The organism is Thiothrix litoralis (assembly GCF_017901135.1).
Taxonomy (GTDB): domain Bacteria; phylum Pseudomonadota; class Gammaproteobacteria; order Thiotrichales; family Thiotrichaceae; genus Thiothrix; species Thiothrix litoralis.
The window spans coordinates 1,034,203-1,090,925 of record NZ_CP072801.1 but is presented as its reverse complement, the minus strand read 5'-3'; the positions used below and the strand labels follow the sequence as shown (position 1 = coordinate 1,090,925).

The window sequence follows — 56,723 nt, the reverse complement described above, 5'->3', positions numbered from 1 at the left end:
GCTGTAAATGGGCGCTTTCTCAATCAAGGCTTTGAGGCGTTCCGCGAGGGAAGATTTACCACCGCCCACCGGCCCCAACAGGTAAAGAACCTGTTTACTCTCTTCCAAACCCTGCGCAGCATGACGGAAGAAGGACACGATTTGTTCAATGCACTCTTCCATGCCATAGAATTCGGAAAAAGCCGGGTAACGGCGGATGACTTTGTTGGAAAAAATGCGGCTCAGGCGCGGGTCGCGGGACGTATCGACCAGCTCGGCTTCACCGATGGCGTACAACAGCCGTTCAGCGGCGGTGGCATAGGCCATATTGTCGCGCTTGCAAATATCCAGATACTCCTGCAACGAGTATTCTTCTTCTTGTAAGGCTTCGTATCGAGACTGATAGTGATTGAAAATGCTACTCATATTATACCCCTTCATGGTGAATACGGGGGGCAGGTAACTGCCCTGCGGTTGTATATCCAGATGACTATCTTCATCTGATAGTGACAGTTTGCAAGTCAAATGCCAAGTGACTGTAAGCTGACCGGTGTTGAATATAAGTGAAAAAGTGTAATTAGCAGACCAACGGATTCTCTGCTATACCCTTATGGTCAAGTGTTGCAATGATGACTATTACACTTTTCAATGCTGGCAATTCAAACAAATGAGAATGAGGAGGATTTTTTACATGCTAAAACAGATCACACTGGTGTCTAGTCTGTTGCTTATCGCATCCGTACCCGCCCATGCGGTTGAATTCATGGATGCTGCTTGGGCAAAACAAGCCTGCGCGGCTTGGAATGCAGACGCCAATCTGACCAGCGGTCTGATGGACGCTGACGGCTATTCCTGGATTAAGAACGACAATAAACGAGGCTACAAACTGGTGCAAATGTACCGCACCGATTGTGGTGAAAGTACCAAAGTACAGCTCAACATTGTTATGCAAGGCGACAAAGCCACATGCAGTTACGGTGGCGCTCCCGATGGCAAGAAAATGGACGCTAGCTACGACTACCTGATGCACGCTACTGATGCAGACTGGACTTGCATGGGCGAAGGCAAGTTCGGTTGTGGTGCAATGGGTGCGATGGCATCCGGCAAACTGAAATTCGACGGGCCAAAAATGGAAGCCATGAAAGTCATGGGGCCGTTTGAAGGCTTTCTGCAACTCACGGGCAAAGTAGCCGGAACCAAAACCGAGTGTAAGGCCAAGTAAACACTCGCATGACGGGGTGTCAGTCTACACCCCGTTTCATGCTATTATCTGCGCCGTCAATATCAGGATAACAAACATGTCGGAGCAGCTCCCATCCCCTCTTCAAAACTACCGAATGCGCAGCTTGTCGCAGTCGTTCGGCTTCCGTACCGTTGTGATCATTTTACTGGGTTTGCTGATGCTTATCCCCTTACTCATGGCGGAAAAAGTTGTTACCGACCGCAATACCTATTATCAGGAAGCATTGCATAATATTGCCGCGTCATGGGGTAAAAAACAGACCTTAACCGGCCCGGTATTGGTCGTGCCATATGTCGAGCATTTCACCAACGTCGATACCGTCACCGATGAAAATGGCGAAAATCGGGTGGTCAGCAAAGACATTTACAACGACCGCACCGCCATTTTGTTACCAGAAAATCTTGAAATCCGCGCTGACCTGAAAGAGGAACACCGTCAACGCGGCATTTATGACGCACTGGTTTACACCGCCAACGTCAGCCTTACCGGTAAATTCAACCACGCCGCCGTGCTGCAATCCGGCGAAGGCGAACGCCGTATCTTGTGGAACAAAGCCTTCATCGCCATCGGGCTGGATGACACCCGCGCCATTGATACCGCCTCCAACTTTTTCTGGAATGACGGGCGCACCGGCCTGCAACCCGGCACCGGCATCAGCAAACTGTTGCCCACCGGTTTCCACGTACCGCTGAGCGTCAACGCCGACAGCAACCCCAACAATGAATTCAAGCTGACCCTGAGTTTACGCGGCAGCGACGGGCTGTTGTTTGCACCGCTGGGTGAAAACACTACCATCCGCATGACATCCTCTTGGACTCACCCCAGCTTTCAGGGTGAATTGTTGCCGGACAAACACGAAGTGGGCGAGGAAGGTTTCCATGCCGAATGGGACATCCCGCATCTGGTGCGCAGTTACCCACAATACTGGGTGCTGGAAGATCAGCAGGACAAGGCTTACGATTTACGCGAAGCCACCGCCGGGGTCAGCCTGTACGAGCCTGTTTCGCTGTATTCACGCATTACCCGCGCTGTCAAATACGGGGCGCTGTTCATCACCCTGACCTTCGTGGTGTTCCTCGCGTTTGAAATCAGCCTGAAACGGCGGCTGCATGTGCTGCAATACGGCATCGTCGGGGTAGCACTCTCGCTGTTTTACCTGATCCTGCTGGCTTTGGCGGAACACATCGGCTTCCTCTATGCCTACCTTGCCGCTGCCTCCACCACTGTGCTCAGCATTACCTTTTACATGGGGGCAATCCTGCACAATAGTCGCCGCACGGTACTCATTTTCCTGCTGCTCGCCACCTTGTACGGCTTGCTGTACCTGTTGTTGCAAATGGAAGATTACGCCCTGCTGGTCGGTGTTGGCCTGTTATTGCTCGCCCTGCTCATCATGATGACCGCAACGCGCCACCTGAAACAAAGTGATTAAACAATGGATAAATTCACACTCGATTGGCACAGCACGGTAGCAACCCACCGTGACCTGTTGTTTTCCAACAAAATTATGGCAGGGCATTGCGCCCAACACAACAGCATCACCTACGCCCCCGGTGAAGCCTGCGCACCCTTGCAGACAAACCAGCCGCCAGTCAGCTTTCCGCGTCACCAGTTTAACGGCAAGCAACGCCACCTGAACATCGACCCCAAGGTCGGGCGCTTTTACCCGCAAGGCTATGCGTGGGAAGCGCTGGATTGCGCCCGCAACGATTTCCGCCCGTTCCGCTTGATTGGTGCAACGGCTGACACCCTGACGGTGGATACCAATCACCCGCTGGCAGCCTATGCCCTGAGCTTGAGCGCTCCCTATGAGGAGGCGCAATGGCCGGATATTGCTGCGCTGCTCTGTGCCAATGGCGCCGGAATGCAAGCACCCTACCCCGGTGTCAGCCCTGACTTTTACGGCACTTACCCCTTCAAGCGGGCGGATGAGCGTGATGACACCCAGTTCTACCACACCCCCCGTCTGGTCAACCATCTGGATAAAACCGCACGGGCGCAACTGACGGCACTCTACGGGCGACTGTTACAACCGGGCATGAAAATCCTCGATCTGATGAGCAGCCATGTTTCCCATTTACCGGATGAGTTGAATGAGCTGCACGTCACTGGGCTGGGCATGAATCAGGCCGAATTAGCCGCCAACCCACGTCTGCAACAGCGGGTAGTACACGACTTGAACCTAAACCCGCAACTCCCCTTTGCTGATGCCAGTTTTGATGCGGTGATTTGCAGTGTTTCCATCGAATACCTCACCCAACCGCTGGCGGTCATGCAGGCGTTGGCGCGGGTGGTCAAAACAGGTGGCAAGGTTATCATGGCGTTTTCGACCCGCTGGTTCCCCAACAAAGCCATCAGCTTGTGGATGGAAATGCACCCCTTCGAGCGTCAGGGGCTGGTGTTGGATTATTTCCTGAAAACTGCGCAATTCAGCGACTTGCATACGGAATCTGTTCGGGGTTTGCCACGCCCAACGGACGATCCGCATAGCCGGGAAACGGCGTTATCTGATCCGATTTTTGCGGTGTGGGGGACGAAAAGCTACCACACTTCAGCAGACAGATATTCTGCATTCAACTGACCCCGCAAGCTACGCCACTGCGGCAGGAACTCATCCATGAGTGCAGTAAAATTGGCGTTATGTTGCCGCTCCAACAAATGCGCCAATTCATGTATCAACACATATTCCAAGCATTCCGGCGACTTCTTGGCGAGTTCCAGATTCAACCAAATACGCTGCTCAGTGATATTGCAGCTTCCCCACTTGGTTTTCATGCGTTTGATACCCCAGTCCGTGACTTGCTTTCCAATACGCGGCTGCCATTTTTCCAATAAGACGGGAATACGTTGTTTCAATTGTTGGCGGTAATAATCGTGTAGCAAACGTTCGCGGTTTGCGGTGCTTGTACCGGGGGTGACGCTCAGGTGCAGGAACTCCCCTCTGGGCGCAATCTGATGTTTGCCGGATTGATATACCACCTCCAACCGATAGCGCGTTCCCCATAGGTAATGGGATTCACCGGACACCATTTCACGTAGACTTTGACGGGGTTGCTGCTGGAAACGTTGCTGTTGGGTTTTAATCCATTTCAGACGTGTTACCACGGCGAGGCGGATATTGTCGGTACTAAAATGCTCAGGTGCTGAAACCCGCACCTGCCCATCCGGTGGATATACCCCTAAATGCAGATTTTTGATGGCTTTGCGTGTGACATACACGGGAATGTCACTGACAGTAAACAGAGGATTCGACAAGGAGCTAGTGGTATTCATACTGCGCTTTGATTAGCTTTAACAAGTCCTCTACTGTAGCAGAGTCCTCGCCTACTACCCGCGTGACTGCCTGACGAACCCGCTTTTCTTTCATGTGGGCGGCGGCATTATTGCCTGTCCAGCCTGCTTTTTTGTAGCTCATCACGGTTTCATGCACGGCAAGCGTCAGGCTTTCGTCACGCTCCAGATTCGCGTAGAGGTTGCGCATGGCTTGGGTTTTGAGGGTAGTGGGATAATCTTGCGGTATTTGGCTTTGGCGCATTTGTTCTGCCAATGCCTTGAGCTTTTCCAGATATTGCTGGTATTCCTGCACTTCGGTCTGACGTTGTTGGATCAGGGCATCCAGCAAGTCAGACAAATTATCGTAGTAAGCCGGGTTGACGCTGCGAGTATCGCTAATATTTTTGCGGATGTTGTTTTCGATGGTTTCCGCCACGGCTGTTTCGCTTTTGCGCACGCTTTCCGGCAAACGGCTTTCCAGCGCGGCAATGCCACTATCAACCAACACTTCAATCAAACCTTTGTCGCCGAAGTCTGCCAACATATCGCTATCATCGGCGCGGATAAACTGGTCGAAGATGTGACGCATCGCGGGTTCGAGGTCTTTGGCATCCTTATAATCACCACTGGCAAGTTTCACCGCCTCCCTTGCGTCGTGATAGTGGCGCACTTCCACCCGGATTTTTTCTGCTTCACTGGCGGAATAGCCCACCTCCTGCAACTCCCCGGCAATCTCGGCATACGCCCGTAGATAAGCACCGCTCAGTTTGTAGAATGCGAGGCGTTTGGCTTCGTTCTGTTCGGCTTCGTCACGGTTCAGCGGATTGCTGGCAACGAAGTAAGCCAGGTAATCATTGGTATCTCGCGGCAACGCAACGGGTTCACACAGGGCTTTAATCGCTTCGCGGGTTTCTTCCAGTTTCAGCTTGGCTTGTTTCAGGCGGTTTTTCAGCAAGTCTTGTATATCGGTACTGTCATAGTCGGCAAATGCGCCACCCGTGTAATCACCCATTGCGTCTTTGATGCTGTTGAACAGGTCTTTGTAATCGATGATGTAGCCGTAGGTTTTTTCCTCACCATCCAGACGATTGACGCGGCAAATAGCTTGAAACAGCCCGTGGTTTTGCATTTTCTTGTCGATGTACAAGTAGGTGGCCGATGGCGCGTCGAAACCTGTCAGCAGTTTATCCACCACAATCAGCAGGCGCATTTGTGCAGGTTGTTCCTTGAACTGCTTTTTGACCTTTTTCTCGAACTCCTCCACGCGTTTGACGGCTTCATCTTCGGGTTGATTGAAATACGTTGCCAACATCTTGCGGTAAATCTTGTATTTGTGCAGGTTTTCGGTGTCGCCCTCGTCACCACCCTCGCCTTTAATACTGGCAGCCGTGGGTTGGTAACTGGTGATAATCGCGGATTTACCCGCCAGACTGGCATCCGTTGCCGCAAGCAACTCATACACCTTGCAAGCTTGGTACACATCTGCACACACCAACATGGCATTACCGTGCTGACTCTCCAAACGTGGCTTGGTGGTCATATCCAGCACAATGTCATTCACAATTTGCTGCAAGCGGGATTTGCTGGAGAGCACGCTTTGCATGGTCAGCCATTTTTGCTTGACCCGCGCCTTGGCAATGTTGGAGAGATTTTTGGTTTTTTCCGCAAAAAAAAGGTCGATCTTCGCCTTATTACCCACGTATTGGCTAATGTCCCGCGCTTCGTAGCATAAATCCAGCACCACGTTGTCATTGACCGCTTGATCAAATTTGTAGGTGTGAATGTAAGAGCCAAACGTTTCGATACTGGTTTGCTTGTCATCTTTCAGCAACGGCGTGCCGGTAAAGCCCACAAACAAGGCATTCGGCAACAGCTTTTGCATCGCCTTGTGCAGCTTGCCGGACTGGGTACGGTGGCATTCATCCACAAATACAAACAAATTGCCTTTGGCGGAAAAGTCCTTGGGGATACTGCTCAGCAGTTCCTTGATGAAGGTGCTGGTCTGTTGTTCGCTGCCCTCTTCGCCCGCGCCGAATTTGTGGATCAGGGAGCACATCAACCATTCAATCGGCTGGTGCAACACACCCAGCATGTCGCGCCCACTGTTGCAGCGGTAAATGTGTTCGTCGACCCCCTTGAACACACCTTCGATTTGTTCGTCCAGCTCGGTGCGGTCGGTAATGATCAACACGCGGCTGCCATCAACATTTTCGCGCAGCCACTTCGCCAGCCACACCATGGTCAGGCTTTTGCCTGAGCCTTGCGTGTGCCAGATAATGCCGCCCTCGCGTTGGTGTATACGGGCTTGCGCCGCTTTGAGGCCGAAATATTGGTTATGGCGACACAGCTTTTTCACGCCAGCGTCAAACACTACAAAGTCGTGGATGAGCTCCAGCACACGGTGTTTGCTGGCAATGCGTAACAGAGCGCAATCCAGTGGGCTTTCTACCGTACCGCAGTTGTATTGGGGCAAGTATTGTTGGTCTTTGCTGTCGGTTTTCGGGTTGTACGCGGGGTTTTCTTCTCGCCATTCCAGATAATATTTGGATTTGGTTTCAATGGTGCCGTAACGCAAGCCTTCGCTGTCATTGCCCGCCATCACCAACTGCATTGTGGTGAAAAACGGGCGGATGAAGGTGCTGCTTTGGTTATCCAGATTTTGCGCAATGCCTTCCGCCACACCCACGGTAGCGCGTTTCAGCTCCAATACGCCCAGTGCGATACCGTTGACGTACAGCACAATATCGGGGCGCTTGTCATACTTGCCGCTAATCGTGACTTCTTCGGCTATGGCGAAATCGTTATGGGTGGGATTTTCCCAGTCAATCAGGTGGATGGTACGGGTGTGTTCACTGTGGTCGGGCTTGATTTTTACCCCATAACGCAGCAAGCCGTACAAGGTCTGATTGGGGGTATAAAGATTGTCGCCATCCCCCAAGGCATTATCTCGCGCCAATTCTTGCAGGGTTTTGTCAATCAGGGCATCACTGACGTTTTGCTTGCGTAACCACGCGCTCAGGTAGTCGGGTTCGATATTGCGGTTGTTGGCGCGTTTTTCCCAATTGCCGAGGTACTCGTAACCGAGTTTGTCCTGAAACAAACGGACGACGCGGTTTTGGGTGATGCGCTCGCGGTCACTGACGTTACTCATGTCTTCCGAATTTTCCTTTTATAAACAAAATCTTAAAAAAATAACACACAACATACAGACTGGCATAAATTTAAGCTCATAGAAGAGACAAATTACCATAAAATCGGTAATATCTCATATCCTAAACTTGACCCCAGTAAAGCATGTCACCAAAAGTTTTCATCAGCTACAGTCACGATTCTGACGAGCATCGCCAGTTTGTACTAGAGCTATCTGAGCAACTACGTGATGATGGCATTGATTGTTTCATTGATCAGTACGTCAACGGCGCACCTCCCGAAGGCTGGCAGCGGTGGATGAAAAAACAGATTGAGCAAGCACACTTCGTTTTGGTTGTTTGCACACCAATTTACTTAAAACGCTTCGATGGGGAAGATCCTAGTAGTGGTAGAGGTGTTAACTTTGAGGGAACAATCATATCTCAAGTACTGTATGACCAATTTCAACAGAACACTAAGTTCATACCAGTAATTCCAGAATCCGGTAACATTGATAACGTACCATGGATATTGAAAAGTGGATCAACATACAAACTAAACTCTGACTACGAAGTACTATATCGCGTACTAACCAATCAACCGAAAAATTCAGCAAAACCATTAGGCAAACTAAAACGATACCCTATAGGCGAAAGATCAGTTCCTAAAAAAATAGAGCGCAAATTTATCATGTCAAAAAATTTAAAAATTGCCGCAGTCATATCGTCGATCATTACAATACTGGCATATACAACTGGAATACCGAGTATTCCTGATCTTTTAGGAAAAAAGAATATAGACACTCCTCAGTCTCCTTCTGCAAATGGAAATATCATTAGTGGAAGCAATAATATTGTAGGGAACCAAACCAATAATGAGGTTAAAGGAAATCAAAACAATAATAATATTGACAGCATTCAAGTTCAGAATAACTACTATGAATCAAATCCTAGTAATAGCTCGAATAGAACAACTGATTCCGTTCCAAATGAAATAGGAGGTTATGTTTATGATGCCATTACAAAGCAATATCTTGATGGAGTAGTTGTTACAATCCGTGATGAAAACATGACAACAAAGACCAATGGTTATTTTTCATTTAAAAATATTATGAACAACCCGAAAAATAAAGAAATTGTTAGCTTTGCAAAACTAGGATACCATAGCGAAACCATTGAAATAGCATTTGGAAAAAAAGACGCACCTATTAAATTAAAACCAGAGTGATCAATTTATGGACTTTAAAAAAACATCAAAAATAGCAATTTTACTATTAATTTCTATTTTTCCTGAAATTTTATATAGCAAAACTCTTTCAGGAGTTTTATATGCAGTTGATAGTAAAGGCATAGAAAGACCATTAGACGGAGTTAGAATAACAATTTCTCACACTGGACAATTTGACGAAACAAAGAATAATGGGCAATTTGAAATTGAAATACCAGAAAACCTAGATTCAGGCGATAAAATAAATCTCACAACAGATAAGAATGGCTGGTCAGTTTTCTCTCCTTATGATGGAGAAACATATATCCCCAAAAATTGGCAAACAGAACGACTAAAAATCAGAATTGTTCCATATATCATTAGCTTATTTCCAAACGTCTATTATGACTCCACAATAAAAAACCCAGACAACACCATTGGCGGATATTGGGTACAAGTAATTGTCACATCAAGTAAAAACAAAGCTGACCGCTTTATTAGCCTTCTGCAATCAAAAGGGTTAAAGGCACGTTCAGAGCCAATTACCTTAAAGAAAAAACTCAATTACCAAGTAAGCACTGGCCCTTTTAAGACTGAGGATGAAGCTAAAAAAGTTAGAGATCAACTTATTAACGATCCGAACTTACCAAATGATATTTTTGTCCCATAACGAACTATTACCATGCCTGTGTTTTCAGCCGCATCAACGCTTTATTAATGTGTTTAGGCTGCATCAATTTGGCTTTACGGGCATTCCAATCGGTAACGCCTTGCTGAATTACCTTATTATCAGCGGTTTTGTTTTCGTTAGCTACCCAATGGACAGTCGCTAATAACTCCATGCCGTAAGGCGTTTCAAAACCTTCAATCAATTGGCTAACCTGTTGTAAACGCTGCGCGGCTTCGGCATCGTCGGCAAGGAATTGCTCCGCTTGTTGCACAGCACCCGCCAGCAGGTAGATTTGTGAATCCTTGCTGCGGTTCGCCGTAACCCCGGATGAAGTGTCCCTCCATGCGTTGCAGCATATGGTTGAGGTTATCCGCATAAGAGCCGTACAAATGTTTGGTGTAATTCAGGTGCAACGGTTCACCCGCCACTTGCAGGAAATACGCCAGTTTTTGCACTTCCAGCAAGCTCAGTCGGTAGCCCTGTCTGGAATAAACTTCCATTGATTTCAATAATAAAGCAATTTGGCGAGTTATCACTTTCTAACCTTTCCGCATTAATCAACACTGTATTTTTTCAGTACATCAGCCAATGAAGCGGGCGTTTGTTTACTTGGTATATCAATCCCTTCCAAACGGGAACTATGCACAAAATTCTCTCGCTTTGTTTGTTCGTACAGTTCATCCGGTGATACTTCGGGTAAACCTACTGCCAACCGCGTCCTCCCCGTCAGCAACTCCTGCATCATCCCCTGCTTCATCGCCTTGGTCTTCGCCAGCCGCTGCTCCAATGCCGCGATGTCCTCATCCATCGCCGACAACACCCCCGCAATCGCCCCCTGCTCTTCTTTTAGCGGAACAATAATTTGAAATTCAAGCAGTTTTTCAACAGATAAACCGGGCTGTGCTGAAGATTCGGAATACTGATTTAAATTCATATCATCCAGAACAAAAGCAAGCCATTTAATATTTGTGTTTAATGTGGGTGTTACGACAATGGCATGTTCTGATGCAAAGAATTTACCTGTAACACTTATAATATTACCGCATAATGCGCCTTGCCGCCCGATAAGCGCATAATGTCCCTCATGGGTATATTGTTTTGTAAAACCACGCAAACCATTACCGCCATAACAAGGATAATCTGCATTATCACTAATGGCTTCAGCAGTAATTGTCATTCCACTTTTCATTGAGCAAATAGCTTTTAGCTTGCAAACCTCCCAATCCTCCGGTATTTCCCCCAACTCGCTCGCCTTCATCCCTTTGCCTTCACCAAACCCCGCCAACCGTTGCTTGCCCGTCAAAAGCTGCTGCATGGTAGCGGTTTTTATATCGCGTTTTTTGGCAATCTGGGCATTGAGTGGTAACTGTTCACGGGCTTGCAACTGCCAGAGTCTGAGCTATGCTTGAAAGATGAACGAGCTAACGATCACCACCGATTTTACTGATATTGCGTTGCCAACCGATTTGGCCACCTCCCAGCAGCTTAACCGTGATCTGCTGACGTTGGTGGTTGCGTTGCAGGCACGGGTAAAACAACTGGAAGCGGAACTGACAGAACTGAAAGAACGCCTGAATGACTCCTCCGCCACCTCCTCTAACCCCCCGTCACGTGACACGCCCGAACAACGCGCCCAACGCGAGCGCAAACCGAAAAGCCCGTTAAAACGCGGCGGTCAGCCAGGACACAGCAAACATGAACGCACCTTGGTGGAGGAATCACGCCTGGATGCTATCCAGCATTACTATCCCGAAGGCTGTTGCCGTTGTGGTGGTCATCTGGTGCTGGAAACCACGCCGAGCCAGCGTCATCAGGTATTTGACCTACCGGAAGTTGCTTATCAAGTAACGGAACACCGCCTGTATGCGGGTACGTGTAGTTGCTGCGGGAAACGTCAGGTAGCCGAGTTACCCGAAGACATCCCCAGCGGGCAGATGGGTGCTGGCTTGATCAGTTGGATCACCCTGATGAACGGGGCGTGCCGCCTGTCCACGCGGCAAATCCAGTTACTGCTGGAAGAACAATGGCAGTTATCCTTCAGTAGCGGTGCGATCAGTGAGGCTACTGCCCCCGTCAGCCGTTGGTTAGCACCCTTATATGCTCAGGCGGGTGATGCAGTGCGTAGCAGCCCGGTGGTAAACGCGGATGAAACCAGTCACTACCGTGGGCGCGAACGTGAATGGTTATGGGTGATGTGTTCGCCACAGGTGGTGTACTTCATGACGCATTACTCACGCGGCAAAGGTGCAGCGGACGAATTGCTGGGAAAATTCAATGGCGTACTCGTGACCGACCAGCACGGCGGCTATAATCACCACCCCAATGAACGACGGCAACTGTGCTGGGCGCACATTATCCGTAAGTTCAAAAAAATAGCACAACGTTACGGGCGTGCAGGCATCTTAGGGAAGCGTTTGCTGCGTCTGGCACGCCTGATTGTCCACTTGCATAACCGCAAGCTCGCAGGTGCTTACTCGGACAGGTTGTACCGGCAACGCATGGATAAACTCCGCGAAGCCTTCCGCCAGACATTGGTAGCAGGTAGCGGCTTACGTCAAGCACAACATCCTGATAAGCCGACTAAAACCGCCAACCAGTGCCAACGCTTACGGGATGATGACCTGATGTTATGGACATTTTTGCGTCATTCCGGTGTTCCTCTGACCAACAATGCTGCCGAACGGGCTATCCGCCCCTATGTCATCTGGCGTAAGACCAGCTTTTTTAGCCAATCTTTCCGAGGTGATCAATTCCGCCCGTTAATACTGACTATCGTGGAAACCTGCAAACGCCTAGGTATCAGCGCTTACCGAATTATCCGCCAAGCGTGTCAGCAGGCATTGGCTAAAAAGCCGGTGACGGTGCGTTTGCCTATTCCCCCTCCGCAAGTATTGAAGGGGGCTGCTCCGTGAACAGTTACCATTGAGTGACGCAATCAGGGCATCGACATCAGAAAGAACGGTAGCGATAGCGGTTTGTTCTTCTTTGGTTGGCGGCGAAGTAATAATTAACTCGTGCAAGTCATTTCGATTAACACCAGGCACGCCACTTTTTCCACTATGGGATTGAAAATCAATGGTCTTCAACAAAAAATAAATAAATAGCGGATCATTATCCTTAAAATCACTAACATATAGAGTGGTATTTAATGGCCAAAAGTCTTCTTCGACAAAAAAGGTTTCACCAATCGTTCCATATCGTCCGGTGACAACTCCATTAGCTTTAGCCATCGCTTTATTATGAAAACCAGAAACACCAGCAGAAGAAATAATTGGTACCTGCCCAACCTTTCTTAACCGACTTGGCAAATCAAAGCCACGCTGCAAGGTCGTAATATTACCTAACGTTTTAACATCCCAGTCTTCGGGGATAATGCCGACTTCGGTTTGTTTGTAGCCTGCGGGAACTTTGATTTCACTCATGGCTTCCCCCTGTCAGTCTAGGAAAAGATGTAACAGGCACTGTCTGTTGAATCTTTATAACCATAAAAGATCGGTCAGGCAGTGTCTGACTTATCTCCGGCAGTAGAGAATATGATTCACTCAATTCGAGACGCAGTGCGTCTTGAATTGGGAATGCAGTAGCGTTTAGTTTCATGCGTCGCCCCCTTCGTTTAGCAGCCGCAGGTATTCAGCGTAGACAAACACCCGATTGCGCCGTTGCCCCGTTAATTCTTCCACAATGCCATGCTGAATCAGGCTATTAACCGCTTTAGTGGTCGTCGGAAAACTTAGCCCACTGGCGGCTGACAATTGTTTGATATTGCTTAAAGGACGATTACGTAAGCTGGTCAACACCCGCAAAGGTGCATGGCTAACACTGGCTGAGCCACTCTGATGCACCCGTTCCCAATCTTGGGCAAAGCATTGGTCGAGGCACTTGGCAGTGTTGACAGCACCTCTTGCGGTGGTAACGACACCTTCCAGAAAGAAATCGACCCACGCCTCCCATTCGCCATGACTACGCACCCGATCAAGTCGCTCGTAATACAAACTACGGTGAGTTTTAAAATACAGGCTCAAATACAGTAGGGGTTGGCTGAGCAAGCCGCCGTGATGCAATAACATGGCAATCAACAGCCTTCCCAGACGACCATTACCATCCAGAAAAGGGTGGATGGTTTCAAATTGCACATGCGCCAGCGCTGCCCGTAACAAGGTTGGCAACCCATCGTTTTCGGCATGAAAAAACTGTTCCAGTGCTGCCATACAACTTTCCAGCTCATGCGGCGGTGGCGGGACAAAACGGGCATTACCCGGTCGAGTGCCACCAATCCAGTTTTGGCTTTGCCGAAACTCACCGGGTAGCTTTTCACGACCCCGCGCTTGCTGCATAAGCTTTTCGTGCATTTCACGTAACAGACGATTGCACAAGGGAAATCCCTCACCAAGCCGCGTCATGCCATGTTCGAGTGCCGCGACGTAATGACTGACTTCTTGAACATCATCCAGCGGCACACCGGGTGATTCCTCCAGTTCAAATAACATTAAGTCAGACAGAGAGGACTGTGTGCCTTCAATCTGGGACGATAACACTGCTTCGCGCCGCACATAGCTATACAAAAAAAGATGGGGGTTCGGTAGTAAGGTGGTAATGCTATCGAGTTGCCCTAAAGCATGGGTAGCTTGTTCCAGTAAGCGTTGACGCGCCCCCGCCAGTTCTAAGGGTGGTTGTGGTGGCAATGGGGACGGTACAAAAGCATTGACGGCTTCTCCACCAATAATACTGGTGTGATACCGTCCAGTAGTGCGTTCGATCATGCTGTTCTTCCAATGGCTTTAATAAGAAATTCAACTATTAAAGATATTGGCAAATTATTTAATAAGAATCCAGTGTTGCGTGTTTGCTTAGCGTGATTCATGCCTTCAACCCCATCGCTTGCAAGTGTTTAGCAACCGTAGCACTGAGTGCGGCGGTTTGTTGTTCCAACGTCGGCAACGGTTGCGCGTAACGCTCGTGCAGTTGCTTCAGGCGGTTGGCGAATTGCTGAATCATGCGCTCGATGTCAGAGCGTACCCGCGCCTCCAGCGTTGCCAGCCATTTCTTATCGACCATCAGCACCTTCATATCAAACTCGTCCAGCTTGCCGTATTGCTCCAGCACTTGCAGGTTGAGCTGCTCCTGCGCCTCTTTGACCGCTTTTTTAGCTTGCCCCTCCGCTTCCAACAATGTCAGCCACGTTTCAATGATTTCAATCTCGGCGACATACTCGGCGGAAGGGTGCGAAATCCGGTGCATCTCGAACAAGGTTTGCCAGTCTTCACGCTGCTGCTTCAAGGTTTTACGCGCCGTTGCTGCCTCAGCAAGTTTCCGCAGATAATCATCCAGCACACGATTTTCCGCCGGAGTGTAGCTATCCGTCAGCCGCTCTTTCACATCCTTGACGGCAATTTTGCCCTTGGCATTTTTGAAGTCCGCCAGCACCGGCTCATCATCCAGCGCACGGATGCGGCTTTCCAACACATCCAAGGCTTTACGCTGGCTGTCGTACTGCGCAAAACCCGCTTTGTCGAAAGCTTTCCACGCCAAATCCTCAGTATCCGCCAGCTCTTTTTCAGCCTCGGCTTTATTGCTGACATCCTTCAATACGCCGTCTTCCCCGCCATGCTCCTCCTGATGCTCAGTGAGGGCTTGCGTCGCATCATCCTGCACCTGTTGCAAGGCATCCAGCGCCGCCTGTTCAGCCGCAAAATAATGCTCAATCACTAACGCAGGCGCGATAAAGTCCATCTTGAACTTTTGCGCACTTTTACCGCTGCCTACCACCAAATCCGGCTTTTCGACATCTTTATCCTTATCATCTTTACGCACCAGACGTACCAATGCAGGCGGCGACCAGCCTTCTAGCGCAAGCATGTACACATCGTCTTGGAAGGTTTCCGCCCAGTAATCCATCAAAATCTGGTAAACCGCGTACTTGTCCAGCAACGGCGCACCCGTAAACGTCAGCAATAAATCTTCGGACAATTCACGGATTTTGTCTTTAGGCTTGACCCCCTGCGACAAGGCTTTCAAACCCTCCACATGCCGCTCCCGCCATGCCGTGAAACGCTGCATCGCCTGATCCGCAAATGCCTGATACTCCTCGCCCGCCAGCATCGTGCGCTTAAAATCCTTGGCAGCACACTGGCTCTGGAAATAGGTCGGGCGTTGGGCATCCGCCTGAAAAAGCTGTTTGCGCAAGCTCGGGAATTGCCGCCAATAATGTTCCAGCAAATCCAGATCACGCTGCGGGATACCGCCGTTCAAATGCGCGTCAAGATCATGAATGTCTTCCGGCTCGGAAGCATCAATGTAACGCGGAATATTCAGGTTATAGCCATTCCCCGCAATCTCCGCCAACGTCACCATGCGGCTATACCGCGCCACTTCTAATTGCTTGGTGAACACATCCACCATCTGGTGAATATCCTGACTACGCAGGCGGTTCTTGTTGCCGTCCTTGATAAAGCCCTTGCTGGCATCCACCATGAAAATGCCTTTGCGGGCGTGGGCATCTTCCTTGTCCAGCACAATAATGCAGGCCGGAATCCCCGTGCCATAAAACAGGTTGGCAGGCAAACCGATAATGCCCTTGATATAGCCCTGCCGAATCAGATTTTGGCGAATATCCGCCTCGGCATTACCCCGGAACAACACGCCATGCGGCAAGATCACCGCCGCCTTTCCTGTGCTTTTCATGGATTTGAGGATGTGCAGCAGAAACGCATAATCGCCGTTTTTGGAAGGTGGCACGCCATACTCAAAGCGCCCGAACGGGTCTTCCTCGACATTCACCCCGTTAGTCCACTGCTTGTTGGAAAACGGCGGATTCGCCACCACGAAATCGAAGGTTTCCAGCGTATCGGCTGATGTCAAAAACAGCGGATTCGCTAAGGTATTGCCCTGCTGGATGTCAGCATCGGCATTTTCATGCAGGATCATGTTCATCTTCGCCAACGCGGTGGTGGCGTTGTCATTTTCCTGCCCATACAGCGTCAGCCCATTCGGAGCTTGATCAGCCACTTTCAGCAACAAAGAGCCTGAGCCGCAAGTCGGGTCATACACGGTTTTGTCCTGAGTCGTATGTGGCGTAATGCCGATAATCTTGGCCAACACCTGCGACACTTCGGACGGTGTATAGAATTGCCCCTTGCTCTTGCCGGACTGCACCGCAAAGTGGCGCATCAGGTATTCATACGCATCACCGAGCAAATCGTCATCGGTAGCGCGGTTGCCACCCAATACCAAGCCTTCAAAAATACCGATCAGCTTGCTCAGGCGGTCGATCATGTCCTTACCGCTGCCCAACTTGTCGGGGTTGTTGAAGTCGGCGTTATTAATAACGCGCTTGAGGTGGTTTTCCTCAGCGAGCTTGTCGATGACCTTCTGCACATCCTCGCCAATATGGGGCTTGCCCTTGAGCTTGACCATATCGGCGAAGGAAGCCCCTTCCGGCACATCAATCAACGAATCTGCCTGCCCCGCCTTGTCGGATACGTATTTCACAAACAACAAGGTGAGGATGTAATCCTTGTATTGGGAAGCGTCCATGCTGCCGCGCAACACATCGCAGCTTTCCCACAGGGAGCGGTAGAGTTCGGTTTTCTTGATAGCCATGCCAGTCCTGCACAATGATGAGAGAGCAAGGAGTATAGCGGTTTGACAGCGCCTTGTTTATGGCTCATTTGCGAAGATAACCCCACAAAAGATTCGCTTTTTAGCAATTTCCTACATCCATAACGCATACTCAGCCGTATAGGTAAGGTACAAGTTATGACAAAGGAAAACGCGGATATGTACAGAAAAAACATTGCCATCATCGGTTCAGGTATAACAGGACTTGCATCAGCATGGCTATTGCACAAGCAGTACAACGTCACGCTGTTTGAAAAGAATAACTACATCGGCGGGCATACCCACACCATCGACGTACCCGAACAGGCTGGCAACGTTCCGGTCGACACCGGCTTTATCGTCTACAATGACCGCAATTACCCCAATCTGATCGGTTTGTTCGCACAACTGGGCGTTGCCACCCGCGACACCGATATGTCTTTCGCGTTTTCACTGAATCAGGGGGAGCTGGAATATTCCGGTTCGAGCTTCGACACCCTGTTTGCACAACGTAAGAATCTGTTCCGCCCACGTCACTGGCGCTTGCTGGCGGAAATCATGCGTTTCAACAAGATTGCGCATCAATTGCTGGCCAACCCGACCGCCGTTCCCGACATGAGTCTGGGCGAGATGCTGGATGCCCACCAGTTTTCCCGCGACATGCGCGAACATTACCTGTTGCCGATGGGGGCAGCCATTTGGTCATGCCCGGTCGATACCATGCTGAAGTTTCCTGCGCTCAGCTTCCTCCGCTTCTTCGCCAACCACGGTTTGATTGATCTCCGTAACCGTCCCCAATGGCGAACAGTTTGCGGAGGAAGTTCTTTTTACGTGCGCAAACTCCTCACGGAAATGGGCGACAAGATCACCTTGCAAGCGGGTGCAGTGCGCGTAGAACGTTCTGCCACCCAAGCCAGCGTGTTCACTGAAACCGAAAAGCACGACTTTGATGCGGTGATTTTTGCCTGCCACGCCGATGAAGCGCTGGCGCTGCTGGCACAACCCACACCCGAGGAACAGCGCATCCTCGGCTGCTTCCACTACGAAAAGAACCAGACCTACCTGCACACCGACGCCAAACTGATGCCGGTGAACCACAAAGTCTGGTCGTCGTGGAATTACCTCGCCACCAGCCAGCCAGCATCACGTCAACAAATGACCGCGAGCTACTGGATGAACAAGCTGCAAGGGTTGAACACCCCCAAGGATTATTTCGTCACCCTCAACCCGTATGAATTGCCGCGTGACGAACACATCATTGCCGAAATGACTTACGAACACCCGGTCTTCGATCAGGCTGCCATGAACGCGCAACCCCAGCTTGCCAGCCTGCAAGGTCAACAACATTCCTGGTTCTGTGGCAGTTACCACCGCTACGGTTTCCATGAAGATGCCCTCGCCTCTGCGGTGAAAATCTGCAAAGACTTCGGCATTACCCCGGTTTGGGTCAACGCACAGGAGACGACTCCTCAACCTGTGCTCCCCATAGCGATGGCTGGGGCGGTAACGCCATGAACACGTTAGAGGCTGCTGCTATCTTCCCCTCCACAGTGATGCACAGTCGGCGTTTTCCTATCCGTTACCGTTTCAGCTATCGCGTTTTTAGTTTGCTGGTCGACATCGACCAGCTCGACGAAGTGGGGCGTAACCCACTGTTTTCCATTAACCGTTTCAACTTATTCAGCTTGTACCAGCGCGATCACGGCGCACGCGATGGCAGCCCCTGGCGTGCGTGGGCGCAACAGCTTTTACAACAAAATGGCATTTTTTCTGCTGATGGTCAAATCCAGTTGCTGTGTTTCCCACGTATCTTGGGGTATGGGTTCAACCCACTGAGTTTGTGGTTTTGTTACGCGGCTAATGGTGACTTACAGGCGGTGATTTGCGAAGTACGCAATACCTTCGGTGAGCACCACCACTACCTGCTACATCGGCACAATCAGGCGCTTGCCCCCATCGTGACTGGCGCCAAGCAGAAGATATTCCACGTTTCCCCCTTCATCGGGATGCAGGCACGCTATGAGTTTTTCATCCACCAACCCGGTGAAAAGCTCAATATCGTGATCCACGAATACGAGGGCGACGACCTGATGCTGGTAGCCACGCAGAAAGGCACACGCCTGCCCTTGACGGCAGGCGTTTTACTCCGCCAGTTTGCGAGCATCCCCTTCATGACCTTGAAAATCATGGTCTTGATCCACTGGCAAGCACTCAAAATCTGGCGTAAAGGCGGAAAATTTCACCGCAAGCCACCCCCACCGACCGAGGAGGTCAGCTAATGAATCTAGAAAACACCCTGACAACCCCGCTTGCCCCAAACTTTGAACATTTGCCCACTTTCAAGCGCTGGTTAATGTCGGTATTAGCACGCATCCGCCACGGCAAACTCACGATTTATCTGGATGGGGAATGCTACGTAGTCGGTGATACGGACGAATACCACGCCACCATCCATATCCATCACCCGATGCGCTTGGCATGGAAATGCCTGACCAAAGGCGATTTAGGTTTCGGACAAGCCTACCTAAGCGGTGACTGGTCGAGTGATCACCCCGCCGATTTGCTGACCTTACTGGTACAAAACTGGCACAAGATCGGTACAACGCTGGATGCTCGCGGGCAATGGTTACGCCTGCCCACCAAGTGGTTGCACCAACTACGCCGCAACAGCGTCAAAAACAGCCGCAAGAACATTGCCCACCACTACGACATGGGCAACGATTTCTACCGCGAATGGCTGGATGGCGGCATGACCTATTCGTCTGCACTGTACACCTCAGCGGAGATGTCGCTGGAACAGGCACAACACGCCAAATACCAGCGCATCCTCGATGAATTGCAGGCACAACCGGGGCAAAGCATCCTCGAAATCGGCTGCGGCTGGGGCGGTTTCGCCGAAGTTGCCGCAGAAGCCGGTTGCAAGGTGCACGGCATTACCCTTTCCAGCGAACAACTCGCGTGGGCACAACAACGCCTCGCCCGCTTTGGCGAGCAGACCCACCTGGAGCTGCGCGATTACCGCCACCTGGAAGGCACTTACGACCACATTGTGTCCATCGAAATGTTTGAAGCGGTCGGCGAAGAATATTGGCAAACCTATTTCGACACCCTGCAACGCAGCCTGAAACAGGGTGGCCGCGCCGTGCTGCAAATCATCACCATCGGCGACGAATGGTTTGAAACCTACCGCGCCCGCCCGGATTTTATCCAACGTTACGTCTTCCCCGGTGGCATGTTGCCTTGCCCTGCCAAACTGGATGCACTGGTTGCTGAGAGTAACCTTAAACAAATCAATCACATTGGTTTTGGTGCAGACTATGCGCATACGCTGGCGGAATGGGACAAGCGTTTCAGCGCTGCCCTGCCTGCCCTGCGCCCGCTGGGGTATGACCAACGCTTTGAACGCTTGTGGCGTTATTACCTCGCCTATTGCGAAGCTGGTTTCAACGAGGGGCGCATTGACGTAATCCAGTTGACCTTGGAGAAACCACGCGCATGAACGCCGCCCATTATCGCCAGTTGTTGTTTTACGGTTTGCCGGGGCTGCCGCTGGCGATGTTGGGCTTGCCGTTGTATGTGTATTTACCGTCGTTTTATGCGCAAAGTCTCGGGCTTTCCCTGACAGTGGTGGGCATGGCCTTGCTGGCCGCACGCGGGCTGGATGTGCTCACCGACCCGCTGATCGGCTGGTTAAATGACAAGGTGCACAGCCGTATCGGGCGGCGCAAATTGTTTATGCTGCTGGGTACGCCGTTGTTACTGGTGGGGCTGGAATACTTGCTGCGCCCCACGGGTAAGGTTGACGGGTTTTACCTGTTCTTTTGGTCATTCATCACCTATATGGGCTGGACGCTGGTCAGTATTCCTTGGCAGGCGTGGGGCGCGGAAATGACCCGCGACTACCACGGCAAGAGCGCCTTGTCCGCCAGCCGCGAGGGCTTTGCCATTCTCGGTACGGTGGTGGTGATCAGTTTACCGTTCCTAACAGGATCACCGGAGGCAGCGACTACCTTGGGGACGCTTGCCAATCTCCTGTGGTTTTTGTTACCCCTGAGCTTATTACCGGCCTTGGTATGGCTGGTGGAACGCCGTCAGGAGCGTCGGTTCGCGCCTTTGCGCAAGGTGGGCAACATCCTTTCAGCACATCCAGCGATACGCCAATTGTTGCCCGCTTACTTTATTAACAGTTTAGCCAATGCCTTACCCGCCACCTTGTTCATCCTGTTTGTGACGCATGTGCTGCAAACCTCGGAACAAGTCGGTGTGTTGCTGATGGTTTACTTTCTCAGTGGTGTTCTTGGTCTGCCGCTGTGGTTGTGGTTAGCCAAACGCCTCGACAAAAGTCGAGCATGGGCATTGGCGCTTATTTTATCGGTCGCCGCGTTTGCGTTTGTGCCGTTTTTAGGGGCAGGTGATGCGGGCTGGTTCATGGTGATTTGTGCGGTCAGCGGGCTGGCGCTGGGGGCTGATGTGGCATTGCCCGCCTCGATGCAGGCGGATATTGCCCAGCAAATGCAGCATCAGGGTAATCCGAATACGGGCTTGCTGTTTGGGCTGTGGGGTTTGTTGACCAAGCTGGCGCTGGCCTTGGCGGTGGGCATTGCCTTTCCGCTGCTGGATTGGGCGGGGTTTGTACAAGATGCCACCACGCAAACCCGCACGACCTTGTGGGGAATGGCGTTGCTCTACGCCGGGTTGCCGGTACTGCTGAAAAGCTGGGTGATTTGGCGGATGTGGCACTTCCCTTTTAGTGAAGTTGATTTTCGGGATTATTGGGAGATGAGTTATGCGAATGCGCTCTATTCTGCTTACCCTTCTGCTCTTCATCGTGAGCGGGTGCAGCAGCATGAAGATTGAAGACTACGCGAGTTTTACACCGCGCTTTGACCTGTTTCAGTACTTTCAGGGGAATACCCGAGGCTGGGGCGTGTTTCAGGATCGCGGCGGTGCGCTCAAACGCCAGTTCGTGGTCGACATTAACGGCGTCATCGACAACAACGGCGAGTTGGTCATGACGGAAAATTTTGTCTGGAACGATGGCGAAAAATCCCAACGAATCTGGCGCATCCGCAAAACGGACGAACACCATTACACCGGGCGTGCCGATGATGTGGTGGGTGAAGCCAAAGGCGTGACTTACGGCAATGCACTGAACTGGGCGTATGACCTGAAACTGCCGGTGGATGGCAAAGTCTGGCAAGTCAGCTTCGATGACTGGATGTACATGCAGCCGGATGGCGTGATGTTGAACCGCGCAAAAATGAGCAAATTCGGCATTACTCTGGGTGAAGTCACCATCTCATTCCAGAAACGTTAGAACAGGAGACAACCCATGCACACACTTACGTCCATACTACTGCTGACGACGTTATTACTAGCGCCGCTCAGTGTTATGGCAAAGCTCCCGGCGGGTTTGAAAACCGTCGGTCAGGGCGATGCGTTTTACCTGAGCGTGATCAAGGTTTATAACGCCAGCTTGGCGGTCGGCAACAATGCGACCCGCACCAATGTGCTGGAGGCCGATGTATCACGCTGCCTGACGCTGGATTACGCGGTGGATTTAAGCGCCGACAAATTCGCACTGGCAGCCGATACTATCCTCAAACGCCAGCATGACACTGCCACCTTGCAAAGCATCAATCCCCAACTTGCACAATTACACAATGCTTATCAGGATGTGAAAGTAGGCGACATTTACCAAATGTGTTACGACGCCAAGCAACAAACCACCCGCTTGCTGCTGAATGACAAACCGTTGACCAGCGTGAAATCAGCCGAATTTGCCAACGTGTATTTCGGGATTTGGTTGGGTGAGAAACAACCGATTACACAGGCGTTGCGGGAAAGTTTACTGAAGGGATTGTGAGTAAACAGTGTACTAGCCGTTTCGACTAACTCCACTTACAATAAGGGATGTTACACTTCGCAGGATTCCACCCAATGGCTGAAACACTCACCACCACAATCCGCCCAGAACTCTTACAGGCGCTGATTGATCATGCCGAACACGGCATCACCATTGCTGAGCGCGAGGGTAATGACACCATTTTACTGTACGTGAACCGTGCCTTTGAGGAATTGACCGGCTATACCTCTGATGAGTGCTTATACAAAGATTGCCGTTTCCTGCAAAACGCTGACCACGAGCAGCCCGAACTCCTGAAAATTCGCACCGCTATCGAGAGTGAGCAGCCGGTACGTGCGGTATTACGCAATTACCGTAAAGACGGCACACTGTTCTGGAATGACCTGACCATTAGCCCGTACTTCGACCGTGAAGAGGGTGTGATGTATTACATTGGCGTACAAAAAGACGTTACCCAAACCATTGCTTTACAAGAAGAACTCGCACGCTTACAAGCACGTTTGGCAGAACTGGAATCCTGATCTGCCTTTACGCCTGCAACTTACCCCGCAACCAACGCATCAGCCACCCCAGTACCGGCAATTTGCTGTAAACATGCTCTGCCGGATCCCAATAATCCACATGCTCCAGCGCCAAGCCTTCTGCATTGAAACGCACCACACTCGTACCGGGGATTTCCCATGCCTCACCCTTCAAGGTCTGAAAATGGTAATCCCAGCGGATAAATAACGTATCTCCCGTCACCGCATGGTCGCTAATCACAAAGCGCGAATCGCGGGTAGTCACAAACATGTGTTCAAAAATCCGCGTAATCGCTGCTAACCCGCGCACATCGTTGAACGGGTCTTTGAAACGCGCATCCGCCGCAAAAATCTCCGCCAAACGTTCCAAGCCATCCGGTGTCAAGCTCGTGAAGGTTTGCAAATAATGCTCCACATGCCCCATTACAGCGCCCCCTTGGTCAGCTTGAAATACAACCAATACGGCAACAACCGCAGCACTTTCAGCAGGTAAACAAAGCGTTTCGGGAAGGCAATTTCAAAATTACGGCGGGGCAAATCGCGCATAATGGCTTGCGCGGCCTCCTCCGGCTCCAGCAAAAACGGCATCTTGAAAGCATTTTTATCCGTCAGCGGCGAACGTACAAAACCGGGGTTAACCACCCGCAACAGCACGCCCCGCGCCTTCAATTCCAGATGCAGCGATTCCGCAAGGCTAATCACCGCCGCCTTGCTGGCACTGTACGGCGCAGATTTCGGCAAACCCCGATACCCGGCAACGCTCGCCGTTAGCAAGATTTGCCCGCGCCCCCGCGCCAACATCAACGGCATGATCGCATCCAGCCCGTTCACCGCCCCCAGATAATTGATGTCACACAACTTGCGGAACAGCTCGATATTGAAATCAGCCAAGGGCATCGGGGTGTAATCCCCCGCATTCAACACGCACAGCTCAATCTCGCCCAACTCGCGGGTAATCGCTGCCGCCGCTTCATGCAGGCTCGGCACATCGGTCACATCCACCGTGTAAGGGTGCAAGGCCGGGTGTTGCGCCTGCATCGCCTGTAACGCATCCAGCCGCCGGGCGCTAATCGCCACTTGCCAACCCGCTTGCGCCAATTGGAACGCCAACGCTTGCCCGATACCAGAACTTGCGCCCACCAACCATGCGACAGAAGGAGATGATTTCATCCGGTAAATGCCTCTTTGGAAGCCAAATAAGCCAATTCATCCGCCGTACTTACCCGCCCCAGCGCGGCATTGCGATGCGGAAAACGCCCAAAGCGCCGTACAATCTCACGGTGGTGGCGGGCAAACTGCGCATTGCCCTCCAGCCCGCTGGCATCAAACAAACGCACTGACTCATCCTGATCCGCCAGATGTTCGCTGTGCATCAAAGGCATGTACAAAAACGCCAGCCTATCTTTGGGTAACTGCTGATCGAAACCTTGCTTAACCGCGTGTTTAGTAATGGCAACCGCTTGCTGTTCCGTGGAAAAACTGCGAGCCTCCCCGCGAAACATGTTTAAGGGGAACTGATCGAGCACGATACACAAGGCAAGGCAACCCTCGGCACTGTCGCGCCACGCACCCCATTCACCAGCGGCGGCGCTTGCCCACAAGGCTTCGTAACGCGCCAGAATGTCCGCATCAATCGCCGGGGTGGAGGCAAACCACTGCTCAGACATTGGCGGCTTGTACCAAAAATCCAGAATATCGGCAGGCGTAATCTTGCTTGTCATGAGACTGCCACTCCCGCTGCGACCAATAGCAGCACCACAATCACCGTCAAATGCAAACGCATTTTCCCGTAGTCCGCCGACAAGCGCTTAAACAGCAACAGCGAATCGACGATATAAGCCAACACCACTAACCCCGCCAACAAGAACAACGCCCATTTAATCGGCAGCAACAAAGAAAACCACGCCAACACACTCGGCACAACGCTAAACAGCAATAACTTGCCCAGATCATGCTCATCCAGCTTATCCTGCATCCCCAGCGCCACGCCCCAATGCACCGCCCCGAGAAAGCTCAGGATAATTGCCGCATACGCAGCCAGCCACCAATCCAGCCGCACATTTTCCAGCCACGGCAAGCTAGACCCCAACAACAAAGCCACGCTCAGCACAGCAAACGGCAACAAGCCGCCGTAACCTAACCACCACATCAATCTGGGCAAGGGACGTTTCGGGTACATGGGAATCTCCTTTTCTGAATTGTCGGTCATAGACAAGATTGTAGTCTGTGTACGGCTATTGTAGAGAAACCGGATAACCACGGTGAGTAATTGAAAAAGCCCCCACCATGCGGAATGCTGACCACACTCTGTTTACCCACAAGGCTATACACCATGAACACCTCGAAAGTGACCTGTTTCCACGATGGCGAATGCCCGATTTGCAACCTCGAAATCAACGGCATGAAAAAACTCGACACCGCAGGCAACATTCAGTGGGTCGACATTACCAAAGACCACGACGCCTTAGCGGCGGCAGGCATCACCTACCAACAAGCCATGGCGCGGATTCACGTGATCGACACCCAACAGCACATGCAAACCGGCGTGCGCGGGTTTCTGGCCGTATGGAAACAACTTCCCTATTACCGCCGCCTCGCCGCCATCGTAGAGCGCGTGCCCTTGCTTATCCCTGTCATGGAATGGGGCTACCGCTTGTTTGCGTATTACCGCTTACCACTGACAGGGAAAAAGCGCTTACCAGCGGATAATCAAGGGTAGTTATTCCTGCTTTACATAAATCAGCTTGTCGGTGGCAAACCCAAGGCTTTTGGCCTTTTCCACCAAGCGCTGTTGCACGGCTGCATCCAGTTGCGGCGTGCGTGACAGAATCCACAAGTAATCGCGGTCATTGCCAACGATCATCACGTATTGGTAATTCGGGTCGAGTTCCACAATGTTGTAACCGCCGTAGAAGGGGCCAAAGAACGATACTTTTAGCTGCCCCACGTCTTTCGATCCCACGAATTTGGCGCGGCCTTCCGCCTCTTCCCACTGCTGTTTGTTGGTATTGTAACCCCGGTTGAGGACACGAATAGTACCATCCTCACGCGGGCTGTATTCTGCTGTCACCTGCTCCAAGCCACGCTCAAAGGAATGGTCAAGGCGGGCAACTTCATACCACCGCCCCAGATAACGATCGACCTGAAAGCCCGCTACCGGGGTAATCCCCTCAGGAACACCCACGCAACCAGCCAACACCCAGGCCAGCATCAACACCAATAATTTTTTCATCAGTCGTGCGCGAGATACCCCTGCCTTTAGGCATGGGGAGGGATAGCGCGTCGGCGACAGCCGACCCTCTTCTCGCTCCTCCGTTTGGTTTGCTATCTTCGGTTGTTGACTCTTCACGAAATATACGATATTTTGTGAATAATGAAAACTAAACGCGCCTACCAATTCCGATTCTACCCAGACCCACAACAAGAAACGTTGCTGGCTCAGACGTTCGGTTGTGTGCGCTACGTTTACAACAGCATCTTGCGTTACCGCACGGATGCCTACTATCAGGCTCAGGAAAAAGTTGGGTACACGAAAGCGAGTTCCCAACTGACTGCCATCAAAAAACTGCCTGAAGCTACTTTCCTGAACGACGTTTCCAGTGTTCCGCTGCAACAATGCTTGAGGAATCAGCAAACGGCGTTCAAAAACTTCTTTGAAGGTCGGGCAAAATACCCTGTCTTCAAATCTAAAAAGCACCGCCAATCGGCTGAATTCACGTACCGCGCGTTCAGCTACCGTGACGGTGAATTGAAACTGGCGAAGTGCGATAAACCGCTGAATATCAAGTGGAGTCAGGCACTTCCGGCTGACCCCACCACGGTTACTGTTTCCAAAGATCAGGCCGGACGCTATTTTGTGTCTTGCTTGTGTGAATTTGAACCCACGCTGTTGCCCGTCACCGATAAAAAGGCAGGCATTGACGTGGGCATCAAGGATTTGTTCGTTACCTCTGACGGTTTTAAATCCGGTAATCCCCGCCACACCGCACAACACGCGGCTAAACTCGCGAAGTACCAACGCCGTCTTGCCAAGAAGACACTCGGCAGCAAGAACCGGTTGAAAGCTAAACGCAAGGTCGCCCGTGTTCACGCGAAAATTTCCGATGACCGTTCGGACAACTTGCACAAGTTGTCCCGCAAACTGATTAACGAGAACCAAGTGGTTTGTGCTGAAAACCTCGCCGTGAAGAACATGATTAAGAACCCAACGTTAGCCAAGCACATTGCGGATGCAAGTTGGGGTGAGTTCACTCGCCAGCTTGCGTACAAAGCTGGCTGGTACGGGAGGACATACGTTGAGATAGGGAGATTCTTCCCGTCCACTAAACGCTGTTCCTGCTGTGGGTTCGTGAAAGAAAACATGCCGCTGGACGTGCGATCGTGGGAGTGCCCCGAATGCGGCACAACCCACGACCGTGACGTGAATGCAGCACGTAACATTTTAGCCGCCGGGCTGGCGGTGTTAGCCTTTGGAGAGAATGTTAGTGGCGATGGCATTTCGGTGTCGTCGTCCTGTTCTCGGTGAATTAGGAATCCCCCGGCTTTAGCCGTGGGGAGTAGTCAACCATCACTCCTTTCAATCGTCTCTAATTGCCGCTGTGCCTGCTGATAACTCAAGCCAGCGATACCTGACAGTTGCATCGACTTACCCAACGAACTCGCCAAAGCCGAGGCAAACACCCGCTGGTAAAACGGCAGCGCTTGCACATAGACGGGTAACGCCTCATCCAATGATTGACTGGCTTGCAAGGCTTGTTGAAAACGTTCGCGCCGAGTCGCGATAAACGCCATGAAGCTCTGATCATGGCTGGCTTCTTCACTCAAGGTCAGCGTCCACGCAAGGTCATTGTGCAACTCACAACAACCAATAACCTGATCAAACGTGCCGACACTCCATTGCTGTGGCGCCATCAAGGATAACTGGAAACGCTCACCGTAACGGTACAGCCAATAGCTGCGCCCCCTCACCGGCTTGAAGCTAAAGCGGCTTTCCAGAATAAACATTGATGTAAACAACTCAGCAGCAATCTGCTCAACCTGTTTGGGTAAGACAATGACCCCTGACTTCGCCCCACCCAAAGCAGCCAGCACCGGAACCAGCCCTTTGCCTTGTGGGTTTGGATTTTTATACGTCATGCTTTGCTCCTAACGAGTACGCTGCGATGGGCACACAAACCGCCCCACCCCAAACCCGCGCTTGCCGAGGTGCTTAGTGGTGCGCCCCGCCATGCGCTTGCGCCACATCCGAAAACTGGAGGGTTGCATCTGGTCGCGCATCAGTTTGATGACCGCCGCTTCATTGAGCGCGTATTGGGTTTGAATAGCCTCAAACGGGGTGCGATCTTCCCACGCCATTTCAATAATCCGGCCAATATCAGCGACGTTCATTTTTTCACCTTCCTTACCAGTCAATTACGCTATTATCCCAATCAGAACACGTCTTGTCACACTCTTGTATAAATACCAGATACAAAGCAAGACTAATTGCAAAGTTTGCATACAAAAAACACACTCACCCGCTAGGCTATTGTGAAAGGAAACCTCCATGTACCGAGCCAAACTGCAAGCCCAACTCAAATCCCTCAGCACGATTAACCCCACCACCCAATGCTGGGAATGGCAGGGGCAAATCAGCAATAGTGGGCGTGGGCGCATCATGATTCAGGATGACGGAATGCCGCGCACTGTCGGTGCAGACGATGCCAGTTACATCGCGTTTTTCGGGGAAATCCCGCCGAAATCGCTGGTACGCCAAACCTGCGGCAATCGCCTGTGCATCAACCCTGAACACCTCGAAGCGATGAAATTGCCATGAGTACTATCGACGAAAAACACAACGCCAGTGTCCCGGCCGGACGGTTGGCACGCATGGCACGCCTAGGCTCACTCGCCACAGGCGTTGCAGGTGGCATGATTGCCGAAGGCGCACGCCAACTCGCCCAAGGCAACCGCCCCACAGTCAGCGACTTGCTGCTCACCCCGGCGAATGCCAAGCGCGTGGCCGATGAGTTGGCACGCTTGCGCGGCGCAGCGATGAAAGTCGGGCAACTGCTGTCGATGGATGCGGGCGATATGCTTCCCCCCGAACTCACCGAGATCCTCTCGCGGCTGCGTTCCGACGCCAAACCCATGCCGTTAAGCCAACTCGCCAAAGTGCTGGATGAGAATTGGGGCAAAGGCTGGAACACGCACTTCCAGCAATTTTCTTTCCAACCCTTAGCGGCGGCTTCCATCGGGCAAGTGCATTCGGCGCAAACCAAAGACGGGCGGCATCTGGCGCTGAAAATCCAGTACCCCGGCGTGCGCGAAAGCATCGGCAGCGACGTGGATAATGTCGCGACCTTGCTGCGCATTTCCGGGCTGATCCCCAAAGGCATCGACTACCAGCACCTGTTGGAAGAAGCCAAACTGCAATTGCATCAGGAAGCCGATTATTTGCAGGAAGCGGCGCACATGCGTCATTACCAAACCCTGCTGGTGGATAGCCCTGAATTTACGATCGCGACAGTGCATGACGATTTCACCACCGTGAATATTCTGGCGATGGATTACATTGGTGGTGTGCCGATTGAATCGCTGTCGAGTGCGCCGCAAGAAGAGCGTGATCGCGTCATGACCTTGCTGATGAGCTTATTATTCCGCGAAATCTTCGACTTCCGGCTGGTGCAGACCGACCCGAATTTTGCCAATTACCGCTATGACCGCGCCACGCAGCAATTGATCCTGCTCGACTTTGGAGCAACACGCGCCTACCCCACCAGCATTGCCGAAGGCTACCATCAGGTGATGCAGGGCGCTGTGCAAAAAGACCGCGCCATGATGGATGCGGGTGCGACGCAAATCGGTTTCTTCCAGGAGTTTATTCGCCCAGAACAGCGCGAAGCGGTGCTGGACTTGTTTGTGCAAGCCTGTGAACCACTACGTTGGGATGGCGTGTATGATTTCGGCACGTCGAATCTGGCAACACGTATCCGCGATGCGGGCATGGCCTTGAGCATGGAACAGGACTATTGGCATACCCCACCAGCGGATGCGCTGTTTTTGCACCGTAAGCTCGGCGGGCTGTATTTGCTGGCGGCGAAGCTGCGGGCGCGGGTGGATGTGGGTGGGTTGTTCGCGCTAAAATGAATGTGGTGTTGTGGAAGCAGAAGCTGTATTACCGTTATGAAAAGACTACCTGTTGGCATTAGCACTCTCGCTGATTTTGTCTACGACAATTACCTCTACGTGGACAAGACTCCCTATGTCCGGCAACTGGTCGAGTCGGGCAAATACTTCTTCCTATCGCGCCCGCGCCGCTTTGGCAAATCGCTGCTGGTCGATACCCTCTACCAATTGTTTCAAGGCAATGAGGCATTATTTCGCGGTTTGCACATCCACCCGCATTGGGATTGGTCAGTATCATACCCTGTGATCACTATCAGCTTTGCCGATGGTGGCGGTCACAACAGCACCGAACTGGACGAAAAAATCCGTGAACACCTGATCATTAACCAAGAACGCCTAGGGCTTGAGCCTTGCAAAATGCCGAGCCTCTCCGGTTGTTTCGGCGAATTGATCCGCAACGCCAAAGCCAAATACGGGCGCAATGTAGTGATACTGATTGATGAGTACGACAAACCCATTCTGGATAACATTGAAAACGCCACCGAAATTGCCACTGACATGCGCGATACCTTGCGCAGTTTTTATTCGGTGATCAAAGGACAAGATGCCAATATCCGCTTTGCATTGCTGACAGGGGTGAGTAAATTCTCCAAAGTTTCGTTATTCAGCGGCTTGAATAATCTTAACGACATTACCATTGATGCGCGTTACAGCGCCCTATGCGGCTACACCCAAACAGAGTTGGAACACACCTTTGCTGATTACCTGCAAGGGGTCGACCTTCCCACGATGAAACGCTGGTACAACGGTTATGGCTGGCTAGGTGAGCGCGTCTACAACCCCTTCGATATACTGCTGTTTCTGGATAAAGGTAAAAAATACCTGCCACATTGGTTTGAAACGGGTTCACCCACGTTTCTGGTCGATGTGCTGAAAAAACGGCGTTTCCATTTGCCCAACCTCGAAGCGGTGCGCATGGATTACAAAAAGCTGGGCGATTTTGATGTGGATCGTTTGAATATCGAGACGCTGTTGTTCCAGACCGGCTATTTGACGATCAAACAGGAGATAAACAATGGCGAGGGGCGAGCGCCGGATTACCTATTAACCTACCCCAACCACGAAGTGCGCTACAGCTTGATGGGCTACTTTTTGGATAATTACCTCACCAACACACCACACGCTTTAGGCACGGTGAGCGAAGCCTTGTACTGCGGCGATTTGCCCGCATTTGAACAACATATCCGCAGCCTCTTTGCCAATATTGCTTACGAAAACTACAACAAGAATCCGATGGCGCAATACGAAGGCTATTACGCTGCGGTCATCTACGCCTATCTGTGTGCGTTGGGCATGGAAACGCAGGTGGAAGTCAGCAACAATCAAGGGCGGATTGATATGACCATTCGTTTTCAACGCCCCGATGGCTTGCGGCAGGTCTACATCATCGAGTTCAAAATGGTCAAGGGCACAGAAGGCGATGGCAGCGCAATGAAACAAATCAAGGAAAAAGATTACGCCGCGCCGTATCGGGATGGGCAACACCAGATTACGCTGCTGGGGATGGAGTTCAGCGAACAGGCGCGAAATCTGGTCGGGTTTGAGTGGGAACAAGGGGCTTAACCATGAAATGTTTAATGGTACGTCAACCGTGGGCAAGCCAAATTGCCAACGGCAGCAAAACCGTGGCGACTTGCTGATTGGTGCAAGCAAAAATATGGCAGGGCAGCGCATGGCAGATGGCACGCCCTACCCCTCTGGCATGGCGATAGCCCACGTTAAACTGGTGGATTGCGTCCCCTTCAATGCCAAACAACACGGCAAAGCCGCTGGCTGTGACCGCGACACCGCGCAAGATTGCGAAGACTCCGGCGACTGGGCATGGATTTTCGCCGATGCCCGCGCCATCGAACCTTTTCCCGTCAAGGGGCGTATTGCATACGCCCTCTTTGGTGACCCCCACCAACCTCGTCAACGTCACCTACGCCCAAACCAGCGCCAGCATCAACACCAACCCGCAGGGAATGCGTGACATGCAAGCCCGCGCCTTCGCCGCCCGTGATGCGCAATACTTGCTGCTCAAAGCGCCCCCTGCTTCCGGCAAATCCCGCGCCCTGATGTTTTTGGGGCTGGATAAACTCTACAACCAAGGCGTGAAAAAAGTCATCGTCGCCGTGCCAGAACGCTCCATCGGCAGCTCGTTTTCCAGCACCAAGCTCAGCGAACACGGCTTTTTTGCTGATTGGGAACTCAACGATGATTACAACCTGTGTACCCCCGGCGGTGAAACCAGCAAGGTCAAAGCCTTTCAGCAATTCCTGGATGACAACGCCGCCACTCTCCTGATTTGTACCCACGCCACCCTGCGCTTTGCCTTTGAAGGCTTGGAAACCAGCCGCCTCAATAATACCTTGCTGGCCATCGATGAATTTCACCAACCAAAGTGACCTACAACTACTACGAGCAGCTCAACGGCTATACACACTTGAAAACGTTGGGGATTGGCTACCACTTTTATCAGGGGCGTTACCTCACCGCTATCGGGGAAATTCTCGATACCGACAAGAAAACCATCCTGCACATTCCCAACGTTAACGCGGGCGAGTCCACCAAAGACAAACGTAACGAAGTCGACCGGATACTCGACATTATCGGGCGTGTCACCCATCAGGATGCCACCACAGGCGTCATTTTTGTGGAACGTACTGACGGCAAGATCATAAAAGTCGCCGATTTGGTCAATGACACCCCCAAAGACCGCGACAAGATCGTCGCCTACCTGCGCGACATTAACAGCGCCGCTGACATGGATCTGATCATTGCGCTCGGCATGGCTAAAGAAGGCTTCGACTGGCCTTTCTGCGAACACGCCTTAACCGTGGGTTATCGCGGTTCACTCACCGAAATCATCCAGATCATCGGGCGAGCCACTCGCGATAGCCAAGGCAAACCCCACGCGCAATTCACCAACCTGATTGCCCAACCCGATGCCGCCGATGCACAGGTCAAGCTTTCGGTGAATAATATGCTCAAAGCCATCACCGCCTCACTGTTGATGGAACAGGTACTCGCCCCCAATTTCACCTTCAAAACCAAACGCTTTGACGATGAGGAAGACACCCCACCGGGCACGATCAAAATCCGGGGTTTCAAAGAACCCAGCTCCCGGCGCGTGAAAGACATTGTGGAGTCCGACCTCAACGACCTCAAAGCCGCCATTTTGCAAGACAGCACCCTCCTGAAAGTCTTGCCGGGTGAATTTGGAAAGTGATTCAGGAAACCATCGACGCGGGGCGCATTGCGATGACGGATGAGGAGGCGGTGATTTTGTACCGCGACAAAATCGGCGTCTTCCTGAAAACCCACGTAGGTTTACTGGAAGTAAAACCGCAAACCAGTCATGTATTTGCAAGGCTTGCGCGAAGATACGGAAAAAATGGCGGCGTTATTGCCGTTGGATCGCTTCCTGTTGTTATTGGGCGGCGATTTAGGTGAAAAGGATGACGACAATATTTTCAAGCTCAAACACGTCACGGCTGCCGAACGTGCCAGCGCCGAACTGATTGCTAAACGCAAACCCTGCAAACATTTCGCGGCACATGAGGCCGATTTCGCGCAAGTGCAACAAGAACTCAAAGCAGGCACGCGCCAATTGCTGCGCTTCAATGACAAAGGTGAGCAACTGGTCGCAGGCGCGTATTACGTGTTGGGTGGCGTTTTGCTGAAACTGGCAGCGATTAACTTCACCTCACAAGAAAAAACCGTCGCGGGCAAACGGTTTCGCAAAGATGGGCGCACCTACTGCATTTTTGAGAATGGCACAGAATCCAATATGCTGTACCGCTCACTGGCCAAAGCCTTGTATCAGGATGGCAAGATCGTTTCTGACAGCAATACCCAAATTCAACAGGACTTCGCGAAACGCTTTGGCGGTGTCACGGAGGAAGATACCGTGACAGGCTACGTGTATGTGCTGCGTTCTTTAAGCCAAGACCCCGCCATTCGTGGATGGCAGATGTTGAGGTGGTGGCAGAATACCAAACCTATAACCTCAACCCGCAAAAAATGGAATGGCTGCTACACACATTTTTCGCGGAAAGCTGTTTGAATCTGGATGTGTTTGATAGCAAAAGCAAACGCCACATGCCACGTGAATGGTTTATTGTGCCGTTCCCCCTGATCGAGACGACGATTGGGCTGCTGTTGAATGAACAGATTAGGGATTACCGTTACAATGCCGTTAATCAGCGAATTGTCGGACTGAAGTGGTAACATTACAGGATGTTCACCACACAAAACCCCGCAGTGTTTTATCCTTAAGCCTATGAATATCCTGATTGTTGAAGATGACCGCCAAACTGCCAGTTTCATCCAGAAAGGTCTGATGGAAAGTGGCTATGTTGTTGACCACGCCGCTGATGGCGAGGACGGCTTGCACCTTGCCCTGCAAGGCAATTATGACGTGCTCATTGTCGACCGGATGTTACCCAAACGCGACGGGCTTTCGCTGATCCAGACGCTACGGGCGCAAGGGCTGCAAACCCCGGTGCTGATCCTCAGCGCCCTGGGGGATGTCGATCATCGGGTGGAAGGCTTACGTGCCGGGGGGGATGATTACCTCGTCAAACCCTATGCGTTCAGCGAATTGCTGGCGAGGCTGCAAGCGCTGTTACGCCGCACCCAACCCGTACAGGAATTCACCACGCTGAAAGTCCGCGATCTAGAACTCGACCTGCTGAAACGCCGCGTCACCCGTGGCGGAACCGTCATCCCCTTGCAACCGCGTGAATTCAACCTGCTGGAATACCTGATGCGCCACGCCGGGCAGGTCGTCACTCGCACCATGCTGCTGGAAAAGGTCTGGGATTACCACTTCGACCCGCAAACCAATGTGATCGACGTACACATCAGCCGTCTACGCGGCAAGATCGACAAGGATTTTGACACACCATTGCTGCATACCATCCGAGGCGCAGGGTATCTGCTACATGACCCGCAAGCTGCTTAACACCTCGGTTTTTCGCCTGTCTCTGGTCTACGCGCTGCTGTTCAGCGTGGTAGCGGCAGGTGCATTGGGTTTCATTTACTGGATGGCCAAAGGCCAGATGGGGCAGCAAACCGATGCCCGCCTGCAACTGGAAACCGATGCCTTATTGGCGATGTACAGCGAACTCCCGGTAGACCGTTTCACCACCATCATCAGTATGCGCAACAGCGAAAATGGCTCACGCTATCTGGTAGCACGGCTGATTCACCGCAGCCAGCACGATTTCGCCAAAGATCTTGAATTTGAGCCGGTCAACAACAACCCCACCCAAGGCGTTGCCACCCTGCCACTGAGCGAAGTGATCGGTAAAAACCGCAGCTCTGAACCGGCGCGTTTAATGCTGACTATTTTGCCGGGCGGCTACCAATTACTGGTGGTGACGGATCTGAAGGAGCAGCATACCCTGCTGAATCGTCTGCTGGAAACGGTCTTGGCCGCTATCGGCATCATCTTCGCACTGGCACTGGCAGGTGGTATCGTTATGAACCGTCACGTCCAACACCGCATCAATGCAGTCGGGCGCACCGCCAACAACATTATCAGCGGCGACCTGTCACAGCGAATGCCTGTCACCGGGCGTAACGATGAATTCGACAGTCTCAGCCATGTGCTCAACACCATGCTGGCGCGAATCGAGCAACTGATGCAAAGTATGCGCGAAGTCACCGACAACCTTGCCCACGACCTGCGCAACCCCCTGAACCGCTTACGTAACCGGCTGGAGTCCAGCTTATACCACCCCAGCGCAAGCACCGATTACCCGCAACTGATTCAGGACACGATTCAGGATGTGGATGAACTGATCAAAACCTTCAACGCTCTGCTCAGCATTGCACAGGTAGAATCCAGCAGCCAACGTCAGGACTGGGAACAGGTGGATTTAAGTACCCTGACCGAAGAGCTTGCCGATCTATACACGGCAGTGGCGGAAGAAGACAATCTCACCCTCAATCACCATGCCGACGCTGATTTGCACATCCACGGCAACCGCCAATTGCTGGCGCAAGCCATCACCAACCTGCTCGACAATGCGGTGAAATACACCCCGGCAGGCGGCATTATTCAACTGGATGCTACTCGGCAAAACGGTAACATTATCATTACCGTTAGCGACAACGGCCCCGGCATTCCCGCCGAACAACGCGAACAGGTCTTCAAACGCTTTACCCGGCTTGACAATGCCCGCAGTACACCCGGCAACGGGCTGGGTTTAAGTCTGGTGAAAGCCGTCGCCGAATTGCATGGCGCAAGCGTGCAGTTAGCGGATAATCAACCCGGTCTCAAGGCCAGCCTGAAACTGCCTGCTTCGCGTTGATTAATGCGGATTATTTACCGTTGAGTTTTTGCAGCGCATCCTGACCAATACCTTGAGCCGTATCAGCAGTCGCACGATTAACCGCTTGCACCAGATCGCTGGCGGGGATAGGCATTCCGTTGATCATCATCGAGGTCGGGGTGTTGGCGTATTCACCCATGGTATTACGGTAATCCATATCCGGGCTGCTCAGACCGTAAATGCACACCGCTTGGGAAACATCCGTGGCGGGCTGGCCTTCCAGAATAAAGTCCAACGTTACTTGCCATTGCACGCCTTTCTGTTCGCTCTGCTGTTCGGCTTGCCAAACCACGGCCTTGTTGCCAGCCAGTGCCACCGTGACAGCCTTACAGGTTTTGAGCGGTGAATCCAGCCCATGACCACCGGAACACCCGGCTAACACACCCACGATGGTTACGATTACCAGTCTGCGCATTTATTACTCCCTCTCTTGCACTACATCATGCCGGAAACCCGACAATGCGTTATCATCATCCTTTGGATTTCCAATGAGAACAGAAAACATGTACGAAGAAAAGCATAAGCATCTAAAAGAACTGGAAAAAGTGCTAGCAACACGCATTGAAAGTGTCAGCACTGACCTGAGTCATGAACACGACGCCGATTCTGCCGAACAAGTAACCGAGCGCGAAAATGAAGACGTGTTACGCAACTTGAAGGAAGAAACCCGGCTCGAACTGAAACAGGTACGCAGCGCCCTCAAGCGGATTGAAAGCGGCGAATACGGCACTTGCGCCACTTGCGGCGAAGCCATTAGCCCTGCACGGCTGGATGCCCTGCCGTATGCGACGCTTTGCATCCGTTGCGCCCGTTAAATGTAGTGAGATTAGGAGTCAATATGCGTTTGAGAATAGGTTTCACCCTGAGCATGGCACTATTACTCAGTGCTTGTGCCAGTACCCCGACACCCATGACGGCTAACCCGCAAATAGCGCGTGCTGCCAGCCCCGCTTCCCTGAACTGCACCCAGAATCATGGCAAACTGGAAATTTACCAAACCCCGGAAGGCGAAAAAGCCAACTGCCTGCTTCCCGGTGGCAAAGTCTGCGACGAATGGGAAATGTTCCGGGGCAACTGCCCTACCCGAACCGTCAACGCTAATATGGGATTTTTGGGTCTTTAAAACAATCCATAAAAATAATTAATTAAATGGGAATTTTCAGTGATAGTCCTTGTCTAATAGAAACCTGACAAAATCATTGAAGGTCACGCATGAATACTGGAACCAAAGGGGCTATTTCGCGTTACTTATGCCGCTTGCCAAGCCTGAGCGTTGCTGTCGTACTGCTACTCGCCGGTTGCGGTGGTGGCACTAATTCTGGCGGCGACACAAGCAACCATACGGGTAATGGCGGCGCAGGCGCAGTCACCACCAGCGGTCGCCTGCTGCTGCTTGACCCGACCCGTAACAATGCCAGTACGGCTATCAGCGGCCTGCAATATTCGGATAACGGCAGTGTGAGTGGCGCAGATGGCAGCTTTAGCGTCGCCAGCGGCAATAGCCTATTGCTTTACCTCGGCAACAATACCCCACTAAGCGTTCCCGCCAAAGCCAGTGTCACCCAGCAGGATATTGCCGCCACTACCTGTAGCAGTAACGCCGACCCAACGGCTTGTGCCTACACGCTCAGTAAAAATCTGGAACGCTTTTTACTGAGCATGGATAGTGACCGCAATGCTAGCAACGGCATCCAGCTTTCCCCCAATGCCAACAACTTGAATATGGCATGGACGGTTTCCACTGACCAGTTTGAAGCCGTGTTGGCGCAACAACTGGCGGCTTATGGGCAAACCCCGGCGGCCTTGTTCAAACCTTCGCTGGGTATTAATAGTGAAGCGCCGCAAGCTGAACAAAACAGCATCTCATCGCCCATTCCCTTTGCTGATATTTTTCGTGTTGCCCGCCCTTTGCGTGAATATTCCTGTCAAGACACCGCTTATGATGCATACGGCTGGGCAACCACACCACCCAGCTCCACCTGTCTTGTCCGTACCTTCCTACTGGATAGCGCCACACAAGGCCAAGTGCCTAACGGACGCTACAGCGTATTGTATGAAGGCACCGGCAAAATAGACTATTCTGGTTACGCCAAAATAGTCAGCAGCACAGCGGGGCGTGATGAAATTGACATTAACCTACCCGCCAAACTGGATAGCGTCGCCACCAATAACCGCATCGGTTTACGCATTACCAGCGGCACTGTCAAAAATATTCGAATGATCATGCCGGGGGGTATCTGTGAAGGCAAACCGTCCACACGGGTAGACAGTGCGGCGAATTGTCCAGCCGGACAATACCGCAGCTTTGAAGATACCTTACGCGCTGACCGCAATGCTATTGTATTTAACCCAGATTACTTGCGTTTCCTCAAAGACTTCCGCGTCGTGCGCATGATGAATTTGATGGAGGCTAGCCCCAGTTACCTCACCTGTGCACAAACCGAGGTCGGCAAGCCGAATAGCTTCATCCGAGATGCCAATAACAATTTGATCTTCGACCAAACCTGCATGACTCAAGAATTCCTCTGGGATCAACGCAGCAAGATGAGCGATGCCGTATGGGGTGCATCCGGCAATATCGCGCGTCTGGAGCGTTACGGACGGGGTGTACCCATCGAAGTACAAGTCGAACTAGCCAACCAGTTAAACGCACACCCGTGGTTTAACATTCCGCACAATGCCTCTGAAACCTACATCAGGGAATTTGCCCGCTACGTTGAAGCACACCTCAACATCGGCCTAAAAGCCCATGTCGAATACAGTAATGAAGCCTGGAATGGGATCTTCTGGGCATATCATTACATGCTCAAAAAAGGTGAAACACTAGGTGATCCTACCGATCCGTGGCGCGGCGCTAATTTCTATGCCAAACAAGCCAGCAAAGTGTTTCAGATTTGGGAAGATGAATTTGGTGGTACACAACGCCTGATTCGCCTGCTGGGGACATACCAGAATGATGCCAACCGTACTGAAAGAATGCTGGCCTACAGCGATACCCGACAATATGTAGATGCCATTGCCACGGGCGGCTATTTCTATGCTTGCTGGCGGAATGATGACGCTAAACTGCCTGCTTGCAATGATGGCAACAAAATCCCCAAGCCGCTGGTGAATGCCACCTCTGTTGATGATATTTTTGACGCGATTGATAACCCGAACGACCCGTTTGGCATGGAAGGTCTTAAGAACCAGTTCATTAAGCAAGTGGCGGTCGCACAAAAGTATGGTAAAGCCCTGTATGCGTATGAAGGCGGACAACACCTGACCATTGGTGGAGAAATCGCCACCGATCGTAAACAAAACATGCTGGATTTACTTCAAGCTGCCAACCGTGACCCGCGCATGGGCGAACATTACCAACGCTTGTTGGAAACGTGGAAAGCGGCGGGTGGGCAAACCTTCATGCTGTTTAGCGTGCCACACACCTTCAGCCAGTATGGCAGTTTCGGGATTAAGGAAAGCCTGAATCAGCCCCGCAACAGCGCACCGAAGTATGACGGGGCAATGAAGTTTCAGGAGGGACAGGGGCAGTGTTGGTGGAGTGGGTGTTAATGGTTATTTACAAACCCGCATAGAATAAATAATAATCACCCCAGAGTCAGGTAGCAAGGGGCGATTAATGGGCAAATCACGCCCGATAGCACATGTGCGTTTTGATGAACAAGGTCAAGCCATTGAGCATTGGCTGGATGATCATTTACGCGATGTTGCAGCACTGGCAACACAATATGCCAATACATTCAACAGTACCGACTGGGCGCATGTCGCCGGAATCTGGCACGACCTCGGCAAATACAATCCTGAATTTCAACGCTACATCAGCGACAAAACCGGCTACGTAGCCGCCAATGCACATATCGAAACTGACCATGCTCCCGGCAAAGTCAATCACTCCGCTGCGGGTGCGTTATACGCCATACAGAAACATCCCGCATTGGGCAGAATTCTGGCCTACTTGATTGCAGGCCATCACTCCGGCTTACCCGACTGGGTGAAAGATGATGCTGATGGGCGTTCGCTGGAAGAAATCCTACAAGACAGTATCCATCTCGACAAAGCCCTGCAAGTCCCCGTTCCAGCCGATATTCTGCAAACCAAAATGCCCACCTCTCCGCCTGTGGATGGCATTGATAACGCTGCTTTGTGGATACGGATGCTGTTTTCCTGCCTCGTGGACGCGGACTTTCTGGATACCGAACGGTTTATGCAGGAAGACAAGTTCGACCAGCGCGGGCAATACCCCGAAATAGCCAGTCTGCTGACCCGTTTCAACCAGCACATGGCAAGTTTTGCAGCCAAAGCAGCCGATACCCCGGTCAACCGTTTGCGGACACAAATTCTGCGTGATTGCCGGGGCGCAGCGCCAAAACCACCGGGCATTTTCTCCCTGACCGTGCCCACGGGTGGCGGCAAAACCTTATCCGGTATGGCGTTTGCATTGGAACATGCCATCCAGCACGGTAAGCAGCGCGTCATTTACGCCATTCCCTACACCAGCATCATTGAGCAAACCGCCAATATTTACCGCAACATTTTCGGCAACTGTGTGGTGGAACATCACAGCAATCTCGACCCCGATAGAGAGAATGCTCAAAGCCGTTTGGCAGCGGAAAACTGGGATGCACCGATTATTGTGACCACCAATGTGCAACTGTTTGAATCGCTGTTTGCCAGCCGCACCAGCCGTTGCCGCAAGCTGCATAACTTGGCGAACAGCGTGATCGTACTGGATGAAGCACAATTGTTGCCACCCGAATTCCTGAACCCGATTCTGGGCGTGATGAAGGCTTTGGTGGAACATTATGGCGTAACGTTTGTGCTCTCCACGGCTACCCAGCCCGCGCTGCACACCTATCACGACCCGTTTGGCAAAGCGGTGGTGCAAGGGTTTGATGCTGAGCAAATCAGCGAAATCATGCCTGATCCCGCTGCCTTGTTCGTGGCACTGGAGCGGGTAGCAGTCGAGTTACCCGCTGACTTGGTTAGCGAACGTTCGTGGGAAGATTTGGCAGAGGAAATCGCCGAACGCGATTCCGTGCTGGTCATTGTCAACACCAAGCAGCAGGCGGCGGAACTCTGTCGTTTATTGCCTGCCGATACCTATTACCTCACCACCAATTTGTGCGGGGAACACCGTTCCGAGAAGCTGAAAGACATTCGCCAACGCTTGCAAGACGGCGAACCCGTGCGGGTAGTCAGCACACAGTTGATCGAAGCCGGGGTTGATGTGGATTTCCCGGTGGTTTACCGGGCATTGGCGGGGCTGGACTCAATTGCACAGGCTGCCGGACGCTGTAACCGTGAAGGCAAGCTGGTAGAACAAGGGCGCGTGGTGGTGTTTGTGCCGCCACTCAATGCCAAGTTGCCAGGGCATCTGGGGCGGTCTGTCACCGTGAGCCGTTCCTTGCTGCCGACTTTCACCGCAGCGCCGTTACACCATTCGCACTTTCAGACCTACTTTGAGCATTTCTATGCACGGGCGGAGTCACGGGACAAACATGGCATTGTTGATTTGCTTGCCCAGAATGCGCGTGAGTTGAAAATCCAGTTTCGCACCGCTGCCCAGCGTTTCAGGCTGATTGATGATGAGGGCTCTGCGGTGCTGGTGACATACGGCGATGGCGCAAAGCTGATTGAACAACTGAAATTCATTGGGCCGAAACGTAACCTGATGCGCAAGCTGCAACGCTACACCGTGACCGTGCGTGAACAGGTGAAAAAGCGTTTGGTGCAGGCGGGCGACATTCGCGAACTTGCCAACCTGCCGGGGGTTTACGAGCAGATTACGCCCGGCCTGTATGACCAGAAACTTGGATTATTGGTCGATGGCGTATCGCTGTCTGCCGAATCCTTATACCTATGAGGTAAAGCCACTATGCAAACGTTTTGTCTGGAAGTCTCAGGTGATTTTGCCTGCTTCACCCGCCCGGAAATGAAGGTGGAGCGGGTGTCTTACGATGTCATCACGCCTTCTGCTGCCCGCGCCGTGTTTGAGGCGATTTTCTGGAAGCCTGCGATTCGCTGGCATATCCGCCGGATTGAGGTGTTGAAACCGATTCGCTGGATCAATTTGCGCCGCAATGAAGTGTCCGGGGTTGTACCTGCGGGGGCAGTCAAATCTGCGATGAAGCAGGGCAAAGGCAATCTTGGCATGTACGTGGAAGAAGACCGCCAGCAACGTGCTGGTTTGTTCTTGCGGGATGTGCGTTATCGGCTGCACGCTGAGTTTGAAATGCTGAACAACAACCCGGAAAACAATCCGCTCAAGTTTGCTGAGATGTTCAAACGCCGCGCCAGCAAAGGGCAATGTTTCAACCAGCCTTATCTGGGCACTCGCGAATTCTCCTGTGATTTCCGTTTGGTTGAAGCGGATACCGCGCCAGCACAACCGTTGCCCGAAACGCGGGAACTGGGCTGGATGTTGTATGACATGGATTTTGCCGATACCACCAACCCCATGCCGCGCTTCTTTCAGGCCAACATGCAAGACGGCGTTATTCACGTTCCGGCATGGGATAGCGAGGAGATACGCGGATGATCCTGCAAGCCCTCTATGACTACTACCAACGCAAATCAGCCAGTGCAGATTCTGCTTTAGCCCCCGCCGGATTTGAGTACAAGGAAATCCCCTTCATTCTGGAGATTACGGCTGATGGCAAGCTGGCGCAGATTGAAGATACCCGTACAGGTGATGGCAAAAAGAAGCGGGCAAAGTCCGAACGTGTGCCACAAGGGGTGAAGAAAACCTCCGGTGTTGCCGCCAATCTGTTGTGGGACAACGCCGAATACGTGCTGGGTATTGATACTAAAGACAAGCCAGAGCGGGTGAAAGAACAACAAGCCGCTTTTGCCGAGCGCATCCGCCAATTGGCTATTACTGAACAGGACACAGGCATCGCGGCGGTACTGGCCTTTCTGGACAGTTTGGATACCGAAACATTACAGCAGCAACCACAATGGGAAGAGATTGCCGCCAGCAACCCCAACCTGACATTCCGTTTACAGGGGCAATCACACTTGGTCTGTCAAAGCCGCAAAGTGCAAGCTGCCTTGATGAATGCCGCCAGTGACGATAATGCCAAAGCCACTTGTTTATTGACGGGTGAACAGGCTGAAATTGAACGTCTTCATCCATCTATCAAGGGCGTCTGGGGAGCGCAAAGTTCTGGGGCAAACATCATTTCCTTTAACCTCGATGCCTTCACCTCTTACGGCAAGAGTCAGAGTTTCAATGCACCTGTCAGTAAAGAGGCGGCTTTTGCCTATACCACGGCGTTGAATCACCTACTGAGTAAAGACTCCACGCAGCGGATGCAGGTTGGGGATGCTTCCACTGTATTTTGGGCGGAGAAAGAACACCCGCTGGAAGATGATTTCACGGCTCTATGGGGTGCGGCAGACAGTAAAAAAGATGATCCCGACCGCAATACCAATGCCGTAAAAGCCCTGTATAAATCAGTGCAGGAATACGGGCGTAACCCGGCTTTGGGTGAAGAAACCCGCTTTTTCATTCTGGGGCTTGCACCTAATGCAGCGCGTATCAGCATCCGTTTCTGGCATGTGGGAACGGTACGCGAAGTCAGCCAGCGGATTGTCGATCATTTCGACTATTTGGCGATTGATCGCCGTGAGCATGAGGCGGAATTTCTGCCGCTGTGGTTGTTGCTACGTTCAACCGCGTTGCTGGGCAAAACCGAGAATGTTCCGCCGAATCTAGCGGGTGATATGATTCGCTGCATTCTGGAAGGCTTGCCTTACCCACAAACACTATTGGCTTCAGCGGTGCGGCGTATCCGTGCGGAGCAGGAAGTTACTTACCCACGGGCGGCTTTGCTCAAAGCCTATTTGAACCGACTTAATCCAACGGAGAATCTTGCCGTGTCACTTGATCTTGAAAATGCCAATACGGGCTACCGTTTAGGTCGCCTGTTTGCCGTGCTGGAAAAAATCCAGGAAGAAGCGCAACCCGGTATCAATGCCACCATTCGTGACCGTTATTACGGGGCAGCTTCTGCCACACCGGTCACCGTGTTTTCCACGCTGTTGAAATTGAAAAACCATCACCTGAGCAAGCTGGATAACAAAGGCCGGGTGAGCAACTTTGAAAAACTGCTGGGTGAAATTCTGGGCGGCATTGTGGATTTCCCAGCTCATTTACCCTTGGCGGATCAAGGCCGCTTTGCGATTGGTTACTACCACCAGCGCCAAGATTTTTTCAAAAAACGTGAAACCAAAGATTCCAACCAAGGAGACTCCGCATGAGCCTGCAAAACCGTTATGACTTCGTACTGCTGTTTGATGTGAAAGACGGCAACCCCAATGGCGACCCGGATGCAGGCAATCTGCCGCGTGTTGATGCCGAAACCGGGCAAGGTTTGGTGACCGATGTCAGCCTGAAACGCAAAGTCCGCAATTTCATTGGGCTGCTGAAGGAAGAACAGCCACCGTATGAAATCTACGTCAAGGAAAAAGCGATTCTGAATAAGCAGCATGAACGCGCCTATCAAGCCATTCCCGGCGGTGCAGAAATATTGGCTAGCGATGATAAGAAACGCAAAGGCGGCGACAAGGTAGAAGAAGCACGTCAGTGGATGTGTCACAACTTCTACGATGTGAGGACGTTCGGTGCGGTTATGTCCACTGGGGTGAACTGCGGTCAGGTACGTGGGCCGGTGCAAATGACATTCGCCCGGTCGGTTGATCCGGTGATTGCCAGCGAGCATTCGATTACCCGGATGGCGGTAGCGACCGAAAAAGAAGCCGAAAAGCAGGATGGTGACAACCGCACAATGGGGCGCAAGTTCACCGTGCCTTATGGTTTGTACGTTGCGCACGGCTTCATTTCCGCGCATTTGGCCGATCAAACAGGCTTCTCTGACGGCGATCTGGAACTGCTGTGGCAGGCATTGGGCAATATGTTTGAACATGACCGTTCTGCTGCGCGTGGCGAAATGTCTACCCGTGGTTTGTATGTATTCAAGCATGACAGCAAGCTGGGTAACGCCCAAGCCTTTAGCTTGTTTGAGCGTATCAAGGCTGAGTTGAAAGATAAGCACGCAGTGCCACGTCACTTCAGTGATTACACCGTCACGGTGGACGCAGACAACTTGCCCAACGGTGTGGAACTGCTGACATTGGTGGGGTAATGTTTAATGGCTGAACTCACCCCCATCATGCTCTCGGCGCTGCAACACTACAGTTATTGCCCGCGTCAGTGCGCCCTGATCCATCAGGAGCAGACCTTTGACGACAACGTGCATACGGTACGTGGGCATTTGGCGCACGAGCGAGTGGATAGCGGTGAAAGTGGCACGGAATATGGTGTGCGGGTGGAGCGTTCGTTGCCTTTGTACAGTGAGCGCTACGGGCTGACGGGGCGGGCGGATGCGGTGGAGTTTCTCGAAGATGGCACGCCCTACCCGGTCGAGTACAAGCAGGGCAAGCGCCAGAAAAAAGCCCATGATGATGTGCAATTGGTCGGGCAAGCCTTGTGTCTGGAGGAAATGACGGGCATGGCTGTGCCGGAAGGGGCGATTTTCCACCATAAAAGCCGTCGCCGCCGCGCTGTGCCGATAACACCGGAATTGCGCGACTACACCCTTGGTTTGATTGCCAAGGTGCGGGCGTTGCTGGAGTCGGGGAAAATGCCGCCGCCCGTGGATGAGCGTGCTTTGTGCAAGGAATGTTCGTTGCAGGACAGTTGCCAGCCGGATATTGCAGGCAATCGGGCGCGTATCCGCCGCTTGCACGCTACTTTGTTTGAAACCGACGACGGTGGGGATGTGTGAAACAATTACTCAATACGTTGTACGTGTCCACTGAGGGCGCATACTTGCGGCTGGAAGGCGAAACGCTGGTGGTGATGGTGGATCAGACCAAAAAAGGTCAGGTTCCGCTGCATCATTTGGGCGCGATTGTGTGCCTGGGGCGGGTTAGCATGAGTCCGGCATTGATGGCGCGGAACATGGAAGACGGGCGCAGCATCGTGTGGCTGAATGAACACGGGCGGTTTCAGGCGCGGGTGGAAGGCCCTGTGAATGGCAATATCTTGCTGCGGCAGGCGCAATTCCGTGCTGCTGATAAGGTGGACATTGCGCTGGAAATCAGCAAGGCGTTCATCGCGGGCAAGTTGCGCAATAGCCGCAATGTGTTGTTGCGTAGTGCGCGGGACAGCAAGGATGAGGAGGCTAAGGCGCAATTGGTGCGGGCGGCTAAGTCGCTGGGGATCAACTTGCGTAATCTGGCTCATGCGGAATCGGCGGCGTCGGTGTTGGGACTGGAAGGGGATGCGGCGCGGGTGTATTTCGAGCAGTTCAATACCATGATCAAGCCGCAGATGCGTGAGGAATTTGAGTACAAGGGGCGTAGTCGTCGCCCGCCGAAGGATGCGGTGAATGCGTTGATTTCGTTCTTGTACGCGCTGTTGTTGAATGATTGCCGCAGTGCGCTGGAAACGGTGGGGCTTGATCCGCAACTGGGGTTTTTCCATGTGGTGCGCCCCGGTCGGCCTGCGTTGGCGTTGGATTTGCTGGAAGAATTCCGCGCGGTGTTGGGTGATCGGCTGGCGTTGACGCTGATCAATCGCGGGCAGTTGCGCCAGAAGGATTTCGATTTTCGCCCCGGTGGTGCGGTGATGTTGAACGATACCGGGCGCAAAACCGTGATCGTGGCGTATCAGGAGCGTAAAAAGGAAACCTTGCAGCATCCGGTGCTGGAAACGCAGGTGGAAATTGGTTTGTTGCCGTTGCTGCAAGCGCGGATGTTGGCGCGTTATTTACGCGGGGATGTAGAGGCATATATCCCGTTCTTTAACAAATGAGTGAAGAAAAGAACCCCTCACCCCAACCCCTCTCCCTCAAGGGGCGAGGGGCTATTGCGTGGATTGGAGAAATGTATGTTGGTATTGGTGAGTTATGATGTTTCGACGCTGGAGGCGGCTGGGCGCAAGCGTTTGCGGCGGGTGGCGAAGGTATGCCAGAACTATGGGCAGCGGGTGCAAAAGTCGGTGTTTGAGTGTCAGGTGGATGCGGCTACGCTGGAAATCTTGCAGGATGCTTTGTTGAAGGAAATCAGCCTGACGGAAGACAATTTGCGCATCTACCGCTTGACCGAGCCGCTGAGCCGTAATGTGAAAGAGTATGGCAAATTCCGGGCGACTGACTTTGAAGCGCCGTTGATTCTTTAAGTAATTTTGTGTTTATGGATCAGTTTGTTACGGACTTTTCGCCGGAATTTTGCTATACTGGGGCAGTAAGATTGACATCCTCCCCACGGCTAAAGCCGGGGGATTCCTCCTGCGAGACGGTAATGTCCTACCGCGAGAATGTTCCGGGCTGCATTGACATCTCTGTCAAGTAGTGCCCCACAGTCGGGGCAAGTCCATTCTCTTATTCCAAGTCCTGCTCTACCTTTCGGACTGTTGACAGAAATACTTCCGCAACACGAACAGGCTTGGGTACTGTACGCTTCGTTGACTTCGAGAAACACGCCTTGCATCGCTTTCGATTTTGCATCAAGTTGTGTTTTCAGCATTGACCACCCGGCATCCAATACGGACTTAGCCATATTGGTTTTGACGAGTGCCTTACTGCTGACGTTGCCGACAACGATTAATGAATTTTCACGCACCAGCTTGGTGGTGAACTTGTGCAGGTGGTCAGCCCTGCGGTTTTTAACCTTGGCGTGGATAGCCTTGACGCGCTTCTTTTTGTTGGCGCGTTGGGCTACCGCCAGTTGCTGTTCAGCATTGCGGTAGAACTGCTTTGATTCCAGTTTTAAACCGTTGCTACAAGTGGCGGTATCTTTCAGACCAAGATCAATCCCGACTTCACCGCGCCCTGCGACTTCAACAACGGGCACTTGCACCACGACATTGAAATACCAACGTCCACGGGAATCCTCGGTGAAAGAGCCGGAACGGAAGTCGTACTGCGACAAGCCGTAGCTATCCCACACTTTGAAAAAGTGCTTGTTGTAGCGAACTTGTCCGTCCTTCCACACGGCTGCACCTGATTTGAAGGGAATCCAGCCCAGTGAACGACGGCTACCGCCAGACACACGCCAGCGTAGCTTATCTTTTTTGAACTGTTTGCGAGCTTTAGCGTGTGCCTCCGTTACTTCCTGCACCGTCTGCGAGTGAATGGTGAAACCGCGTGCCTTCTTGAAAATGGCTTGGCTTTTGGCTAGGTCAAATGCTGTGAAGGTGTTACGAATCCAGCCAACACCCGGAACAGGAACATAGCTGTAGTCTGCGGTAGTCGCATTGGCTTCATTCCAAATTTGGTTACACTCGAACGCCCACTGCTTTAGGACAGCAGCGTGCTTGTCCTTGACGCGGACTTTGAGTGTTTTCAGGATGGTGGCTTCTGTATTCATGTGGTATATTCTACACTCAGTTAACTAGGAGAACAACATGGAAAGCACAAAATACGCATCAGTCAGGGTGAAAGTTGAAACCTATCGTGACTTGAAAAAAGCCGCGATAGATGAAGGCATTCCATTCACACAGTTGATTGACAAGCTGCTTGCTCTTTACCAAGAAAGAGAAGTTAGCCAAAGACGCTTATATCCCCATGCCTAAAGGCAGGGGTATTACGCGATTTGTGATAAGCTACGCGAACCCTTAGCTATGCCGAAAAAGCGGGGGGGTTCGCGGATTTTTAACTTGTTGATTTTCATGGTACTTTAAATGTCTTCCTTCTATTATTCTTACATTATTAACTGGAAGTGGATTGAAACGCGCAACCCCTCGAAAAATCTCTTGTATTTTATGCCCTTACACACGGGCTATTCTCCCGGCTTTATTGGTCGGGAGTGGATTGAAACAGTATCCAGCGGGCACAAAACCTGCTGAAGCAAATTCTCCCGGCTTTATTGGTCGGGAGTGGATTGAAACTTTTGAACGCGCGGACAAATACCATCCAAGCAGAATTCTCCCGGCTTTATTGGTCGGGAGTGGATTGAAACCATCCACATCCACAGTCTATTCTGCGGGGTTTGATTCTCCCGGCTTTATTGGTCGGGAGTGGATTGAAACCAGTCAGTCGCCCAGGATGGAGCGTCGACTGGCGGATTCTCCCGGCTTTATTGGTCGGGAGTGGATTGAAACGATGCTCCTCCTAGCGACCCTACTTCCCGGATGCGATTCTCCCGGCTTTATTGGTCGGGAGTGGATTGAAACAGCCCTAATCGCTGGTAAAGCCGGGATTGAAGAATATTCTCCCGGCTTTATTGGTCGGGAGTGGATTGAAACACCTTGGCTCTCACGAACAGCACTGCATATAATTGATTCTCCCGGCTTTATTGGTCGGGAGTGGATTGAAACACTACCTTAACTTTGACCCTGCGGAATTGACCGAATTCTCCCGGCTTTATTGGTCGGGAGTGGATTGAAACTAACACCATCCCCAGATGTCGGCGGGTCTTCCGACCATTCTCCCGGCTTTATTGGTCGGGAGTGGATTGAAACCACTGCTTCCAGCACGTAGTCATCGCGCACGAAGTATTCTCCCGGCTTTATTGGTCGGGAGTGGATTGAAACGCGGTGGGTGCCGATCCAAAGCCACAGGTAGATGCATTCTCCCGGCTTTATTGGTCGGGAGTGGATTGAAACAAGCCCCAATACCTTTTCGCGGCGCATACAAAATATTCTCCCGGCTTTATTGGTCGGGAGTGGATTGAAACATCGTCATTTGTGAATTCGTAATATGTCAGCACACCATTCTCCCGGCTTTATTGGTCGGGAGTGGATTGAAACAGCACGGTTTTGGGCGTGCCGAATACAGCAGGGTATTCTCCCGGCTTTATTGGTCGGGAGTGGATTGAAACGACCAATTACATCCGGTCTACAATTGTATGCAGTATTCTCCCGGCTTTATTGGTCGGGAGTGGATTGAAACCCTGTATCACCATCCCACCTAACAATAGCATTATCATTCTCCCGGCTTTATTGGTCGGGAGTGGATTGAAACGATGGTCAAGCCTGCGATATGGATAGTCATTTGTGATTCTCCCGGCTTTATTGGTCGGGAGTGGATTAAAACACATAGCTGATCGTTTGTGTCAATGCTTAACATACCCCAAATTCTCCAGCGCAAAGCGTTTCGGCGTAATCCCGAACGTTTGCCACGCCGAGTTATCGCTACAGGTATTCCCTTCCAGCAACATCACGATCTGGTCACGGGTAATCGGGAACCATGCCTGCTTATCCAACACGCCTGCGACCACTTTGAGGATTGCCGCCGGGGCAGGCACGGCAAGTTTGCCACTGCGCCCGGAAGCCTGCGCCAAGGTCTGAATAATGGCTTTCCAACTCACCGCATCCGCCCCGCACAACGCAAAGGTTTTGCCGATGGCAGCAGGATTATCCAGCGCCCCTACGAACGCCTGCGCCACATCCGTCACATGCACGGGCTGCATCTGAAATTCACCCGCTTGCAAGATATTCACCCCGCCAAAAAACAGCGGTGCGGGAATCGGCGGCAACACCAGTTCTTTCTGCAATTGCGTGCAAAACTCCATCTTGCCACGCGGCTCACCGAAAATAACCGAAGGCCGGAACACCGTCCACGCCAGCCCGGAAGCTTGCACGCATTGTTCAGCGCGGAACTTGGTATCCTGATATTTCGTGCCGCCCGCTTTCACGCCGTTGGCACTCATCAGGATGAAATGCTTCACACCCTGACGTTGCGCGGCAGCGACTGTACGCTCCACACCCAGAAACTGGCTTTCTTCGTAAGTGATGCCCTTGGCGGGGAATTCGCGCAGGATGCCGATCAGGTAAATCACCGCATCCGTGTCTTGCAAGCAATTATCCAGCGCGGCGTTATCACCAATGTCGCCAGAAACGATTTCACACTGGCTGGCAGCGGCGAGTTTGCCCTCGCTCCCCGCCCGCACCAACACACGCGGGGTATGCCCGGCCTGTAACAACGCGTCAATGAGGTAAGTGCCGACGAAGCCTGTACCGCCGATAATGCTGACATTCATATTTAAAATCCTTGTGATTGCTGCCTATTAGGAATTATCGCCCCATATCCACTGCAATAGCCATAAACACCAGTTTAATGATGGATGTTGTAAGACTCTTGTATAAATACCCGATGCATTATAGGACTAATTGCATCACTTTCGTACAAGAAAGATACTTAAGTAACAATAACCGCTAGGAGAATTTGATTATGCGCGTCTGTACGCTTGACCCGATCACACTGGAAGATGTCACCGACCTCGAAAACGCCCCGTTCATCATGGATGGCGACCTAAAAATCTACTTCCAGTCCGAAGCCAACAAATGTGAATACCTTGATATTCCCATGCATGGCGGTGAAAACAGCCCCGGCTTGAAGAAAATTTTCGACGACATGGCCGACTGCTCCATCACAGGCAGCATCAACTAATGCCACGACGGGTATTAGTCGCGGGCGCATCGGGCGGTATTGGGCAAGCCTTCTGCCAGCAGCTTGCCGCACAATTTCCCGACATCGAACTGATACGCCTAGCACGCAACACGGATAACTTGTTGCCACTCGGCATCGCCACGCAAGATATTGGCTTCGACCTCAGCGACGAAGCCAGCATTAGTGCCGCGCTGCAAACCTTACCGGACAAAGCCGAGATCGACTGGGTATTCATCGCCACCGGCTGGTTACATGACGCCACCACCCAGCCGGAAAAAACCTGGCGCAATCTGGAAGTTGACCACCTGTTACGCTCGTTCACCCTCAATGCCGTTGGCCCCGCGTTACTGGTCAAACACCTGTTGGCAAAGCTGAACCCCAAACACCCGACCACAATGGGCATCCTGTCTGCACGGGTTGGCAGCATCAGTGATAATCGGTTGGGAGGCTGGCATTCTTACCGCGCCAGCAAAGCCGCCTTGAACATGCTGATCAAGAATTTTGCCATCGAACTGGATCGCCTGAAACGCCCGACCATCATCGTTGGCTTGCAACCCGGTACCACCGCTACCGCGCTCTCCGCGCCTTTTCAGCGCAACGTATCGCCGGAACATTTACAGACAACCGAATTCACAGCGCATCACTTGCTCAAAGTCATGCAAACCTTGAAAAGTGCTGATTCAGGCCAATTATTCGATTTTCTGGGGCAGCCGTTTGCTCCCTGAGCTACCCCGAAACATTTATTCATCAACACACCACTTGAAATTCCCCTGGCTGGCACGATCTTATCCAATATGAATAGTTGACCTTCTCACTAGGTTAATACACATACCATAGAGGCAAAAGAATGAACGAACCACTTATCCTGATTCCCATGCGTGACATTGTGCTATTTCCCGGCATGGCCATCCCCATCACCATTGGGCGCGAACAATCACTGGCAGCCGCACAGGAAGCCGTCAAAAATGGCAGCAAAATCGGTCTGGTACTGCAAAAGCAGCCCGACATTAACGAGCCAGCTAGCGACCACCTGCACCCTATTGGCACGCTGGCCAATATTGTGCGCTACGTCACCACCTCCAGCGGCACACACCATTTAGTGGTGCAAGGCGAGGAACGTTTCCGCGTGCGCGATTACGTGGAAGGCTTGCCGTATCTGGCGGCACACGTCGACATGATTCCTGAAGCCGATGACGACGACCCCGAAATCAAGGCACGGATGCGCCACTTGCAGGAAAAAGCCATCGAAACCCTGCAACTGTTACCGCAAGCCCCGCCCGAAGCGGTAGCTGCGATCCAGAGCATGGAATACGCAGGCGCACTCGCCGATTTGGTCAGCAATTTCCTCGACATCAGCCCGCAGGAAAAGCAGGTGATCCTCGAAACCACCGCGCTGCGCGAACGCCTCGACAAGGTAGCCGAACACGTGCGCCACCAGCTTGAAGTGCTAAAACTCACCCGCGAAATCGACCAGCAAACCAAACAGTCGATGGATGCCCGCCAGCGCGAATACATGCTGCGCGAACGCCTCAAAGCCATCCAAAAGGAACTGGGCGAAGACGATGACGACAGCAACCAAAGCGAAATCGACGAACTGAAACAAGCGATTGCCGACGCCAATATGTCCACCGAGGCTGCCGAACAAGCCCGCAAGGAACTCAAGCGCCTGCAAAAAATGCCGGAATCCTCCGGTGAATATTCCATGATTCGCACCTACCTCGACTGGCTCACCGACCTACCGTGGAACACGCTGGAAGCGGAAAACATCGACATCGCCAAAGCCCGCGAAGTGCTCGACGAAGACCATTACGGTTTGGAGAAAATCAAAAAGCGCATCCTCGAATACCTCGCGGTACGCAAACTCAACCCGCAAGGCCGCAGCCCGATTCTGTGTTTCGTGGGGCCTCCCGGTGTCGGCAAAACCTCGCTGGGCAAAAGCATTGCGCGGTCGCTTGGCCTGCCCTTCGTGCGTTCCAGCCTTGGCGGGGTACATGACGAAGCTGAAATCCGGGGGCATCGCCGCACCTACATGGGCGCATTACCCGGCAATATCATTCAGGAAATGCGCAAAGCCGGAAGCCGCAACCCGGTATTCATGCTCGACGAAATCGACAAACTCGGCGGCGGCGGTTTCCACGGCGACCCAGCAGCGGCCTTACTGGAAGTGCTTGACCCGGCGCAAAACGAAACTTTCCGCGACAACTATCTGGCGTTGCCGTTTGACCTGAGCAAAGTGGTATTCATTGCTACTGCCAACGTGCTAGATTCCATTCCAGGGCCGTTGCGTGACCGCATGGAAATCATCAGCCTGCCCGGTTACACCGAAGACGAAAAGGTCGAAATCGCCAAACGCTACCTGCTTTCGCGTCAGCTTGAAGCGCATGGCCTGAAACCGGCACAAGCCCACGTCAGCGAAGCCGCCTTGCGCAGCATCGTCAGCGATTACACCCGCGAAGCTGGTTGCCGCAACTTGGAACGCGAAATCGCAGCCGTGTTGCGTAATGCCGCCATCCAGATTGCGGAGGGCAACACCGAGCGGGTAGCGATTACCCCGGCGGAATTGCCCGCGATCCTCGGCTCGCAACGCTTTGAAAGCGAAGTGGCCATGCGCACCAGCGTACCCGGCGTGGCGACTGGCTTGGCGTGGACACCGGTGGGTGGCGACATCCTGTTCATCGAAACCACTAAAATGCCGGGGCATGGCAAGCTGATCATCACCGGGCAACTCGGCGACGTGATGAAGGAAAGTGCGCAAGCCGCCCTGAGCCTGATCAAGTCGCAAGCCAGACGCTTTGGGGTTGATCCGCAAATCTTCGAAAAACACGACATCCACTTGCACGTTCCGGCGGGCGCAATCCCCAAGGATGGCCCCAGTGCAGGCGTGTCGATTTTCACCTCGCTGGTCTCCTTGCTGAGTGATCGTAAGGTGCGTAGTGATGTAGCAATGACTGGCGAAATCAGTTTGCGCGGCTTGGTGCTACCGATTGGTGGGGTCAAGGAAAAATGCCTCGCCGCCTTGCGTGCCGGGATTCACACCGTGATGTTGCCTGCACGTAACCGCCGCGATCTGGAAGATGTGCCGGAAAATGCCCGCAAACAGCTCAACTTCATCTGGCTGGAACGGGTGGAAGATGCGATTGCGGCGGCGCTGGAACTGCCGGAAGTGGCGATGCAGACGGCAGCTTGATTGACCTTACTCCGTTAATCTTTCAGGCAAGCATCCCGTAAGCGTGCCTCGACCCGTAACGCTGTCATGCGCTGCGGGTCAGCAACGGCTGGGTATAGATGGAAGCTGGCTGCCACTTCTTGCGCATACTGGCTGGCCATTTGCTCTACGCGGTCGCGGCTTTCCAGCGACAAGCCTTGCAGCATCAGCAGGTGCGGCGATAAGCGCTGTAGGTAACGTTCACACAATGCCTGTTCCGCCGGGTTATCCCAGGTTTCGCGTAATAACAGGGGTGGAAAATAGTCCGCTGGCAAGTGTGCGTCTAGCACTTCAGCAGCGGTATTCAGCGCTTGACCGCTACCATCCGCCGCACGCAAGAACCAGCGGGTTTGGGGGTTTTGTCCGGCACGCTGTTTGACGTTTTGTTCAAGTCGGTAACTGGGTGGGGGTGCGCCGCGCCGTTCTTCTTCGGGGGTGTTGTACAGGTCTAGCTGGCTGGCATTGAGCGCTTTCCAGATCGGGTGGATGCTGGTTTGCGGCATTTCGCTGGCAAGGCGGCAACTGGCGAGCAGCGCCAAAGGCCGACGGTATTTTTCATCCAGCAACCAGAATTCGTAGTAATCGTCTTGTGGCAGAGGTACGGCGGTGGTTTCGAGTGCGGTTACCAGTGGTCGGTAGGCGCTTTCTACCGCGTCACGCTCAATGCTGGGGTCGAGGGGATAGGGGCGGAAACCGTTGCGCTTTGTCCAACGCCCGATACGAGCGTACTGGATACCGCGTGGCGTATGACATTGGAATTGAAGTTCCCACTCCAATCCATTGTAACTTAAGGCACGAATCTGCTCTGATGCCACTACCTGAACAGCACCGTTAAAGGGATTGTGCAAGCGTTTGGCATAGGCTTTCATGCGGGAGACTCCTTAGACTTAACCGGCTGGGTTGGGGCGTCTGCGCCGCCGTCCACCGCCCCCCTGACCACCGCCACTGTGTTGACGGGGTGGGCGGTTGCCATCAGGGTGATGGTTGACCCGCTCACGCTGGGTGCGCTGCGGACGCTTCAGTTCAGTGGGGAGCAATTCAGCAGTAATCCGTTCCACCGGAATCGACTTGCCGGTGTATTCCTCAATATCCGGCAGGTAAAACGCAGTGTCTTCACACGCAAAACTGTGCGCCTCACCCGATGCCC

59 protein-coding genes and 1 CRISPR repeat array (2 of these 60 only partly in view) are annotated in these 56,723 nt (G+C 52.3%); of the genes, 39 read left to right on the top strand and 20 right to left on the bottom strand.

Annotated elements, in window-relative coordinates:
* Positions 1-405, bottom strand: the start of a protein-coding gene (locus J9253_RS05240; RefSeq protein WP_210223613.1) for a PrkA family serine protein kinase. It extends 1,521 nt beyond the left edge of the window; only the first 405 of its 1,926 coding nucleotides appear in the window; it begins with the start codon at positions 403-405; its stop codon lies beyond the left edge, outside the window.
* A 265-nt stretch (positions 406-670) separates the two neighbouring features.
* Between J9253_RS05240 and J9253_RS05235 the strand changes: the two genes are divergently transcribed.
* The 3 genes from J9253_RS05235 to J9253_RS05225 all read left to right on the top strand — a co-directional run bounded on the left by J9253_RS05235 (position 671) and on the right by J9253_RS05225 (position 3,803).
* Complete coding sequence (locus J9253_RS05235; protein ID WP_210223612.1) at positions 671-1,201, top strand: SCP2 sterol-binding domain-containing protein; 531 nt, start codon at positions 671-673, stop codon at positions 1,199-1,201.
* A gap of 76 nt (positions 1,202-1,277) precedes the next feature.
* Complete coding sequence (gene creD, locus J9253_RS05230; RefSeq protein WP_210223611.1) at positions 1,278-2,654, top strand: cell envelope integrity protein CreD; 1,377 nt, start codon at positions 1,278-1,280, stop codon at positions 2,652-2,654.
* A gap of 3 nt (positions 2,655-2,657) precedes the next feature.
* Positions 2,658-3,803, top strand: coding sequence for a class I SAM-dependent methyltransferase (locus J9253_RS05225; protein WP_210223610.1), 1,146 nt, complete (start codon positions 2,658-2,660; stop codon positions 3,801-3,803).
* Here the strand turns inward: J9253_RS05225 and J9253_RS05220 are convergent.
* Both J9253_RS05220 and J9253_RS05215 read right to left on the bottom strand, forming a co-directional pair.
* Positions 3,764-4,495, bottom strand: coding sequence for a M48 family metallopeptidase (locus J9253_RS05220; RefSeq protein WP_028489850.1), 732 nt, complete (start codon positions 4,493-4,495; stop codon positions 3,764-3,766). The genes J9253_RS05225 and J9253_RS05220 overlap by 40 nt on opposite strands.
* A complete protein-coding gene (locus tag J9253_RS05215; RefSeq protein ID WP_210223609.1) occupies positions 4,482-7,646 on the bottom strand; it encodes a type I restriction endonuclease subunit R in 3,165 nt (1,054 codons plus the stop codon). The genes J9253_RS05220 and J9253_RS05215 overlap by 14 nt, the downstream gene beginning before the upstream one ends.
* 143 nt (positions 7,647-7,789) lie before the next feature.
* Between J9253_RS05215 and J9253_RS05210 the strand changes: the two genes are divergently transcribed.
* Positions 7,790-8,851 carry an SEFIR domain-containing protein gene (locus tag J9253_RS05210; RefSeq protein ID WP_210223608.1) on the top strand — a complete coding sequence of 354 codons (1,062 nt, stop codon included), beginning with the start codon at positions 7,790-7,792 and terminating at the stop codon, positions 8,849-8,851.
* A 7-nt stretch (positions 8,852-8,858) separates the two neighbouring features.
* Positions 8,859-9,500, top strand: a complete 642-nt coding sequence (locus J9253_RS05205; RefSeq protein ID WP_210223607.1) for an SPOR domain-containing protein — start codon at positions 8,859-8,861, stop codon at positions 9,498-9,500.
* A 7-nt stretch (positions 9,501-9,507) separates the two neighbouring features.
* On the opposite strand, the gene J9253_RS05200 is transcribed toward J9253_RS05205, so the two are convergent.
* On the bottom strand, positions 9,508-9,771 hold the full coding sequence (locus J9253_RS05200) for a hypothetical protein (RefSeq protein ID WP_210223606.1): 264 nt from the start codon (positions 9,769-9,771) through the stop codon (positions 9,508-9,510).
* A 282-nt stretch (positions 9,772-10,053) separates the two neighbouring features.
* Entirely contained in the window at positions 10,054-10,884 is an 831-nt protein-coding gene (locus J9253_RS05195) for a YhfG family protein (RefSeq protein ID WP_210223605.1), read from the bottom strand.
* A 28-nt stretch (positions 10,885-10,912) separates the two neighbouring features.
* Between J9253_RS05195 and tnpC the strand changes: the two genes are divergently transcribed.
* Positions 10,913-12,412, top strand: a complete 1,500-nt coding sequence (gene tnpC / locus J9253_RS05190) for an IS66 family transposase (protein WP_210223604.1) — start codon at positions 10,913-10,915, stop codon at positions 12,410-12,412.
* Here the strand turns inward: tnpC and J9253_RS05185 are convergent.
* The 3 genes from J9253_RS05185 to J9253_RS05175 all read right to left on the bottom strand — a co-directional run bounded on the left by J9253_RS05185 (position 12,293) and on the right by J9253_RS05175 (position 17,099).
* Entirely contained in the window at positions 12,293-12,922 is a 630-nt protein-coding gene (locus J9253_RS05185) for a restriction endonuclease subunit S (protein ID WP_210223603.1), read from the bottom strand. The two genes, tnpC and J9253_RS05185, sit on opposite strands and share 120 nt — an antisense overlap.
* A 171-nt stretch (positions 12,923-13,093) precedes the next feature.
* On the bottom strand, positions 13,094-14,260 hold the full coding sequence (locus J9253_RS05180; protein ID WP_210223602.1) for a Fic family protein: 1,167 nt from the start codon (positions 14,258-14,260) through the stop codon (positions 13,094-13,096).
* Positions 14,261-14,357: 97 nt separating this feature from the next.
* The gene (locus J9253_RS05175; RefSeq protein WP_210223601.1) at positions 14,358-17,099 is read right to left on the bottom strand and encodes a type I restriction-modification system subunit M; all 2,742 of its coding nucleotides are present in this window, start codon (positions 17,097-17,099) and stop codon (positions 14,358-14,360) included.
* A 156-nt stretch (positions 17,100-17,255) separates the two neighbouring features.
* Between J9253_RS05175 and J9253_RS05170 the strand changes: the two genes are divergently transcribed.
* The 7 genes from J9253_RS05170 to J9253_RS05140 all read left to right on the top strand — a co-directional run bounded on the left by J9253_RS05170 (position 17,256) and on the right by J9253_RS05140 (position 23,483).
* On the top strand, positions 17,256-18,611 hold the full coding sequence (locus tag J9253_RS05170; protein WP_228291512.1) for an NAD(P)/FAD-dependent oxidoreductase: 1,356 nt from the start codon (positions 17,256-17,258) through the stop codon (positions 18,609-18,611).
* A complete protein-coding gene (locus J9253_RS05165) occupies positions 18,608-19,375 on the top strand; it encodes a DUF1365 domain-containing protein (RefSeq protein ID WP_210223600.1) in 768 nt (255 codons plus the stop codon). Before J9253_RS05170 ends, J9253_RS05165 begins: the two co-directional genes overlap by 4 nt.
* Positions 19,375-20,595, top strand: coding sequence for an SAM-dependent methyltransferase (locus tag J9253_RS05160; RefSeq protein WP_210223599.1), 1,221 nt, complete (start codon positions 19,375-19,377; stop codon positions 20,593-20,595). The genes J9253_RS05165 and J9253_RS05160 overlap by 1 nt, the downstream gene beginning before the upstream one ends.
* A complete protein-coding gene (locus J9253_RS05155; RefSeq protein WP_210223598.1) occupies positions 20,592-21,953 on the top strand; it encodes an MFS transporter in 1,362 nt (453 codons plus the stop codon). The genes J9253_RS05160 and J9253_RS05155 overlap by 4 nt, the downstream gene beginning before the upstream one ends.
* Complete coding sequence (locus tag J9253_RS05150; RefSeq protein WP_266097373.1) at positions 21,943-22,413, top strand: DUF3833 domain-containing protein; 471 nt, start codon at positions 21,943-21,945, stop codon at positions 22,411-22,413. The genes J9253_RS05155 and J9253_RS05150 overlap by 11 nt, the downstream gene beginning before the upstream one ends.
* A gap of 15 nt (positions 22,414-22,428) precedes the next feature.
* A complete protein-coding gene (locus tag J9253_RS05145; protein ID WP_028490201.1) occupies positions 22,429-22,962 on the top strand; it encodes a chalcone isomerase family protein in 534 nt (177 codons plus the stop codon).
* 74 nt (positions 22,963-23,036) lie between these two features.
* Complete coding sequence (locus J9253_RS05140) at positions 23,037-23,483, top strand: PAS domain S-box protein (RefSeq protein ID WP_210223596.1); 447 nt, start codon at positions 23,037-23,039, stop codon at positions 23,481-23,483.
* A gap of 7 nt (positions 23,484-23,490) precedes the next feature.
* Here the strand turns inward: J9253_RS05140 and J9253_RS05135 are convergent, their stop codons facing one another.
* The 4 genes from J9253_RS05135 to J9253_RS05120 are packed head-to-tail and all read right to left on the bottom strand — an operon-like array spanning position 23,491 to position 25,662.
* A complete protein-coding gene (locus J9253_RS05135; protein ID WP_210223595.1) occupies positions 23,491-23,907 on the bottom strand; it encodes a nuclear transport factor 2 family protein in 417 nt (138 codons plus the stop codon).
* Complete coding sequence (locus J9253_RS05130) at positions 23,907-24,653, bottom strand: SDR family NAD(P)-dependent oxidoreductase (RefSeq protein ID WP_210223594.1); 747 nt, start codon at positions 24,651-24,653, stop codon at positions 23,907-23,909. The genes J9253_RS05135 and J9253_RS05130 overlap by 1 nt, the downstream gene beginning before the upstream one ends.
* A complete protein-coding gene (locus J9253_RS05125; protein ID WP_228291511.1) occupies positions 24,650-25,204 on the bottom strand; it encodes a DUF924 family protein in 555 nt (184 codons plus the stop codon). The genes J9253_RS05130 and J9253_RS05125 overlap by 4 nt, the downstream gene beginning before the upstream one ends.
* Positions 25,201-25,662 (bottom strand): DUF3429 domain-containing protein, encoded by a 462-nt coding sequence (locus tag J9253_RS05120; protein WP_228291510.1) that lies wholly within the window; start codon positions 25,660-25,662, stop codon positions 25,201-25,203. Before J9253_RS05120 ends, J9253_RS05125 begins: the two co-directional genes overlap by 4 nt.
* A gap of 153 nt (positions 25,663-25,815) precedes the next feature.
* On the opposite strand from J9253_RS05120, the gene J9253_RS05115 reads away from it, so the two are divergent.
* Positions 25,816-26,202, top strand: coding sequence for a thiol-disulfide oxidoreductase DCC family protein (locus J9253_RS05115; RefSeq protein WP_210223593.1), 387 nt, complete (start codon positions 25,816-25,818; stop codon positions 26,200-26,202).
* On the opposite strand, the gene J9253_RS05110 is transcribed toward J9253_RS05115, so the two are convergent.
* On the bottom strand, positions 26,203-26,715 hold the full coding sequence (locus J9253_RS05110) for a lipocalin family protein (RefSeq protein ID WP_210223592.1): 513 nt from the start codon (positions 26,713-26,715) through the stop codon (positions 26,203-26,205). It abuts the gene before it with no gap.
* A gap of 141 nt (positions 26,716-26,856) precedes the next feature.
* On the opposite strand from J9253_RS05110, the gene J9253_RS05105 reads away from it, so the two are divergent.
* A complete protein-coding gene (locus J9253_RS05105) occupies positions 26,857-28,008 on the top strand; it encodes an RNA-guided endonuclease InsQ/TnpB family protein (RefSeq protein WP_210221241.1) in 1,152 nt (383 codons plus the stop codon).
* Positions 28,009-28,043: 35 nt separating this feature from the next.
* Here J9253_RS05105 and J9253_RS05100 read toward each other — a convergent pair whose 3' ends face one another.
* Positions 28,044-28,619 carry a DUF2452 domain-containing protein gene (locus J9253_RS05100; RefSeq protein ID WP_038141092.1) on the bottom strand — a complete coding sequence of 192 codons (576 nt, stop codon included), beginning with the start codon at positions 28,617-28,619 and terminating at the stop codon, positions 28,044-28,046.
* A gap of 9 nt (positions 28,620-28,628) precedes the next feature.
* Entirely contained in the window at positions 28,629-28,871 is a 243-nt protein-coding gene (locus J9253_RS05095; RefSeq protein ID WP_210223591.1) for a TIGR03643 family protein, read from the bottom strand.
* Between the two features lie 157 nt (positions 28,872-29,028).
* Between J9253_RS05095 and J9253_RS05090 the strand changes: the two genes are divergently transcribed.
* The 10 genes from J9253_RS05090 to J9253_RS05045 all read left to right on the top strand — a co-directional run bounded on the left by J9253_RS05090 (position 29,029) and on the right by J9253_RS05045 (position 36,952).
* Positions 29,029-29,298, top strand: a complete 270-nt coding sequence (locus J9253_RS05090; protein WP_028489093.1) for an HNH endonuclease family protein — start codon at positions 29,029-29,031, stop codon at positions 29,296-29,298.
* Positions 29,295-30,611, top strand: coding sequence for an ABC1 kinase family protein (locus tag J9253_RS05085; protein WP_210223590.1), 1,317 nt, complete (start codon positions 29,295-29,297; stop codon positions 30,609-30,611). Before J9253_RS05090 ends, J9253_RS05085 begins: the two co-directional genes overlap by 4 nt.
* Positions 30,612-30,647: 36 nt before the next feature.
* Positions 30,648-32,213 carry an ATP-binding protein gene (locus J9253_RS05080; protein ID WP_210223589.1) on the top strand — a complete coding sequence of 522 codons (1,566 nt, stop codon included), beginning with the start codon at positions 30,648-30,650 and terminating at the stop codon, positions 32,211-32,213.
* Between the two features lie 7 nt (positions 32,214-32,220).
* Entirely contained in the window at positions 32,221-32,622 is a 402-nt protein-coding gene (locus J9253_RS05075; RefSeq protein WP_210223588.1) for a hypothetical protein, read from the top strand.
* Positions 32,525-33,037 (top strand): DEAD/DEAH box helicase, encoded by a 513-nt coding sequence (locus J9253_RS05070; RefSeq protein WP_210223587.1) that lies wholly within the window; start codon positions 32,525-32,527, stop codon positions 33,035-33,037. Before J9253_RS05075 ends, J9253_RS05070 begins: the two co-directional genes overlap by 98 nt.
* Positions 33,034-33,861, top strand: a complete 828-nt coding sequence (locus J9253_RS05065) for a DEAD/DEAH box helicase (protein ID WP_210223586.1) — start codon at positions 33,034-33,036, stop codon at positions 33,859-33,861. Before J9253_RS05070 ends, J9253_RS05065 begins: the two co-directional genes overlap by 4 nt.
* A gap of 129 nt (positions 33,862-33,990) precedes the next feature.
* On the top strand, positions 33,991-34,698 hold the full coding sequence (locus J9253_RS05060) for a hypothetical protein (RefSeq protein WP_210223585.1): 708 nt from the start codon (positions 33,991-33,993) through the stop codon (positions 34,696-34,698).
* Positions 34,599-34,862 carry a GIY-YIG nuclease family protein gene (locus tag J9253_RS05055; protein WP_228291509.1) on the top strand — a complete coding sequence of 88 codons (264 nt, stop codon included), beginning with the start codon at positions 34,599-34,601 and terminating at the stop codon, positions 34,860-34,862. Before J9253_RS05060 ends, J9253_RS05055 begins: the two co-directional genes overlap by 100 nt.
* Positions 34,863-34,914: 52 nt before the next feature.
* Entirely contained in the window at positions 34,915-35,598 is a 684-nt protein-coding gene (locus J9253_RS05050) for a response regulator transcription factor (RefSeq protein ID WP_210223583.1), read from the top strand.
* The gene (locus J9253_RS05045) at positions 35,579-36,952 is read left to right on the top strand and encodes a sensor histidine kinase (protein ID WP_210223582.1); all 1,374 of its coding nucleotides are present in this window, start codon (positions 35,579-35,581) and stop codon (positions 36,950-36,952) included. Before J9253_RS05050 ends, J9253_RS05045 begins: the two co-directional genes overlap by 20 nt.
* A gap of 10 nt (positions 36,953-36,962) precedes the next feature.
* Here the strand turns inward: J9253_RS05045 and J9253_RS05040 are convergent, their stop codons facing one another.
* Positions 36,963-37,388 carry a hypothetical protein gene (locus tag J9253_RS05040; protein WP_210223581.1) on the bottom strand — a complete coding sequence of 142 codons (426 nt, stop codon included), beginning with the start codon at positions 37,386-37,388 and terminating at the stop codon, positions 36,963-36,965.
* 73 nt (positions 37,389-37,461) lie between these two features.
* Here J9253_RS05040 and J9253_RS05035 point away from each other — a divergent pair, with 73 nt between their 5' ends.
* From J9253_RS05035 to cas2, 10 genes are all read left to right on the top strand, one after another.
* A complete protein-coding gene (locus J9253_RS05035) occupies positions 37,462-37,788 on the top strand; it encodes a TraR/DksA family transcriptional regulator (protein WP_228291508.1) in 327 nt (108 codons plus the stop codon).
* Positions 37,789-37,811: 23 nt separating this feature from the next.
* Positions 37,812-38,096, top strand: coding sequence for a putative hemolysin (locus J9253_RS05030; protein WP_210223580.1), 285 nt, complete (start codon positions 37,812-37,814; stop codon positions 38,094-38,096).
* An 89-nt stretch (positions 38,097-38,185) separates the two neighbouring features.
* Positions 38,186-40,525, top strand: coding sequence for a hypothetical protein (locus tag J9253_RS05025; protein WP_210223579.1), 2,340 nt, complete (start codon positions 38,186-38,188; stop codon positions 40,523-40,525).
* Between the two features lie 67 nt (positions 40,526-40,592).
* Positions 40,593-42,836, top strand: coding sequence for a CRISPR-associated helicase Cas3' (gene cas3 / locus J9253_RS05020; RefSeq protein WP_210223578.1), 2,244 nt, complete (start codon positions 40,593-40,595; stop codon positions 42,834-42,836).
* A 12-nt stretch (positions 42,837-42,848) separates the two neighbouring features.
* Complete coding sequence (gene cas5c, locus J9253_RS05015; protein WP_210223577.1) at positions 42,849-43,511, top strand: type I-C CRISPR-associated protein Cas5c; 663 nt, start codon at positions 42,849-42,851, stop codon at positions 43,509-43,511.
* Positions 43,508-45,235 carry a type I-C CRISPR-associated protein Cas8c/Csd1 gene (cas8c, locus tag J9253_RS05010; protein WP_210223576.1) on the top strand — a complete coding sequence of 576 codons (1,728 nt, stop codon included), beginning with the start codon at positions 43,508-43,510 and terminating at the stop codon, positions 45,233-45,235. The genes cas5c and cas8c overlap by 4 nt, the downstream gene beginning before the upstream one ends.
* Positions 45,232-46,119, top strand: coding sequence for a type I-C CRISPR-associated protein Cas7/Csd2 (gene cas7c, locus J9253_RS05005; protein WP_210223575.1), 888 nt, complete (start codon positions 45,232-45,234; stop codon positions 46,117-46,119). The genes cas8c and cas7c overlap by 4 nt, the downstream gene beginning before the upstream one ends.
* 6 nt (positions 46,120-46,125) lie before the next feature.
* Positions 46,126-46,761, top strand: a complete 636-nt coding sequence (gene cas4 / locus J9253_RS05000; protein WP_210223574.1) for a CRISPR-associated protein Cas4 — start codon at positions 46,126-46,128, stop codon at positions 46,759-46,761.
* Positions 46,758-47,792: a type I-C CRISPR-associated endonuclease Cas1c gene (gene cas1c, locus J9253_RS04995; protein WP_028487918.1), complete on the top strand. Its 1,035-nt coding sequence runs from the start codon at positions 46,758-46,760 to the stop codon at positions 47,790-47,792. The genes cas4 and cas1c overlap by 4 nt, the downstream gene beginning before the upstream one ends.
* A gap of 75 nt (positions 47,793-47,867) precedes the next feature.
* The gene (cas2, locus tag J9253_RS04990; protein WP_210223573.1) at positions 47,868-48,158 is read left to right on the top strand and encodes a CRISPR-associated endonuclease Cas2; all 291 of its coding nucleotides are present in this window, start codon (positions 47,868-47,870) and stop codon (positions 48,156-48,158) included.
* Positions 48,159-48,247: 89 nt separating this feature from the next.
* Here cas2 and J9253_RS04985 read toward each other — a convergent pair whose 3' ends face one another.
* Positions 48,248-49,348, bottom strand: coding sequence for an RNA-guided endonuclease InsQ/TnpB family protein (locus tag J9253_RS04985; RefSeq protein WP_210222513.1), 1,101 nt, complete (start codon positions 49,346-49,348; stop codon positions 48,248-48,250).
* A gap of 37 nt (positions 49,349-49,385) precedes the next feature.
* On the opposite strand from J9253_RS04985, the gene J9253_RS04980 reads away from it, so the two are divergent.
* Positions 49,386-49,553 (top strand): hypothetical protein, encoded by a 168-nt coding sequence (locus J9253_RS04980; RefSeq protein WP_210222514.1) that lies wholly within the window; start codon positions 49,386-49,388, stop codon positions 49,551-49,553.
* 208 nt (positions 49,554-49,761) lie between these two features.
* Positions 49,762-51,015: a CRISPR direct-repeat array (repeat unit 37 nt; unit sequence ATTCTCCCGGCTTTATTGGTCGGGAGTGGATTGAAAC).
* 19 nt (positions 51,016-51,034) lie between these two features.
* On the opposite strand, the gene J9253_RS04975 is transcribed toward J9253_RS04980, so the two are convergent.
* Complete coding sequence (locus J9253_RS04975) at positions 51,035-51,961, bottom strand: NAD(P)H-binding protein (protein ID WP_210223572.1); 927 nt, start codon at positions 51,959-51,961, stop codon at positions 51,035-51,037.
* Between the two features lie 191 nt (positions 51,962-52,152).
* Between J9253_RS04975 and J9253_RS04970 the strand changes: the two genes are divergently transcribed.
* From J9253_RS04970 to lon, 3 genes are all read left to right on the top strand, one after another.
* The gene (locus tag J9253_RS04970; protein ID WP_210223571.1) at positions 52,153-52,371 is read left to right on the top strand and encodes a hypothetical protein; all 219 of its coding nucleotides are present in this window, start codon (positions 52,153-52,155) and stop codon (positions 52,369-52,371) included.
* Complete coding sequence (locus tag J9253_RS04965; RefSeq protein WP_210223570.1) at positions 52,371-53,096, top strand: SDR family NAD(P)-dependent oxidoreductase; 726 nt, start codon at positions 52,371-52,373, stop codon at positions 53,094-53,096. The genes J9253_RS04970 and J9253_RS04965 overlap by 1 nt, the downstream gene beginning before the upstream one ends.
* Positions 53,097-53,218: 122 nt before the next feature.
* Positions 53,219-55,558 carry an endopeptidase La gene (lon, locus tag J9253_RS04960; protein ID WP_210223569.1) on the top strand — a complete coding sequence of 780 codons (2,340 nt, stop codon included), beginning with the start codon at positions 53,219-53,221 and terminating at the stop codon, positions 55,556-55,558.
* A gap of 14 nt (positions 55,559-55,572) precedes the next feature.
* On the opposite strand, the gene J9253_RS04955 is transcribed toward lon, so the two are convergent.
* Together J9253_RS04955 and J9253_RS04950 are read right to left on the bottom strand one after the other, a co-directional pair.
* Positions 55,573-56,445, bottom strand: a complete 873-nt coding sequence (locus J9253_RS04955; RefSeq protein ID WP_210223568.1) for a hypothetical protein — start codon at positions 56,443-56,445, stop codon at positions 55,573-55,575.
* A gap of 18 nt (positions 56,446-56,463) precedes the next feature.
* Positions 56,464-56,723, bottom strand: partial view of a DEAD/DEAH box helicase gene (locus J9253_RS04950; RefSeq protein ID WP_028489105.1) — the 3' portion only. 1,048 nt of this gene lie beyond the right edge of the window; only the last 260 of its 1,308 coding nucleotides appear in the window; the start codon falls outside the window, past its right edge — the gene reads right to left on this strand; the stop codon is at positions 56,464-56,466.

What these genes read in the sequence shown, in the direction of transcription:
- cas8c (WP_210223576.1), top strand. Translation starts at nt 43,508, where the DNA reads ATGATCCTGCAAGCCCTCTATGACTACTACCAACGCAAATCAGCCAGT.
- J9253_RS05115 (WP_210223593.1), top strand. Translation starts at nt 25,816, where the DNA reads ATGAACACCTCGAAAGTGACCTGTTTCCACGATGGCGAATGCCCGATT.
- J9253_RS05025 (WP_210223579.1), top strand. Translation starts at nt 38,186, where the DNA reads ATGAATACTGGAACCAAAGGGGCTATTTCGCGTTACTTATGCCGCTTG.
- J9253_RS05135 (WP_210223595.1), bottom strand. Translation starts at nt 23,907, where the DNA reads ATGGGGCATGTGGAGCATTATTTGCAAACCTTCACGAGCTTGACACCG.
- J9253_RS05080 (WP_210223589.1), top strand. Translation starts at nt 30,648, where the DNA reads ATGAAAAGACTACCTGTTGGCATTAGCACTCTCGCTGATTTTGTCTAC.
- J9253_RS05085 (WP_210223590.1), top strand. Translation starts at nt 29,295, where the DNA reads ATGAGTACTATCGACGAAAAACACAACGCCAGTGTCCCGGCCGGACGG.
- J9253_RS05170 (WP_228291512.1), top strand. Translation starts at nt 17,256, where the DNA reads ATGACAAAGGAAAACGCGGATATGTACAGAAAAAACATTGCCATCATC.
- J9253_RS05165 (WP_210223600.1), top strand. Translation starts at nt 18,608, where the DNA reads ATGAACACGTTAGAGGCTGCTGCTATCTTCCCCTCCACAGTGATGCAC.
- J9253_RS05155 (WP_210223598.1), top strand. Translation starts at nt 20,592, where the DNA reads ATGAACGCCGCCCATTATCGCCAGTTGTTGTTTTACGGTTTGCCGGGG.
- J9253_RS05145 (WP_028490201.1), top strand. Translation starts at nt 22,429, where the DNA reads ATGCACACACTTACGTCCATACTACTGCTGACGACGTTATTACTAGCG.
- J9253_RS05035 (WP_228291508.1), top strand. Translation starts at nt 37,462, where the DNA reads ATGAGAACAGAAAACATGTACGAAGAAAAGCATAAGCATCTAAAAGAA.
- tnpC (WP_210223604.1), top strand. Translation starts at nt 10,913, where the DNA reads ATGAACGAGCTAACGATCACCACCGATTTTACTGATATTGCGTTGCCA.
- J9253_RS04980 (WP_210222514.1), top strand. Translation starts at nt 49,386, where the DNA reads ATGGAAAGCACAAAATACGCATCAGTCAGGGTGAAAGTTGAAACCTAT.
- J9253_RS05105 (WP_210221241.1), top strand. Translation starts at nt 26,857, where the DNA reads ATGAAAACTAAACGCGCCTACCAATTCCGATTCTACCCAGACCCACAA.
- cas3 (WP_210223578.1), top strand. Translation starts at nt 40,593, where the DNA reads ATGGGCAAATCACGCCCGATAGCACATGTGCGTTTTGATGAACAAGGT.
- J9253_RS05235 (WP_210223612.1), top strand. Translation starts at nt 671, where the DNA reads ATGCTAAAACAGATCACACTGGTGTCTAGTCTGTTGCTTATCGCATCC.
- J9253_RS05055 (WP_228291509.1), top strand. Translation starts at nt 34,599, where the DNA reads ATGGCAGATGTTGAGGTGGTGGCAGAATACCAAACCTATAACCTCAAC.
- creD (WP_210223611.1), top strand. Translation starts at nt 1,278, where the DNA reads ATGTCGGAGCAGCTCCCATCCCCTCTTCAAAACTACCGAATGCGCAGC.
- J9253_RS05160 (WP_210223599.1), top strand. Translation starts at nt 19,375, where the DNA reads ATGAATCTAGAAAACACCCTGACAACCCCGCTTGCCCCAAACTTTGAA.
- J9253_RS05150 (WP_266097373.1), top strand. Translation starts at nt 21,943, where the DNA reads ATGAAGATTGAAGACTACGCGAGTTTTACACCGCGCTTTGACCTGTTT.
- J9253_RS05100 (WP_038141092.1), bottom strand. Translation starts at nt 28,619, where the DNA reads ATGACGTATAAAAATCCAAACCCACAAGGCAAAGGGCTGGTTCCGGTG.
- J9253_RS05095 (WP_210223591.1), bottom strand. Translation starts at nt 28,871, where the DNA reads ATGAACGTCGCTGATATTGGCCGGATTATTGAAATGGCGTGGGAAGAT.
- J9253_RS05180 (WP_210223602.1), bottom strand. Translation starts at nt 14,260, where the DNA reads ATGATCGAACGCACTACTGGACGGTATCACACCAGTATTATTGGTGGA.
- J9253_RS05040 (WP_210223581.1), bottom strand. Translation starts at nt 37,388, where the DNA reads ATGCGCAGACTGGTAATCGTAACCATCGTGGGTGTGTTAGCCGGGTGT.
- cas7c (WP_210223575.1), top strand. Translation starts at nt 45,232, where the DNA reads ATGAGCCTGCAAAACCGTTATGACTTCGTACTGCTGTTTGATGTGAAA.
- J9253_RS05185 (WP_210223603.1), bottom strand. Translation starts at nt 12,922, where the DNA reads ATGAGTGAAATCAAAGTTCCCGCAGGCTACAAACAAACCGAAGTCGGC.
- lon (WP_210223569.1), top strand. Translation starts at nt 53,219, where the DNA reads ATGAACGAACCACTTATCCTGATTCCCATGCGTGACATTGTGCTATTT.
- cas5c (WP_210223577.1), top strand. Translation starts at nt 42,849, where the DNA reads ATGCAAACGTTTTGTCTGGAAGTCTCAGGTGATTTTGCCTGCTTCACC.
- J9253_RS05210 (WP_210223608.1), top strand. Translation starts at nt 7,790, where the DNA reads ATGTCACCAAAAGTTTTCATCAGCTACAGTCACGATTCTGACGAGCAT.
- J9253_RS04975 (WP_210223572.1), bottom strand. Translation starts at nt 51,961, where the DNA reads ATGAATGTCAGCATTATCGGCGGTACAGGCTTCGTCGGCACTTACCTC.
- J9253_RS05225 (WP_210223610.1), top strand. Translation starts at nt 2,658, where the DNA reads ATGGATAAATTCACACTCGATTGGCACAGCACGGTAGCAACCCACCGT.
- J9253_RS05125 (WP_228291511.1), bottom strand. Translation starts at nt 25,204, where the DNA reads ATGACAAGCAAGATTACGCCTGCCGATATTCTGGATTTTTGGTACAAG.
- J9253_RS05045 (WP_210223582.1), top strand. Translation starts at nt 35,579, where the DNA reads ATGACCCGCAAGCTGCTTAACACCTCGGTTTTTCGCCTGTCTCTGGTC.
- J9253_RS05030 (WP_210223580.1), top strand. Translation starts at nt 37,812, where the DNA reads ATGCGTTTGAGAATAGGTTTCACCCTGAGCATGGCACTATTACTCAGT.
- J9253_RS04965 (WP_210223570.1), top strand. Translation starts at nt 52,371, where the DNA reads ATGCCACGACGGGTATTAGTCGCGGGCGCATCGGGCGGTATTGGGCAA.
- J9253_RS05090 (WP_028489093.1), top strand. Translation starts at nt 29,029, where the DNA reads ATGTACCGAGCCAAACTGCAAGCCCAACTCAAATCCCTCAGCACGATT.
- J9253_RS05175 (WP_210223601.1), bottom strand. Translation starts at nt 17,099, where the DNA reads ATGGCTATCAAGAAAACCGAACTCTACCGCTCCCTGTGGGAAAGCTGC.
- J9253_RS05060 (WP_210223585.1), top strand. Translation starts at nt 33,991, where the DNA reads ATGTATTTGCAAGGCTTGCGCGAAGATACGGAAAAAATGGCGGCGTTA.
- J9253_RS05215 (WP_210223609.1), bottom strand. Translation starts at nt 7,646, where the DNA reads ATGAGTAACGTCAGTGACCGCGAGCGCATCACCCAAAACCGCGTCGTC.
- J9253_RS05220 (WP_028489850.1), bottom strand. Translation starts at nt 4,495, where the DNA reads ATGAATACCACTAGCTCCTTGTCGAATCCTCTGTTTACTGTCAGTGAC.
- J9253_RS05130 (WP_210223594.1), bottom strand. Translation starts at nt 24,653, where the DNA reads ATGAAATCATCTCCTTCTGTCGCATGGTTGGTGGGCGCAAGTTCTGGT.
- cas2 (WP_210223573.1), top strand. Translation starts at nt 47,868, where the DNA reads ATGTTGGTATTGGTGAGTTATGATGTTTCGACGCTGGAGGCGGCTGGG.
- J9253_RS05120 (WP_228291510.1), bottom strand. Translation starts at nt 25,662, where the DNA reads ATGTACCCGAAACGTCCCTTGCCCAGATTGATGTGGTGGTTAGGTTAC.
- J9253_RS05050 (WP_210223583.1), top strand. Translation starts at nt 34,915, where the DNA reads ATGAATATCCTGATTGTTGAAGATGACCGCCAAACTGCCAGTTTCATC.
- cas4 (WP_210223574.1), top strand. Translation starts at nt 46,126, where the DNA reads ATGGCTGAACTCACCCCCATCATGCTCTCGGCGCTGCAACACTACAGT.
- J9253_RS05075 (WP_210223588.1), top strand. Translation starts at nt 32,221, where the DNA reads ATGTTTAATGGTACGTCAACCGTGGGCAAGCCAAATTGCCAACGGCAG.
- J9253_RS05110 (WP_210223592.1), bottom strand. Translation starts at nt 26,715, where the DNA reads ATGAAAAAATTATTGGTGTTGATGCTGGCCTGGGTGTTGGCTGGTTGC.
- J9253_RS05205 (WP_210223607.1), top strand. Translation starts at nt 8,859, where the DNA reads ATGGACTTTAAAAAAACATCAAAAATAGCAATTTTACTATTAATTTCT.
- J9253_RS04985 (WP_210222513.1), bottom strand. Translation starts at nt 49,348, where the DNA reads ATGAATACAGAAGCCACCATCCTGAAAACACTCAAAGTCCGCGTCAAG.
- J9253_RS04970 (WP_210223571.1), top strand. Translation starts at nt 52,153, where the DNA reads ATGCGCGTCTGTACGCTTGACCCGATCACACTGGAAGATGTCACCGAC.
- J9253_RS05140 (WP_210223596.1), top strand. Translation starts at nt 23,037, where the DNA reads ATGGCTGAAACACTCACCACCACAATCCGCCCAGAACTCTTACAGGCG.
- J9253_RS04955 (WP_210223568.1), bottom strand. Translation starts at nt 56,445, where the DNA reads ATGAAAGCCTATGCCAAACGCTTGCACAATCCCTTTAACGGTGCTGTT.